56 protein-coding genes (1 of these 56 cut by a window edge) are annotated in these 56,825 nt (G+C 58.8%); 11 read left to right on the plus strand and 45 right to left on the minus strand.

All coding sequences use genetic code 11. The features are described from left to right. Both HMPREF2749_RS05540 and HMPREF2749_RS05545 read left to right on the plus strand, forming a co-directional pair. A partial coding sequence (locus HMPREF2749_RS05540; protein ID WP_070593715.1) for a glycoside hydrolase family 13 protein occupies positions 1–1,457 on the plus strand: 1,457 nt, incomplete at its 5' end. Positions 1,458–1,586: 129 nt separating this feature from the next. Then, a complete protein-coding gene (locus HMPREF2749_RS05545) occupies positions 1,587–3,392 on the plus strand; it encodes a glycoside hydrolase family 13 protein (protein ID WP_049353337.1) in 1,806 nt (601 codons plus the stop codon). A gap of 287 nt (positions 3,393–3,679) precedes the next feature. Here the strand turns inward: HMPREF2749_RS05545 and HMPREF2749_RS09490 are convergent, their stop codons facing one another. Further along, the gene (locus HMPREF2749_RS09490) at positions 3,680–3,886 is read right to left on the minus strand and encodes an EspF repeat-containing protein (protein ID WP_161799347.1); all 207 of its coding nucleotides are present in this window, start codon (positions 3,884–3,886) and stop codon (positions 3,680–3,682) included. A 914-nt stretch (positions 3,887–4,800) separates the two neighbouring features. Here HMPREF2749_RS09490 and HMPREF2749_RS09245 point away from each other — a divergent pair. Beyond that, positions 4,801–5,274 carry a hypothetical protein gene (locus HMPREF2749_RS09245; RefSeq protein ID WP_141747366.1) on the plus strand — a complete coding sequence of 158 codons (474 nt, stop codon included), beginning with the start codon at positions 4,801–4,803 and terminating at the stop codon, positions 5,272–5,274. 206 nt (positions 5,275–5,480) lie between these two features. Here HMPREF2749_RS09245 and HMPREF2749_RS09120 read toward each other — a convergent pair whose 3' ends face one another. The 7 genes from HMPREF2749_RS09120 to groES all read right to left on the minus strand — a co-directional run bounded on the left by HMPREF2749_RS09120 (position 5,481) and on the right by groES (position 13,313). After that, positions 5,481–5,903 (minus strand): type II toxin-antitoxin system VapC family toxin, encoded by a 423-nt coding sequence (locus HMPREF2749_RS09120; RefSeq protein WP_083301090.1) that lies wholly within the window; start codon positions 5,901–5,903, stop codon positions 5,481–5,483. A 9-nt stretch (positions 5,904–5,912) separates the two neighbouring features. After that, complete coding sequence (locus tag HMPREF2749_RS05560) at positions 5,913–6,179, minus strand: type II toxin-antitoxin system Phd/YefM family antitoxin (protein ID WP_070593719.1); 267 nt, start codon at positions 6,177–6,179, stop codon at positions 5,913–5,915. A 239-nt stretch (positions 6,180–6,418) separates the two neighbouring features. Next, the gene (gene guaA / locus HMPREF2749_RS05565) at positions 6,419–8,011 is read right to left on the minus strand and encodes a glutamine-hydrolyzing GMP synthase (RefSeq protein WP_012903093.1); all 1,593 of its coding nucleotides are present in this window, start codon (positions 8,009–8,011) and stop codon (positions 6,419–6,421) included. A gap of 220 nt (positions 8,012–8,231) precedes the next feature. Continuing rightward, entirely contained in the window at positions 8,232–9,362 is a 1,131-nt protein-coding gene (locus tag HMPREF2749_RS05570; protein WP_005505070.1) for a GuaB3 family IMP dehydrogenase-related protein, read from the minus strand. A 145-nt stretch (positions 9,363–9,507) separates the two neighbouring features. Further along, positions 9,508–11,025, minus strand: coding sequence for an IMP dehydrogenase (guaB, locus tag HMPREF2749_RS05575; protein WP_070593720.1), 1,518 nt, complete (start codon positions 11,023–11,025; stop codon positions 9,508–9,510). A gap of 308 nt (positions 11,026–11,333) precedes the next feature. Beyond that, entirely contained in the window at positions 11,334–12,920 is a 1,587-nt protein-coding gene (gene groL, locus HMPREF2749_RS05580) for a chaperonin GroEL (RefSeq protein ID WP_049341811.1), read from the minus strand. Between the two features lie 105 nt (positions 12,921–13,025). Then, positions 13,026–13,313 carry a co-chaperone GroES gene (groES, locus tag HMPREF2749_RS05585; RefSeq protein WP_005505066.1) on the minus strand — a complete coding sequence of 96 codons (288 nt, stop codon included), beginning with the start codon at positions 13,311–13,313 and terminating at the stop codon, positions 13,026–13,028. Between the two features lie 227 nt (positions 13,314–13,540). On the opposite strand from groES, the gene HMPREF2749_RS05590 reads away from it, so the two are divergent. Both HMPREF2749_RS05590 and HMPREF2749_RS05595 read left to right on the plus strand, forming a co-directional pair. Further along, complete coding sequence (locus HMPREF2749_RS05590; protein WP_239662249.1) at positions 13,541–15,016, plus strand: class I SAM-dependent methyltransferase; 1,476 nt, start codon at positions 13,541–13,543, stop codon at positions 15,014–15,016. A gap of 319 nt (positions 15,017–15,335) precedes the next feature. Continuing rightward, on the plus strand, positions 15,336–16,484 hold the full coding sequence (locus HMPREF2749_RS05595) for a glutamate--cysteine ligase (RefSeq protein WP_070593722.1): 1,149 nt from the start codon (positions 15,336–15,338) through the stop codon (positions 16,482–16,484). A gap of 100 nt (positions 16,485–16,584) precedes the next feature. Here HMPREF2749_RS05595 and tsaD read toward each other — a convergent pair whose 3' ends face one another. From tsaD to alr, 5 genes are all read right to left on the minus strand, one after another. Continuing rightward, complete coding sequence (tsaD, locus tag HMPREF2749_RS05600) at positions 16,585–17,685, minus strand: tRNA (adenosine(37)-N6)-threonylcarbamoyltransferase complex transferase subunit TsaD (RefSeq protein ID WP_049356377.1); 1,101 nt, start codon at positions 17,683–17,685, stop codon at positions 16,585–16,587. 143 nt (positions 17,686–17,828) lie between these two features. Further along, on the minus strand, positions 17,829–18,338 hold the full coding sequence (gene rimI, locus HMPREF2749_RS05605; RefSeq protein ID WP_049341807.1) for a ribosomal protein S18-alanine N-acetyltransferase: 510 nt from the start codon (positions 18,336–18,338) through the stop codon (positions 17,829–17,831). Beyond that, entirely contained in the window at positions 18,339–19,166 is an 828-nt protein-coding gene (gene tsaB, locus HMPREF2749_RS05610) for a tRNA (adenosine(37)-N6)-threonylcarbamoyltransferase complex dimerization subunit type 1 TsaB (protein WP_049353342.1), read from the minus strand. It lies immediately after the preceding gene. 23 nt (positions 19,167–19,189) lie between these two features. Then, complete coding sequence (tsaE, locus tag HMPREF2749_RS05615; protein WP_049341805.1) at positions 19,190–19,789, minus strand: tRNA (adenosine(37)-N6)-threonylcarbamoyltransferase complex ATPase subunit type 1 TsaE; 600 nt, start codon at positions 19,787–19,789, stop codon at positions 19,190–19,192. Beyond that, positions 19,789–21,102 (minus strand): alanine racemase, encoded by a 1,314-nt coding sequence (gene alr, locus HMPREF2749_RS05620; RefSeq protein ID WP_049356375.1) that lies wholly within the window; start codon positions 21,100–21,102, stop codon positions 19,789–19,791. Before alr ends, tsaE begins: the two co-directional genes overlap by 1 nt. Before the next feature lie 138 nt (positions 21,103–21,240). Here alr and HMPREF2749_RS05625 point away from each other — a divergent pair, with 138 nt between their 5' ends. The 3 genes from HMPREF2749_RS05625 (at position 21,241) to HMPREF2749_RS05635 (ending at position 25,306) form a co-directional block, all read left to right on the plus strand. Beyond that, positions 21,241–22,503, plus strand: coding sequence for a glycosyltransferase (locus HMPREF2749_RS05625; RefSeq protein WP_070593724.1), 1,263 nt, complete (start codon positions 21,241–21,243; stop codon positions 22,501–22,503). Positions 22,504–22,531: 28 nt separating this feature from the next. Beyond that, positions 22,532–23,314: a phosphatase gene (locus HMPREF2749_RS05630; RefSeq protein WP_070593726.1), complete on the plus strand. Its 783-nt coding sequence runs from the start codon at positions 22,532–22,534 to the stop codon at positions 23,312–23,314. A 510-nt stretch (positions 23,315–23,824) separates the two neighbouring features. Beyond that, positions 23,825–25,306 carry a sugar transferase gene (locus HMPREF2749_RS05635; RefSeq protein ID WP_070593727.1) on the plus strand — a complete coding sequence of 494 codons (1,482 nt, stop codon included), beginning with the start codon at positions 23,825–23,827 and terminating at the stop codon, positions 25,304–25,306. A 225-nt stretch (positions 25,307–25,531) separates the two neighbouring features. Here the strand turns inward: HMPREF2749_RS05635 and HMPREF2749_RS05640 are convergent, their stop codons facing one another. The 3 genes from HMPREF2749_RS05640 to glmS all read right to left on the minus strand — a co-directional run bounded on the left by HMPREF2749_RS05640 (position 25,532) and on the right by glmS (position 29,796). Next, positions 25,532–27,118 (minus strand): bifunctional ADP-dependent NAD(P)H-hydrate dehydratase/NAD(P)H-hydrate epimerase, encoded by a 1,587-nt coding sequence (locus tag HMPREF2749_RS05640; RefSeq protein ID WP_049341797.1) that lies wholly within the window; start codon positions 27,116–27,118, stop codon positions 25,532–25,534. A gap of 88 nt (positions 27,119–27,206) precedes the next feature. Next, positions 27,207–27,647 carry a holo-ACP synthase gene (locus tag HMPREF2749_RS05645; protein ID WP_049341794.1) on the minus strand — a complete coding sequence of 147 codons (441 nt, stop codon included), beginning with the start codon at positions 27,645–27,647 and terminating at the stop codon, positions 27,207–27,209. 265 nt (positions 27,648–27,912) lie between these two features. Beyond that, positions 27,913–29,796: a glutamine--fructose-6-phosphate transaminase (isomerizing) gene (glmS, locus tag HMPREF2749_RS05650; protein ID WP_049349272.1), complete on the minus strand. Its 1,884-nt coding sequence runs from the start codon at positions 29,794–29,796 to the stop codon at positions 27,913–27,915. 184 nt (positions 29,797–29,980) lie between these two features. Between glmS and coaA the strand changes: the two genes are divergently transcribed. The 3 genes from coaA to mscL all read left to right on the plus strand — a co-directional run bounded on the left by coaA (position 29,981) and on the right by mscL (position 32,683). Next, positions 29,981–30,937, plus strand: coding sequence for a type I pantothenate kinase (gene coaA / locus HMPREF2749_RS05655; protein WP_070541464.1), 957 nt, complete (start codon positions 29,981–29,983; stop codon positions 30,935–30,937). Between the two features lie 162 nt (positions 30,938–31,099). Beyond that, positions 31,100–32,008, plus strand: coding sequence for a M15 family metallopeptidase (locus HMPREF2749_RS05660; RefSeq protein ID WP_049341787.1), 909 nt, complete (start codon positions 31,100–31,102; stop codon positions 32,006–32,008). 291 nt (positions 32,009–32,299) lie between these two features. After that, positions 32,300–32,683: a large conductance mechanosensitive channel protein MscL gene (mscL, locus tag HMPREF2749_RS05665; protein ID WP_049341785.1), complete on the plus strand. Its 384-nt coding sequence runs from the start codon at positions 32,300–32,302 to the stop codon at positions 32,681–32,683. Between the two features lie 177 nt (positions 32,684–32,860). On the opposite strand, the gene glmM is transcribed toward mscL, so the two are convergent. The 29 genes from glmM to rplP all read right to left on the minus strand — a co-directional run. Next, positions 32,861–34,219 carry a phosphoglucosamine mutase gene (glmM, locus tag HMPREF2749_RS05670; RefSeq protein ID WP_049341784.1) on the minus strand — a complete coding sequence of 453 codons (1,359 nt, stop codon included), beginning with the start codon at positions 34,217–34,219 and terminating at the stop codon, positions 32,861–32,863. A 243-nt stretch (positions 34,220–34,462) separates the two neighbouring features. Beyond that, entirely contained in the window at positions 34,463–35,530 is a 1,068-nt protein-coding gene (gene ppk2, locus HMPREF2749_RS05675) for a polyphosphate kinase 2 (RefSeq protein WP_049346444.1), read from the minus strand. A gap of 180 nt (positions 35,531–35,710) precedes the next feature. Then, entirely contained in the window at positions 35,711–36,202 is a 492-nt protein-coding gene (gene rpsI / locus HMPREF2749_RS05680; protein ID WP_005505036.1) for a 30S ribosomal protein S9, read from the minus strand. 32 nt (positions 36,203–36,234) lie between these two features. Then, positions 36,235–36,678 (minus strand): 50S ribosomal protein L13, encoded by a 444-nt coding sequence (gene rplM, locus HMPREF2749_RS05685; RefSeq protein ID WP_005505035.1) that lies wholly within the window; start codon positions 36,676–36,678, stop codon positions 36,235–36,237. Positions 36,679–37,043: 365 nt separating this feature from the next. Next, positions 37,044–38,009: a tRNA pseudouridine(38-40) synthase TruA gene (truA, locus tag HMPREF2749_RS05690; RefSeq protein ID WP_049346446.1), complete on the minus strand. Its 966-nt coding sequence runs from the start codon at positions 38,007–38,009 to the stop codon at positions 37,044–37,046. 174 nt (positions 38,010–38,183) lie between these two features. Beyond that, positions 38,184–38,837: a 50S ribosomal protein L17 gene (rplQ, locus tag HMPREF2749_RS05695; RefSeq protein ID WP_005505032.1), complete on the minus strand. Its 654-nt coding sequence runs from the start codon at positions 38,835–38,837 to the stop codon at positions 38,184–38,186. Between the two features lie 105 nt (positions 38,838–38,942). Next, positions 38,943–39,935: a DNA-directed RNA polymerase subunit alpha gene (locus HMPREF2749_RS05700; protein ID WP_005505031.1), complete on the minus strand. Its 993-nt coding sequence runs from the start codon at positions 39,933–39,935 to the stop codon at positions 38,943–38,945. A gap of 138 nt (positions 39,936–40,073) precedes the next feature. Continuing rightward, positions 40,074–40,481 (minus strand): 30S ribosomal protein S11, encoded by a 408-nt coding sequence (gene rpsK, locus HMPREF2749_RS05705; protein ID WP_005505028.1) that lies wholly within the window; start codon positions 40,479–40,481, stop codon positions 40,074–40,076. 68 nt (positions 40,482–40,549) lie between these two features. Then, the gene (rpsM, locus tag HMPREF2749_RS05710) at positions 40,550–40,918 is read right to left on the minus strand and encodes a 30S ribosomal protein S13 (RefSeq protein WP_005505026.1); all 369 of its coding nucleotides are present in this window, start codon (positions 40,916–40,918) and stop codon (positions 40,550–40,552) included. A 179-nt stretch (positions 40,919–41,097) separates the two neighbouring features. Then, the gene (gene rpmJ / locus HMPREF2749_RS05715; RefSeq protein ID WP_004005257.1) at positions 41,098–41,211 is read right to left on the minus strand and encodes a 50S ribosomal protein L36; all 114 of its coding nucleotides are present in this window, start codon (positions 41,209–41,211) and stop codon (positions 41,098–41,100) included. A 124-nt stretch (positions 41,212–41,335) separates the two neighbouring features. After that, the gene (infA, locus tag HMPREF2749_RS05720; RefSeq protein WP_005505018.1) at positions 41,336–41,557 is read right to left on the minus strand and encodes a translation initiation factor IF-1; all 222 of its coding nucleotides are present in this window, start codon (positions 41,555–41,557) and stop codon (positions 41,336–41,338) included. Positions 41,558–41,843: 286 nt separating this feature from the next. Continuing rightward, positions 41,844–43,058, minus strand: a complete 1,215-nt coding sequence (rlmN, locus tag HMPREF2749_RS05725; RefSeq protein WP_049349259.1) for a dual-specificity RNA methyltransferase RlmN — start codon at positions 43,056–43,058, stop codon at positions 41,844–41,846. Between the two features lie 123 nt (positions 43,059–43,181). Beyond that, a complete protein-coding gene (map, locus tag HMPREF2749_RS05730; RefSeq protein ID WP_049349258.1) occupies positions 43,182–44,021 on the minus strand; it encodes a type I methionyl aminopeptidase in 840 nt (279 codons plus the stop codon). Between the two features lie 119 nt (positions 44,022–44,140). Next, positions 44,141–44,704: an adenylate kinase gene (locus HMPREF2749_RS05735; RefSeq protein ID WP_005505015.1), complete on the minus strand. Its 564-nt coding sequence runs from the start codon at positions 44,702–44,704 to the stop codon at positions 44,141–44,143. Beyond that, on the minus strand, positions 44,701–46,008 hold the full coding sequence (secY, locus tag HMPREF2749_RS05740) for a preprotein translocase subunit SecY (protein ID WP_012903060.1): 1,308 nt from the start codon (positions 46,006–46,008) through the stop codon (positions 44,701–44,703). The genes HMPREF2749_RS05735 and secY overlap by 4 nt, the downstream gene beginning before the upstream one ends. A 280-nt stretch (positions 46,009–46,288) precedes the next feature. After that, positions 46,289–46,735, minus strand: a complete 447-nt coding sequence (gene rplO, locus HMPREF2749_RS05745; protein WP_005505008.1) for a 50S ribosomal protein L15 — start codon at positions 46,733–46,735, stop codon at positions 46,289–46,291. 2 nt (positions 46,736–46,737) lie between these two features. Continuing rightward, entirely contained in the window at positions 46,738–46,944 is a 207-nt protein-coding gene (gene rpmD / locus HMPREF2749_RS05750; protein ID WP_004005265.1) for a 50S ribosomal protein L30, read from the minus strand. 2 nt (positions 46,945–46,946) lie between these two features. After that, the gene (rpsE, locus tag HMPREF2749_RS05755; RefSeq protein ID WP_171840195.1) at positions 46,947–47,591 is read right to left on the minus strand and encodes a 30S ribosomal protein S5; all 645 of its coding nucleotides are present in this window, start codon (positions 47,589–47,591) and stop codon (positions 46,947–46,949) included. Between the two features lie 29 nt (positions 47,592–47,620). Continuing rightward, positions 47,621–47,980, minus strand: coding sequence for a 50S ribosomal protein L18 (gene rplR, locus HMPREF2749_RS05760; RefSeq protein ID WP_005505006.1), 360 nt, complete (start codon positions 47,978–47,980; stop codon positions 47,621–47,623). 2 nt (positions 47,981–47,982) lie between these two features. After that, the gene (gene rplF / locus HMPREF2749_RS05765) at positions 47,983–48,519 is read right to left on the minus strand and encodes a 50S ribosomal protein L6 (RefSeq protein ID WP_005505004.1); all 537 of its coding nucleotides are present in this window, start codon (positions 48,517–48,519) and stop codon (positions 47,983–47,985) included. A gap of 27 nt (positions 48,520–48,546) precedes the next feature. Continuing rightward, a complete protein-coding gene (gene rpsH, locus HMPREF2749_RS05770) occupies positions 48,547–48,945 on the minus strand; it encodes a 30S ribosomal protein S8 (protein ID WP_005505003.1) in 399 nt (132 codons plus the stop codon). Positions 48,946–49,018: 73 nt separating this feature from the next. After that, on the minus strand, positions 49,019–49,579 hold the full coding sequence (rplE, locus tag HMPREF2749_RS05775; RefSeq protein ID WP_005505001.1) for a 50S ribosomal protein L5: 561 nt from the start codon (positions 49,577–49,579) through the stop codon (positions 49,019–49,021). Beyond that, complete coding sequence (rplX, locus tag HMPREF2749_RS05780; RefSeq protein WP_005504988.1) at positions 49,579–49,914, minus strand: 50S ribosomal protein L24; 336 nt, start codon at positions 49,912–49,914, stop codon at positions 49,579–49,581. Before rplX ends, rplE begins: the two co-directional genes overlap by 1 nt. A gap of 3 nt (positions 49,915–49,917) precedes the next feature. Then, on the minus strand, positions 49,918–50,289 hold the full coding sequence (rplN, locus tag HMPREF2749_RS05785) for a 50S ribosomal protein L14 (protein ID WP_005504986.1): 372 nt from the start codon (positions 50,287–50,289) through the stop codon (positions 49,918–49,920). 657 nt (positions 50,290–50,946) lie between these two features. After that, entirely contained in the window at positions 50,947–51,585 is a 639-nt protein-coding gene (locus HMPREF2749_RS09405) for a YncE family protein (protein WP_239663374.1), read from the minus strand. A gap of 1,502 nt (positions 51,586–53,087) precedes the next feature. Further along, positions 53,088–55,823, minus strand: coding sequence for an LPXTG cell wall anchor domain-containing protein (locus tag HMPREF2749_RS05795; RefSeq protein ID WP_070593729.1), 2,736 nt, complete (start codon positions 55,821–55,823; stop codon positions 53,088–53,090). Between the two features lie 473 nt (positions 55,824–56,296). Next, positions 56,297–56,569 (minus strand): 30S ribosomal protein S17, encoded by a 273-nt coding sequence (gene rpsQ / locus HMPREF2749_RS05800; protein WP_005508401.1) that lies wholly within the window; start codon positions 56,567–56,569, stop codon positions 56,297–56,299. Then, the gene (rpmC, locus tag HMPREF2749_RS05805; RefSeq protein ID WP_005504969.1) at positions 56,566–56,805 is read right to left on the minus strand and encodes a 50S ribosomal protein L29; all 240 of its coding nucleotides are present in this window, start codon (positions 56,803–56,805) and stop codon (positions 56,566–56,568) included. Before rpmC ends, rpsQ begins: the two co-directional genes overlap by 4 nt. A 5-nt stretch (positions 56,806–56,810) precedes the next feature. Beyond that, a protein-coding gene (rplP, locus tag HMPREF2749_RS05810) for a 50S ribosomal protein L16 (protein ID WP_005504968.1) crosses the window boundary here: on the minus strand, positions 56,811–56,825 show its 3' portion. It continues 405 nt past the right edge of the window; the window shows 15 of its 420 coding nt (coding positions 406–420); its start codon lies beyond the right edge, outside the window — the gene reads right to left on this strand; it ends in the stop codon at positions 56,811–56,813.

Consider the following 56,825-nt stretch of genomic DNA (forward strand, 5'->3'; position numbering starts at 1 on the left):
AGGACAACCCCTACCGCGACTACTACATCTGGCGCGACCCCAAGGGCTTCGACGAGGACGGCAAGCCGATTCCGCCGAACAACTGGATTTCCTGCTTCAGCCCCTCCGTGTGGGAATGGGACGAGGCGACCGGCCAGTTCTACCTGCACTACTTCTCCGTCAAGCAGCCCGACCTGAACTGGGAGAACCCGAAGGTCCGCGAAGAGGTCTACGACATCATGCGCTTCTGGCTGGACAAGGGCGTGGACGGCTTCCGCATGGACGTCATCAACCTGATTTCTAAGGACCTCTCCTTCCCCGAGGACCCGGCAATCCTCGCTGGCGGCCTCGACAACTCCCTGGCTGTCGCAGCCAACGGTCCGCGCGTGCACGAATTCCTGCAGGAGATGAACCGCGAGGTCTTGAGCAAGTACCCGGTCATGACCGTGGGCGAAACCCCCTGCGTGACCGTGGACGACGCCGCACTCTACACCGGTTTCGACCGCAACGAGCTGCAGATGGTGTTCCAGTTCGAGCACATGGACGTAGACGCCTCCGAAGGTGGCGTGACCGGCAAGTGGTCCGACCGCCGCTTCAACCTGGTTGACCTCAAGAAGGTCCTCACCCACTGGCAGGAAGGCCTGCACGGCCGCGGCTGGAACTCCCTGTACTGGAACAACCACGACCAGCCGCGCACCGTCTCCCGCTTCGGTAACGACTCCCCCGAGTACCGCACCGTCAGCGCCAAGATGCTCGGCACCGTGCTGCACCTGATGCAGGGCACCCCCTACATCTACCAGGGTGAAGAGCTGGGCATGACCAACGTCTTCTTCGACGATGTGAAGGACTACAACGACCTGGAGATTCACGACTCTTGGCGCAAGTACGTTGAAGAGTCGGGCCGCGTCTCCGCGGAGGACATGCTGCGCTACATCAGCGCCTCCGGTCGCGATAACGCCCGCACCCCCATGCAGTGGACCGCCGGCGAGAACGCAGGCTTCACCACCGGCACCCCGTGGCTGAAGCTGAACCCGCGCTACACCGAAATCAACGCAGAAGCAGAGCTCGCAGACCCGGATTCCGTGTTCTACCACTACCGCGACCTGATTAGCCTGCGCCGCGAGCACCCGATCGTCCTGACCGGTGAGTACCGCCTCCTGGATGAAGAGGACGAGCAGGTCTACGCCTACCTGCGCGTGAACTCCGATGAGGACGCCGCTGCAACCGGCGAGCGCGCCCTGCTGGTCGTAGCTAACTTCACCGATGACACCGTTCAGCTGAACTACGCGGGCGGCAACCTGGATTCGGTGGTTCTGACCAACTCGCAGGCTCTCTCCCCGAACGAGCTGAAGGCTATCGAGAACGCCCCGAAGCTGATTAGCTCGAACTACCGCGATGAGAACCGCGAGTTCACCGACGAGGGCACCCTGTTGCGCCCCTACGAGGCGAAGGTTTACCTCTTCGGCAACGCCGAGTAGGCACGCCCCAAAAATGTAATGCGCGAGGGGGATCCGGAACAGACATTCCGGTCCCTCTTCGCCTATACTTCAATCACAGACAAAATTTGTTCCTCTTTTCGGCTGGATGGCCGGTATAGAAAGGCAATTATGAGCAACTCCGAGGCATACGAGGTTCCCTCCTACGAGGGCCGCCAGTGGTGGAAGGAAGCCGTGGTGTACCAGGTGTACCCCCGCTCCTTCAACGACGCAAACGGCGACGGCATCGGTGACCTGAAGGGTATCACCGAGAAGCTGCCCTACCTGGCTAAGCTGGGTATCAACGTCATCTGGCTCTCCCCTGTGTTCGACTCGCCGAACGTGGATAACGGCTACGACATTTCCGATTACTTCGCCATCATGAGTGACTTCGGCACCATGGAAGACTTCGACGAGATGCTTGAGACCGCCCACAAGCACGGCATCAAGATCCTCATGGACCTGGTCGCAAACCACACCTCCGACCAGCACCCCTGGTTCAAGGCGTCCCGCTCCTCCAAGGACAACCCCTACCGCGACTACTACATCTGGAAGGACCCGAAGGGCTTCGACGAGGACGGCAACCCGATTCCTCCGAACAACTGGGCGTCCGAGTTCGGTGGCCCGGCGTGGGAGTGGGACGAGGCGACCGGCCAGTTCTACCTGCACATCTTCTTCAAGGAACAGCCCGACCTGAACTGGGAGAACGAGAAGGTTCGCGAGGACCTGTACTCCATGGTTCGCTGGTGGCTGGACAAGGGCGTTGACGGCTTCCGCCTGGACGCTATCAACATCATCTCCAAGCCCGAGGGCTACCCGGATGACCCCTCCACCGACTTTGAGAAGCACACCTCCTCGATTCCGTTCGTTATCTCCAACGGCACCATGGTGCACCCGTGGATGAAGGAGCTCACCCGCGAGACCTTCAGCCGCTACGATGTAATGACCGTGGGCGAAACTAGTGCAACCAGCCCCGAGGACGCTAAGCTGTGGGCTGGATACCACACCGGTGAGCTGAACATGATCTTCCACTTCGATCACATGGGCGTGGATAACGACCCGAACGGCTCCCTGGGCGGTAAGTGGTCCTACGCGCCGTACAAGCTGGCCGAGCTCAAGCGCATCCTGAACGAGTGGCAGACCACCCTGGAGGGTAACGCCTGGGGTTCGCTGTATTGGAACAACCACGACCAGCCGCGCGTTGTCTCCCGCTTCGGTAACGATTCGGATGAGTTCCGCACCCTGTCCGCTAAGCAGCTGGCGACCACTCTGCACTTCATGCAGGGCACCCCGTACATTTACCAGGGTGAAGAGCTGGGCATGACCAACGTGAAGTTCGATTCGATTGAGGATTACCGCGACGGTGACTCGATCCGCTTCTACGAGGACATGCACGTTGACCACAAGCGTCTGAGCCACGAAGAGGCGATGCAGGCGATCTACATTAAGGGCCGCGACAATGCTCGTACCCCGGTTCAGTGGGATGCCTCCGCTAACGCTGGTTTCAGCCCCGAGGGTGTGACCCCGTGGATTGCTGTGAACCCGAACTACCCGGCGATTAACGCTGAGGCTGTTCTGGCTGATGAGGATTCGATCTTCTACCACTACCAGCACCTGGTCAACCTGCGCCGCGGCGAGCTGAAGGACCTGATGGTTTATGCGTCCTTCGCTCCGGTGGATTCGGTTCAGGTTCCGCACAACGAGGACGAGGCCGTGTACGCATACACCCGTACCGGTGGCGCTGACGGTTCCCCGGCGAACGAGTCTCTGCTGGTAATTTCGAACTTCACCGCTGAAGAGCAGGAGCGTGACTTCGCCCTGCTGAACGAGGCTCGTGAGGCTGGCGCTCGTGTTGAGCTGGTGAGCTCCAACTACAAGGACGATGCGGGTTCGACCCTGCGCCCCTACGAGGCGAAGGTGTACCACATCGTACGCTAAGCGCTGTAGCTCGTTGAGTGCTACCGCGTGCCGATAAGGTGAATAGACAGTAGAAGGAGGGTGAGGCTTATGCCCCCGCCCTCCTTTTGCTGTCTTTTTGTTGTCTTCTTGGTGATCCCGGCGTGCTTTCTTGGCTCTGCTTAGCTGGAGGCTCTGCTCAACTGGAGAAGACGAGCTGTAGGATTGGCACGGCGAGGGCTATCATTCCTACGCTGACGACGGCCCCGGAGGCGATAATGGGTGCGGCTGTTCCTTCGTGCCGGTAGTGGGTTTCCAGAATGACGATATTAGCTGCTGGCGGCAGCACTCCGAGAACAAAAAGTACCTGTGGGTGCGCCAGTAGCTGATTGAGGTGCACTCCGGTGTGCGTATGCATCCAGTATGCAGCGGTGAGTATGCCGACGCTGTAGACGCTCACGAGCACGACACGCAGTAGCGCCCACCGGACGGCTTGTTTGAGGTCGGTTCGGTGCAGGCGGGCGGTGCTCAGCCACATGCCTAGCACCATGAGCCCTACGAAGCTGAAGACCCAGGTGATGAGCCGGTAGATACCGGCGGCGTGGGTGTTAAGGAGCGGTCCGGCGGGCAGGCATATCAGGCCGATAGCTACGGCGATAATGGGGCGGTTAGTGAGCAGGGACCGCCATACTGCACCGACGGCAGCTTTTTGGGCGGGCTTGACTCGGCTATTCGTGAGTTCCTCTGTGTTGGTTTCTCTGCGCATGAGTGAGGTGCCGAGGATATTACCCATGACGGAGTTGCCGATATACGCGCCGACGTATAGGCGTACGGCTTCCTCGCCCCAGAAGCTGGCAACTACGGGGATTCCGAAGATTCCAGCGTTGAGGTAAACGAGGGCGAGCCGCTGCACCGGGTCGTTCGTGAAGAAGGCGGCGCAGCGTACTAGAAGCGCCATGAGCACCATGGTGGAGGCTGCCATGAAGAAGAGTTCGGGGCGGCTGGTGGCGACGATGTAAACGATGACGGTGGGGATAATCCAGCGGGTCAGCAGCGCGGAGGCGCTTTCTTTCAGACGGTTGCCCCAGTGCTCGGGTAGCAACATTGCGAGTCCGAAGCCTACCCCTAAGTAGAGGAGTGGGAGGATCATTCCCATGCTTGTTCCTTTCGCTGTTGCTGTGTCTGTGCCGTTGTTTTACGGCTAAGGTCCCTGTCTAATAACCCTACACTGAACCTTCAGGTTGAGGTTTATTGATTTTTTGTTGTATTTTTCGAAATTTTCGCGTCATATTGCATCTTATTCGCTGATGCTCTCGTTTTTTATACGGTTCGCTTCTAATCTTGAAATATAGAGAGAATATATTTTCCACCACATTCTTTCGTTCTATCACAGACACTCATTTCTTACGAGATGAGGAACTAGGCTGTTTCTTCTCCCGTAAGGCTAAATATGCAGGAGCCCGCAATGCAACAACCGTATCAATCTCCCCCTCCCGAATCCGGTGGCGTCCCCCAGCAATCTGCAAAGCGTCCTGCGCAGGCTTCTAGCCAGCATGCTGATGCGCATATTCCGCAGCGCTCTTCTGCTCTGCTTACTGCCCCTGCTACAGCTTCTATAGCCGCTGTACCCGCCTCTGAGGGCCCTGAGCAGACCTTTAGGGTGACTCACCCGGTGTTGAGTGTTATCTCGTGGCTGATTGCGGCTGCGAGCGCTGTGTGGCTTGTCATTCTGGGCGTCTCATTGGTGTTGAATGTCGCGTCGGGAGTGAGCCATGATTCTGAGTTTATGATGCTGACCTACGGCGTGTATATGGCGTGCGCGTTTGGGTTCTGCTGTTTTGGTACGTTTTTTGCTCTGCATTTTGGGTTGGGGTCGAGCGCTCATTGGCGTGATTCGATTCGTCACCCGCATCACCCGCATTAAAGGTTTTTCTTTTCCCCGTGTGGTTTTGTGGAGAGTTTTTAGTTCTTTTATTTGAACTCTCGTTTTAAATATTTTGGTGTTTTTCTTTAAAATTCATGCGAAAAATCTAGGCTACGGAGTATTTTCAGAAACGCTCATATGAAAGAAGCCGCCCGGCGCATCACAGCAGGATGCACCGGGCGGCTCCTTACGGGGCTTCAGCCATCTTAGGTTGCACACTCAAAGGGGTTCAGGAGCCGAACATGCAGACGCTCAAAATCTTTGACATTGCGCGTTACGAGAGTAAGACCATGAGTCAAAGCAGTTGCAGCGATCCATGCGTCGTTCTCCGGCGCTTTATCCGGCACGTGAAGCCCTGCACAACAATCAGCTACAGCTCCGTCAATGACAAGAGTTCGTTTCTGAAATTTCTCTCGAACTGCCAAAAACCACTCACGCAGATAAGCACCTTGTATCGGATCTTTACGCTCCATAGCAAGCACACCGCGCTCTAGTTCCATAAGGGTCACGACGCTAATATAGAGTGGCTTTTCTGAATAACGGCGAAACCACGACTCAAAAACAGGGTCAGCCTTACCGCGTGAGAGCTTCCACAACTCAGAAATAATATTGGTATCAAGCAGGTACATCGTTGTCCCCTAGAACTCTACAATGGGGCGCTGATGTGCGGAACGTTCTGCCGTGGGGAATTCTTCGGGCAGGTCCATACCTTCAGCAGGTTGAGGGTAGTTTGCGAAGAAATCATACAGGGAAGAGCTCTCATTCTGGCTACGCGAATACTCTTCATAGGTCATAAGGACATAGGTGGGTTCACCACGCTTAGTGATAATAACGGGTGATTGCTGAGCCTGCTTCTGGGCTTTGGCGAGATTTTGGTTGAACTCGCGGCTGGTCATAACGGTCATAATTTCCCCCTTGCTGCTCACGACATGAAAACATAAATAATGTAACTACGTAGCTACATTATATTTTCCTTTCAGTACTACGACAACCCCTCCATCTTCAGACCCGCTATATATCGTTAGGAAGATACGAAGAAGCCGCCCGGCGCATCCACAAACGGATACACCGGGCGGCTTCTTCACGGGCTCTCAGCTACAAAGCTACGTAGCCCAAAGTAGGGATTACTCCCACGCGGGGATTATTACTCCCACTCAATGGTTCCCGGGGGCTTGGAGGTAACGTCCAGCACCACTCGGTTAACGTCCTTGACCTCGTTGGTAATACGGTTCGAGATCTTAGCCAGCAGGTCGTACGGCAGGCGCGACCAGTCAGCGGTCATTGCGTCTTCCGAAGAGACCGGGCGCAGAACAATCGGGTGGCCGTAAGTACGGCCGTCACCCTGAACGCCCACGGAACGAACGCCAGCCAGCAGAACCACGGGGCACTGCCAGATGTGCTCATCCTGACCTGCTGCGGTCAGCTCTTCACGCACGATAGCGTCAGCGGCACGCAGGGTCTCCAGGTTCTCGCGATTAACCTCGCCGACAATGCGGATGCCCAGGCCGGGGCCGGGGAACGGCTGACGTGCCACGATCTTCTCGGGAACGCCGAGCTCACGACCGATAGCGCGAACCTCGTCCTTGAACAGGGTGCGCAGCGGCTCAACCAGTTCGAAGGTCAGGTCGTCGGGGAGGCCGCCCACGTTGTGGTGGCTCTTAATGTTTGCGGTGCCGTCGCCACCGCCGGACTCGACAACGTCCGGGTACAGGGTGCCCTGGACCAGGAACTTGATGTCTGCGCCCTCTTCGCCCGCTTCGGCAATCAGCTTGCGCTGTGCCTCTTCGAAGGAGCGGATGAACTCGCGGCCGATAGCCTTACGCTTCGCCTCGGGCTCGGTGACGCCCTCGAGAGCGGAGAGGAAACGCTCCGACTCGTCGATGGTGATGACCTTGATACCCATGGAGGCTGCGTAGTCCTGCTCGACCTGTTCACGCTCGCCCTCACGGAGCAGACCGTGGTCAATGAAGAAGCAGGTGAGCTGGTCACCAACAGCCTTGTGCACGAGTGCTGCTGCCACGGAGGAGTCAACGCCGCCGGAGAGCGCGCAGATGACGCGGTCGCTACCGACCTGCTCGCGAATCTTAGCAACCTGCTCTTCGATGATGTTGTTGGTGGACCAGGTGGGCTTCAGACCTGCCACATTGTAGAGGAAGTTCTCCAGGGCGACCTGGCCGTAGTCGGAGTGCTTCACCTCGGGGTGCCACTGCACGCCGCCGAGCTTGCGGGACTCATCCACGAATGCTGCCACGGATGCGCCGGGGGTCGTTGCCAGCACCTCGAAGCCTTCGGGGGCTTCGGTCACGGAGTCACCGTGAGACATCCACACGTTCTGGGTGGTGGGGGTGCCGGTCAGGAAGGAGGAGTTCTCAGCGCAGATCACAGCGTCGGTTGCGCCGTATTCGCGCAGACCGGTCTGGGCGACGGTGCCGCCGAGGGTCTGGGCCATGACCTGGAAGCCGTAGCAGATACCGAAGATCGGCACGCCAGCTTCAAACAGGGCCTTGTCACCCTTGGGGGCGCCATCGGCGTAGACCGAGGAGGGGCCACCGGAGAGCACGATGGCTGCCGGGTTCTTGGCGAGCATCTTCTCAGTGCTCATGGAGTGGGGGACGATTTCGGAGTAGATGCCGGCCTCACGCACGCGACGAGCAATGAGCTGTGCGTACTGTGCACCGTAATCTACCACCAGGACGGGACGCTCTTCGAGCTGGTCCAGGTTCACAGAGTTGGTCACGAAAATTACCTCAACGTGTTGGTACTAATCCGCGCACTTGCGCGGGGATATATCTATTTTACGCTATCGCTGTACGCCGCCGACGGTACGTAGCCGCTCCCCCATCCCGGGGTGCCGCTACATGCTCTAACGGGAGTAGAGCGTGCGTATAGAAAGCACCGCCCGGCGACCGGCAGACCACAAACCTGCCAACCGCCAAGCGGTGATTCATGAAGCTACCTTAGCCGCGGTACGCGGGAACCACGGTCAGGTCAGCCTTCTGGAACTTCTTCAGGTCCAGGTAACCGCAGTTAGCCATTGCGCGCTTGAGCGCACCGACAATGTTGCTGGTGCCGTTCACGTGGTGCGAAGGGCCGTACAGGACCTCCTCCAGGGAGCCGACAACACCCAGCGGGGTGCGCACGCCGCGCGGGAAGTCCAGCGAGTGCGCCTCGTTGCCCCAGTACCAGCCCTGGCCGGGAGCCTCGGAGGCGCGAGCCAGCGGAGCACCCAGCATGACAGCGTCAGCGCCCAGTGCGAGCGCCTTCACCATGTCGCCGGAGCGACCCAGGGAGCCGTCAGCAATCACGTGTACGTAGCGGCCGCCGGACTCGTCCAGGTAGTCGGAACGTGCCGCTGCCACGTCGGCGATAGCGGTTGCCATCGGTGCAGAAATACCCAGGCCCTGGCGGGTGGTCTGTGCAGAACCGCCACCGAAGCCCACCAGCACACCGGCTGCGCCGGTACGCATCAGGTGCTTAGCCTGCGAGTAGCCAGCCACGCCACCAACAATGACCGGAACGTCGAGCTCGTAGATGAACTTCTTCAGGTTCAGCGGCTCGTGCGAGGTCGAAATGTGCTCAGCGGAGACGGATGCGCCGCGGATGACGAACAGCTCAACGCCAGCCTTCACCACGGTCTCGTAGTGCTCCTGGGTGTTCTGCGGGCTCAGGGAGCCTGCAACGACCACGCCGGAGTCACGAATCTCTTCCAGGCGTGCAGTGATCAGTTCCGGCTTAATCGGCTCGGAGTAAATCTGCTGCATGCGGGTGGTTGCGGAGGCGGGGTCCGCCTCGGGCAGCTCAACAATCTCGTCGAGCAGCGGCTGCGGGTCCTCGTAGCGGGTCCACAGACCCTCGAGGTTCAGCACGCCCAGGCCACCCAGCTTACCCAGTGCAATGGCGGTCGCCGGGGACATGACCGAGTCCATGGGCGCACCAATGATGGGGGTGTCGAACTTGAAAGCGTCAATCTGCCAGGAGGTGTCGACGTCGCGGCGGTCGCGGGTACGACGGGTAGGCACCAGCGCCACATCGTCCAGGGAGTAGGTGGGGCGGGCGTTCTTAGAGAGGCCAATCTGAATTTCAGACATGGGGTGAATCCTTTCGAATTCGGTTTGAGGGGTGCCGCTGGGCGTTATTCGCGCCGATGCCCGCCCGATACCTGAACGGGTATGGGGCGGGCTCAACGGCGCATGGTGTGCACACCATGCGGCGAATCATCGTTGGTGAGGCGTTTTAGCGGCGGTAGTTCGGTGCCTCAACGGTCATCATGATGTCGTGCGGGTGCGATTCCTTCAGACCTGCGGGGGTGATGCGCACGAACTGACCCTTGTACTTAAGCTCCTCGATGGTGCGGGAACCGACGTAGAACATGGTCTGGCGCAGGCCACCTTCGAGCTGGTGAATCACTGCGGAGAGCGGGCCGCGGAAGGGAACCTGACCCTCAATACCCTCGGGGATCAGCTTCTCTTCGCTGGAGACGTCAGCCTGGAAGTAGCGGTCCTTGGAGAAGGACTTGTGACGGCCACGAGTCTGCATCGCGCCGAGCGAACCCATGCCGCGGTATGCCTTGTACTGCTTACCGTTCATGAAGATCAGCTCACCGGGGGACTCGGTGGTGCCGGCAAGCAGGGAGCCGAGCATCACGGAGTCAGCGCCGGCAACCAGTGCCTTGCCAATCTCGCCGGAGTGCTGCATACCGCCGTCAGCAATCAGCGGCACACCTGCCGGGATAGCTGCCTTAGCGGACTCGTTGATAGCGGTCACCTGGGGAACACCAACACCGGCGATGATGCGGGTGGTGCAGATGGAGCCGGGGCCAACGCCAACCTTCACGCCGTCAGCGCCAGCGTCGATGATAGCCTGTGCGCCCAGGCGGGTTGCAGCCTGGCCACCGATGACGTCCACGTGTGCTGCGGCGGGGTCCTTCTTCAGGCGGGCAATCATGTCGAGCACGCCCTGGGAGTGACCGTTTGCGGTGTCCACGAACAGTGCGTCGACGCCAGCCTCGACCAGGGTCATTGCGCGCTCGTAGCCGTCACCGAAGAAGCCGATAGCGGCGCCGGCACGCAGGCGGCCGTCCTCGTCCTTGGTGGCGTTGGGGTACTGCTCAGTCTTGACGAAGTCCTTGAGGGTAATCAGACCGGCGAGCTTGCCTGCGTCGTCGACCAGGGGCAGACGCTCAATCTTGTTGTGGGACAGCAGCGCGAATGCTTCGTCCTTGGTGACGCTGGGGTGCGCGGTGACCAGCGGCATGGGGGTCATGATGTCGCGGACGCGAATGCCCTCGTAGTCGGAGCGGGAGATGTAGCGGATATCGCGGTTGGTGATAATACCTTCCAGCACGCCCTCTTCGCTGACGACGGGCAGACCGGAGACCCTGTAGTAGCCGCAGACCTCGTCGTATTCGGCGATGGTTGCGTCAGCACCGATGGTGACGGGGTTAATGATCATGCCGGACTCGGAGCGCTTGACGCGGTCCACGTGTGCAGCCTGGTCCTCGATGGAGAGGTTGCGGTGGATAACGCCCATACCGCCCAGACGTGCCATAGCGATTGCCATAGCGGAGTCGGTCACGGTGTCCATTGCGGCGGAAATGATGGGGGTGTTCAGGGTGATGCGCTTGGACAGGCGGGTGGAGGTGTCCGCATCGGAGGGGATGACGTCGGTGTTGCCGGGCAGCAGCAGCACGTCATCGTAGGTCAGGCCGGTGAAGCCGAAGGGATCCTCGGACAGAGCGGTGGGAATGGTCATTGTCTACCTTTCGGATGCTGGCTTCATCGGTGAGAAGCTCAGCCTATACGTTGCGTATGTCAAGATGCGGTACGACCCGTCTGCTCGCACCCCACAAGGTGGTTTGAGCGCAAACGGGAGCAGCTTACCTTCTATAGTAAACCGCTAGAGGTTTCTTTGCTGAGAAGCACTCAGAGTAAGCATTCCTCAGCGGGAGGCTGTCGGCAGGTTCTAACGCCCCCGCGAACGCGAGCGCATCCGAGCCTACCGACAGCGAGTGCCCGGTACCGCCTCCATGGTGGAGGGGCGGCACCGGGCACACACACTATTTAGGCTTCTTCAGTTTCTTCGGGCTTCTCAACCACCAGGGTCTCGGTGGTCAGCACCAGAGCCGCGATGGAGGATGCGTTCTGCAGAGCCGAACGGGTCACCTTCACCGGGTCAATCACGCCGGCTTCGATGAGGTCCACGTACTCGCCGGTCTTGGCGTTGAAGCCGTGGCCCACGGGCAGCTCGGAGACCTTGGAGACGATGACGTAGCCGTCTTCGCCCGCGTTCTCAGCGATCCAGCGCAGCGGCTGAACCAGGGCACGGCGAACGATCTGTACACCAACGTTTGCGTCGTGGTTGCCCAGGTCCATGCCGTCCAGTGCCTTCAGCGCGTGAACCAGTGCGGAACCGCCACCGGAGACGATGCCCTCTTCCAGGGCTGCACGGGTGGAGGACACAGCATCCTCGATGCGGTGCTTGCGTTCCTTCGCCTCAACCTCGGTTGCGGCACCGACCTTGATGACACCCACACCGCCGGCGAGCTTAGCCAGGCGCTCCTTGAGCTTCTCGCGGTCCCATTCGGAATCCACACGCTCAATTTCACGGCGCAGCTGCTGCACGCGGTCCTCGATTGCCTCGGGGTCGCCGCCACCGTCCACGATGGTGGTGTGGGACTTGGTGACGGTCACGCGGCGTGCCGAGCCCAGGTGCTCCAGGGTGACCTGCGGCAGGTCAATGCCGAGCTCACCGGTCACGACGGTGCCGCCGGTCAGAATTGCCAAATCCTGCATGATTGCCTTGCGGCGGTCACCGAAACCGGGAGCCTTCAGAGCGACCACATTGATGGTGCCGCGCAGCTTGTTCACGACCAGTGCGGAGAGCGCCTCACCGTCAACGTCTTCTGCGATGATGGTCAGCGGCTTCTTCGCCTGAACGATCTTCTCGAGCACGGGCATGATTTCTGCGATGGTGGAAATCTTGCCCTGGTAGAGCAGCACGAGGCTGTTCTCCAGCACTGCTTCGCCGCGCTCAGCGTCGGTGACGAAGGAGGGCGAGAGGTAGCCTTTGTCGAACTGCATACCTTCGGTGATGTCCAGTTCGATTTCGGTAGAGGAGCCGTCTTCGATGGTGATGACGCCGTCCTGGCCGACCTTCTCGAAGGCGCGAGCCAGCAGCTCACCAATCTGCTCGGACTGGGCAGAGATAGCGGCAACGTGCGCCACCTCGGGGCCCTGCACGGGGCGTGCGTTCTCGAGCAGGCGTGCGGAAACAGCCTCCACAGCAGCCTCAATGCCGCGCTTGACGTCGGCGGGAGCCGCACCGCTGGTCACGTTGCGCAGACCCTCGTTGACCAGTGCCTGTGCGAGCACGGTTGCGGTGGTGGTGCCGTCGCCGGCTACGTCGTTGGTCTTGGTGGCGACTTCCTTCGCCAGCTGGGCGCCCAGGTTCTCGTACGGGTCGTCCAGTTCAATCTCGCGGGCAATGGACACGCCGTCGTTGGTGATGACGGGCGCACCCCACTGCTTGTCGAGCACAACGTTGCGCCCGCGCGGGCCGAGGGTTACCTTGACCGCGTTTGCCAGCTTATCGACGCCGGCCTGCAGGGACTTGCGGGCTGCATCGTTGAATTCAAGCTGCTTAGCCATGTGTTCGCTACTCCTAGTGCGTCACAGAAAGGAAATTTTGAGGGGCAGATGATAGCTCATGCGCCGCACCGGATGAACGGTACGGCGCATGAGTATTCGAAGTAATTAGTCGACGATTGCCAGAACGTCGCGTGCGGAGAGAATCAGGTACTCTTCGCCCTGGTACTTGACCTCGGTGCCACCGTAGCGGGAGAACACGACAACGTCGCCTTCCTTGATGTCTACGGGGATGCGGTTGCCCTTCTCATCCACGCGGCCCGGACCAACGGCGACAACGCGTGCTTCCTGCGGCTTTTCCTTCGCAGTTTCGGGGATGACCAGACCGGATGCGGTGGTCTGCTCAGCCTGTTCGATCTTGATAACGACGCGGTCTTCCAGCGGCTTGATGGCCATAATCGGTTCCTCCGGATTGTGGATTGACGTTTGATGCGAGACAGCGGCGCAGTGGCGCGCCCAAGGTACTGTCTCGAGTGCTACCTCAACTCTAGTTTCACCTGCGCTTTCGGTCAAGAAAAGCGGCGCTCTGCCGGGGCGTTTCACCGCAAGGCGAACGCCGAGCAAAAAGCTGGGCAAATCGGGCTCCCCACCTCTCAAAACCGGCACCCCGTAAAATGAGGAGCATGCCTATTCCCGCATCCCCTTTTACACCCGCCGCCGAGCTTCCGTTCAGCGCCGAAGCACTCGCGGCAGCCGACGAGCTCTACCCGCTGGGTTCAGATACGCTCAGCGCCGTTACTTCTTTGCGTTCGCGAGGTTTTAGCCCCGAGGAGTCTGCACAGATTATTTCGCTGGCGCAGGCTCGTACCCGTGCGCGCGCCAAGTTCGGCGAGCGCGCCCGCACGCTCATGATCACTCAGGAGGCGGCGGAGCAGGCAACCCGCCCGGTGATTGCGCACTATCGTGCTCAGCGTCTGCGCCCGGTTACCGGCACGGTGGCTGATTTGGGGTGCGGTATCGCCTCGGATTCTGCCGTGTATGCGGCAGATCGCGGTGCCGTGGTTGCGGTGGAGCTGGACCCGCTGACGGCTTCTTTTGCGGCGAAGAACCTAGAGTTTTGCCCGCAGGCGCGCGTGTATTCGGGGGATGTGACCGATTATGTGCACGGTGAACTTCTGGACGCTGCCGGTGAGCCGGTGGGCATTGTGTGGATGGACCCGGCACGCCGCGAGTTGCGCGGCGCTAAGAAGGCTCAGACGGAGCGTCTTTTTGATCCGGAGGCGTTCTCTCCCCCGTTCTCGTTCGTACTGAATCTGGCACGCACTGGGGTGCCGATGGGCGTGAAGTTGGGTCCCGGTTTTCCGCATGAGGGCATCCCCTCGCCCGAAGATATTGCGTCGGAGGCGAACCCCGCCCCGCGCGTTGAGGCGGAGTGGATCCAGTCGGAGGGTTCCCTCGCCGAGTTGGTGCTCTGGTTTAACGCACTGGCTCAGGAGGGGGTGGCTCGCACGGCAACCTCTGTGCGCGAGTGGCCTGCGGAAGAGGCTACCCCCAACGAAGGCTCCACCGAAGGATCCACCGGAGGCACCGCCGAAACCTGCGCCCTACTGCCTCCCTACGAGGCGGTGAACTTCCGCAGCCCCTTGACGGCGGAAGAGGCACAGCAGAGCGTTGACGTTCCGGTGTCCCTACCTCAGCCCGGTGATTACCTGCTGGAGCCTGCCCCGGCGATTGTGCGCTCGCACCTGGTCGCTGAGTTTGCGCAGAGTATTGGCGCGCACCTGCTGGATGAGCACCTGGCGTACCTGTGTTCTGCCGAGCCGGTGGCGCATCCGCTGGTTGCCTGCTACGAGGTGCTGGAGGAGATTCCCCTGCAGGAGAAGCAGCTGAAGCATTGGGTGCGTGAGCAGGGCTTTACGGCGCTGACTATTAAGAAGCGTGGCGTGGATATTGTTCCGGAGCAGTTGCGGGCGCGACTACTGGGTTCTGCGGGTTCTAAGCCTTCCAAGAAGAAACAGAAAAAGAACGCTAATTCTTCTTCGGGTACTCAGGAGTCCTCGTACCGTCCGGCAACGCTGGTCTTTACCCGCATCGGTTCGGGTAGGGATTCACGACGCGTCGGCTGGCACGTGCGCCCGCTCCAACCTCGCCAGCCCTAACTAACCAGCCTTGACTACTCAACCCTGGCTACCCAACCCTGACTGCCCAGCCCCGAGGACAGGTTACCGTTCATGACGATTCATTACGGTACCGTTCCGGATTCTGCACTCGACAGGGCACTGGGAACCGCAAGACCGTACACTAGATACGGTGCCGGATAAAGATACTGTGCCTGATCAAAGATACGCGGCCTAGTAGAGGTACTCCCTCAAGGAGCCAGCTCTCACAGGCTAGCGCACAGCCGGGCAGAGCCCACCGATAATAACTTCCATAGTCGGCACCATGCACGACCCTATTTCCAGACGCAGGAAAGGCAATATGATCGACTTTGCTACCTCCCCGCAGTCCACTCTCGGCGTGGAATGGGAGATTGCGCTTATCGACCGTGAAAGCGGCGCACTGACCCAGCGCGCCAGCGAGGTGCTATCCATCCTGCGCGAGCGCCGCCCCGAGCTGCTTGAGCCCGCCTCCGACCGGGCGCACGTGACCGGGGAATTCCTGGAGAACACCATCGAGGTCATCACCGGCGTCTGCACGACCGTGGCGCAGGCCTGCCGCCAGCTGCAGGAGTTGACCGACACCATTCGCGAGATTACCGACGGGCTGGGTATCGAGTTCTACCCGACGGGCACGCACCCGTTCTCCCGCTGGTCCGAGCAGCCCGTCGTGGCCAAAGAACGCTATCGGCGCGTCGTGGAGCGCGCCCAGTATTGGGGCCGCCACATGGTCATCTACGGCGTGCACGTGCACGTGGGTGTGGATTCTCGCGATAAGGTTCTGCCGCTCGTTGACGCGCTCACCAACTACGGGCCGCACCTGCTGGCGCTCTCCTGCTCCTCCCCCTACTGGGACGGGGTCGATACCGGTTACGCCTCGCACCGCACCCAGCTCTACCAGCAGCTGCCGACCAACGGCCTGCCCTTCCACTTCGACACCTGGGAGCAGTACAGCGAGTACCTGGATTCACTGGTGGCGACCGACGTGATTAACGACCCGAGTGAGGACCGCTGGGATGTGCGCCCGGTTCCGCGCTACGGCACCATTGAGATGCGCTATTGCGACGGCCTGGCCTCCCTGCCGGATGTTGCGGCGATCGTGGCGTTCACCCAGTGCCTGGTGGAGTACTTCTCCCGCCGCATTGAGGCCGGCGACAAGCCCGAGGTGCTGGCCCCCTGGCACGCGCAGGAGAATAAGTGGCGCGTGGCCCGCTACGGCCTGGACGCAAAGATCGTGGTTTCCAACGCGCCGGAGCAGCGCACCTTGCGCGAGGACTTTGAACTGCTGCTGCCCGAGCTGGAGCCGGTGGCCCGCGACCTGGACTGCGAGGTGGAGCTGGCACAGGTGCGCCGCATCCTTGCGGAAGGTACGGGAGCCGACCGCCAGCGTGCAGTGTTCGAGCGCACCGGCTCGATGCGTGAGGTGGCACTGGATGTGGCCGCGCAGTCTCGTGCGCGAGCGCTGCGCTAACCCCTCGCGGGAAGAAAACTTAGATACGTAAAATGCCTCGGCGCAGTCATCATGAGACTGTGCCGAGGCATTTCTACGAGCTTTTTTAGAAGCAGGCAGTTTAGAAGCAGACGGTGGTCACCGGCAGCGAGGAGTCCGTCGTGAAGTCCACGCCCGAGGGCTCGCGGCCCGCGGCGACCAGGCGGGCGCCCAGGGCGGCAACCATCGCGCCGTTGTCGGTGCACAGGGTGAACTTCGGAATGATTAGGCGCACACCCTCGGAGGCGCATCGGGCGGCAAGCAGCTCACGCAGGCGCGAGTTAGCCGCCACGCCACCGCCGAGCAGCAGGGTCTTCATGCCCTGCTCTCGGCAGGCGAGCATCGCCTTCTTGGTGATAACGTCCACGACCGCCTCCTGGAAGGACGCGGCAATATCGGCAACCGGGACCTCTTCACCGGCTGCTTCAAAGCTTTCGATCACGCGCGCCACGGCGGTCTTCAGGCCGGAGAAGGAGAAATCGTAGCGGTGTGCGCCGGGCTCCTCGGCGGTGCCCATGAACTTGCGGTTCGACAGGCCGCGCGGGAACACGAAGGCGTTGCGGTTACCCTCGGCGGCGGCGAGATCAATCGCGGGGCCGCCCGGGTAGTCCAGGCCGAGCAGTCGGGCGACCTTGTCGTAGGCCTCACCTGCGGCATCGTCGAGGGTTGCGCCGAGCAGACGCACATCGGAGGTAATGTCGCGCACCTGCAGGATTTCGGTGTGACCGCCAGAGACCAGCAGCGCACCCAGACCACCGGAACCGGCATTCGCCAGCAGGTCGGAGCCGTCTTCGGTGCCGTTGTCCTCGAGCAGGCCAACGCCAACGTGGGCGACCAGGTGGTTAATGCCGTAGAGGGGCTTGCCGGTGGCAATAGCGAGCGCCTTCGCCGCGGAGACACCCACCATGAGTGCGCCCGCCAGGCCGGGGCCAGCGGTGACGGCGATGGCGTCCACCTGATCGAGGGTGATGTCCGCTTCGGCGAGTGCCGCCTTGAGGGCGGGGATCATGGCGTCCAGGTGAGCGCGGGAGGCGATTTCGGGGATCACGCCGCCAAAGCGCACGTGCTCTTCCATGGAGGAGGAGATGGTGTTGCTGAGCAGCTGTGCACCGCGCACAATGCCGATACCGGTCTCATCGCAGGAGGATTCGATGCCCAGAACGAGGGGTTCGCGAGTGCTCATAGTCTATCTTTCTGTTGCGCTGTCTGCGCGTAGTGCTTCTAGTTGCAGGGATGTAGGGATGCTGTGGCGTAGAGGGCGGCGTCGTAGAGAGCGACGGAAGCTCGCCCCTATCGCGGGGATTGCCATTTAGCTCAACGGAGTATTTAGAACGTGCATTCCATAATGATGGCGTCGGTTCCGTCATCGTAGTAGCCGCGGCGTACGTGAATCGCACGGTAGCCGTTGCGTTCGTAGAGGCGCTGAGCGCGCGGGTTGTCGGCACGCACCTCCAGCAGGATGCGCTCGGCTCCCTGCTCGCGGGCGCGCTCGTGCATCTGCTCGAGCATGGCGCGACCGAAGCCGTGACCCTCGTACTCGGGGAGCACGCCGATGGTCTGAACGTCGGCGGTGTCGGCTACGACCATGGTTCCGCAGTAGCCGATGGCGCGCCAGCTGCCCTCGTTATCTTCCGAACCTTCTGCAGGCAGTTCGAGCATGTAGTAGGTTCGGGTCGGGTGGGTCAGCTCTTCGAGGAACATGTCGATGTGCCAGGCGTCGGCGGGGAACAGTGTGGTTTCCATGCGGTGCATGGTCTGCACGTCGGCAAGTTCGGCAATGCGCAGGCGGGCACCCTGTGCTAGGTCGTCTCGCACGATATTTTCGGTAGCGCTCATTTAGTTCTCCTTCTGCGCGGCAGTCTGTGCAGCTGCCTGTGCGCCCTGCTTCTGCTGGCGGGCGAGCATTGCGGCGGGGACCTTTGCGTCCGAGTCGCGCAGGTACTGGGCGGAGGTGTCCTCGCTCAGGTTCTCTACGCCCAGGCGTGCCGCGGCGGCAACCAGGTACTCGGCGTGGGGGTGAACCTGACGGGCAGAATCGACGATGGTCCAGCCGTGCTCTTCGAGAGTTTCGGAGTACAGGCCGGCGCCGTAGCCGTAGGCGTAGGAGGGATCCCCACCGGGCAGAATTTCGGAGGCGGGGCATACGTTCGGTCCGTCCACCAGGCTGTAGCCTTCGGCGTTCACGCGGTAGCGGGCGGAGTAGACTTCGCGGCGGCGCGCATCGGAGAGTACGAGCAGCTCAGCATCTTCGATAAGATCAGCAGAAGCGAACGCTCGTTCTACGTTCTCTTCCTCGGCAACTGCGCCTGCTTCCCCGGCAGCCGCACCGGATACAGCGCGCTCAGCCAGGGCGGTCAAGCTCATCATGCCGTACACTGGCACCGACCAGGCAAAACCCAGAGCGCGCGCAGTAACGATACCGGCACGCAGACCCGTAAAAGGTCCCGGACCGGTACCGGTCAGAATCGCATCCAAGTCTTCGCCGCGCACGCCAGCGTCCTGCAGGGCAGCCCGCGCGTAGGGTCCCATCACCTCGGCATGGGAGCGGGTATCTTCACTCTCGTAGCGGGCGAGGATTTCGAAGGACGCACCGGCTTCGGAGCCGTGCACACGGGCGAGCGCCACAGATGCGGTGGCGGATGAATCAAGGGCAAGTACTAGCACCCTATCATTCTAACGCGCGGGCTCTAGGCGCTCTGCAGGGCCTTTTTCAGAGCGTCGAAAGCGTGCTCCCAGCGGGGGCCGAAGGCACGCACCCGCAGCAGGCGAGGTTCGGGGGTGTCCGCGTCCTCGTCACTTTCGTCTTCGTCGTCCCAGCTGAACTCTTCGGCACCCGAGTAGGCAAAGCGCGCATCCGCGCCGGTCAGGCGGGTGAAGTCCAGCTCCAGACGGGAATCACTCAGGTGCTCAGCCTTATCGCGGCCCCACTCAATGACGGTCACAGAGCGCGGCAGGGAGAACTCCAGATCCAGGTCGTCGAGCTCTTCGGCGCTGGAGAGGCGGTAGGCGTCCACGTGCACCAGGTCGGGGCCGCCGGGGCGGGGGCCGTCCGGCAGGTTCGGGTGCACGCGTGAGAGCACGAAGGTCGGTGAGATAACGCCTTCGCGCACGCCCAGGCCTTCACCCAGGGAGCGGGTGAACGTGGTCTTGCCCGCGCCAAGCTCGCCCGAGAGCAACAGTACGTCCCCGGCGTTCAGGTGCTGCGCCATGGTGAGCGCCAGGCGGCGGGTATGGTCGGGGCCGGTCACATCCAGATCGAGTGCGGCAGAAATGTACTCAGCGCTCATTAGCCCTCCTGCTCCTGCCCGGTATCCCACAGCTTGTTCAGCTCAGCTTCAACCCAGGAGCCGCCAACGTAGAGGCGCTCCACGCGGGACGAAATGCGGGTCACGATTTCGTAGTTAATGGTCTGCGCGGCATCCGCCCACTCTTCTACGGGCGGGTTCTCACCGGCACCAAAAAGGATGGCGGGCGCCCCCAGGTAGCCCAGGGCGGGGTCGCTCAGGCCGGGTTCGCCCAGGTCAACGACCATCTGGTCCATGGCGATGCGGCCGACCACGCGGTAGGTCTTACCTTCCGCACTGTTAGGCACGGAGCCGTTCTCCGCGTTCTGCGCGCCCGGGTAGATGCGCACCGGCGCGTTCTCCGCAATGCGCGGCACACCGTCAGCGTAGCCGAGCGGCACAAGCGCCAGGGTGGTTGCCTTGGGAGTGTGGTAGCGCAGCCCGTAGGAAACACCCTGACCTGCAGGAACTTCCTTCACGGCGGCAATGTAGCTGCCCACCGTCATGACGGGCTTTAGGCCCAGGTCCTCAGCGGTCACCCCCGGCAGCGGGGAAAGACCGTACAGAGCAAGGCCGCAACGCACACCGTCACCGAGCAGACGCTCCTCCGTATCCCAACCCTCCAGGGAGGCGGTCAGGGTCGCCGGCGAGTTCGCCAGGTGCACAATCTTCGGGTCCAGGCCAGCCTCACGAGCCTGAGCCACAAAAGTATCCAAAGTATCGACCTGCTGCGCAGTCTCGGCGCGGGTCGGCTCATCCGCAACCGCCAGGTGGCTAAAAATACCCTCAACCGTAATCAGACCGGCATCCTCCAGGGAAGCGGCGCGAGCCACCAGCGCAGGCCAATCCGCCGCGGTGGCACCGTTACGGCCCAGACCGGTATCAGCCTTCAGATGCACGATAGCGCGCTCGCCGGTGCGTTCAGCGGCGGCGGCAACCGCCTCCAGGTCCCAACCGGAAACACCCAGACGAATCTTCTCCTGCAGTGCAGCCTCAAAATCGGTGGAGGGGGTGTGCAGCCACGCCATGAGCGGCGCATCAATACCGTCAGCACGCAGTTCCAGCGCCTCGTTCACGTGCACCACACCCAGCAGGTCAGCGCCGGCTGCAATAGCCGAACGTGCCACCGGGTACGCGCCGTGACCGTACGCATCCGCCTTAATCACTGCAATGAGCACGCGGTCGCCAATGAGTTCCTTGAGTCGGCGCACATTATGTTCCAGCGCGTCAAGATCAATCGTGGCGCTACGTTCCACCTGGCCGGGAGCGCAGGGCGGGCAGTAAAGCGGTTCGGCAGGCTGCTGAGGGTGAGTCATGGTCCTTCGTTTCTGACGGGCGGGTACTACAGGCTGTACTTGAGCAGCCTCTCTTCTACTAAATTCTAGACCTCCCGCTGTGCGAAAGTCCTGTCGCGCTACACTAGGTCAGGTACCCCTTTAGAGAGGAAAGCATCGATGAGCACTCTGCCGCCGGTTCGGACGGTTCACGTGTATTCCATGCACACCGACCCTTTTGCGCAGCCCGGTAGCGGAGATGCAGGCGGCATGAACGTCTATATTGCCCGGTCGGTGCATGCCATGCTGGAACTGGATCCGGAGCTGCGGGTTGAGGTTTTCACGCTGGATCGCGGTGAGGCGCTTCCGACCGATTCGCCGTTCCGTCAGCCTCCTCAGCCCGGCGAGCGCCTTGTGCGCCACAGTCTTGATCTGCCCTCCGCCCGTGGTCTTTCGAAGAACGAGCTGGCTGCGGTCACCGATGATTTTGCGCAGGCGTGTGTGGAGCAGGCACTGTACACCCCGGATATTATTCACGCCCACTATTGGCTGTCGGGTCAGGCTGCGGCTCGTGCATCCGACCTGTGGTCGGCTCAGGGCGTTGGCTTCCCGGTTCCTGTTCTTTTTACTCCGCATACGACGGCTGCTGCCAAGGATGCGCGCCGCGGCGAAGGTGAGGCGCCCGAACCCGAGGAGCGCTATGCCGCCGAGCGCCTGATGAGTAGCTCCGCGAGCCGGGTGATTGTGAATACTCCCCTGGAGGCGCAGCAGATGGGCGAGTATTACGGTACGGACGCGCAGAAGCTTGCCACTATCCCGCCGGGTGTTGACACCTCGATTTTCCATACGATTCCTGGCGTGCATCCGCTCAATGACACCTCGGAGACTCGTTGCCGCATTGTGTTTGCCGGTAGGCCTCAGCCGTTGAAGGGCCCGCATCTGCTGGTGGAGGCGCTCGCGCTGCTCCCCTCCGATCTGCAGGTGGATGTGGACATTATTGGTCGTTCCGATTCGGATTATGAGCGCCGCCTGTTGCAGCGTGCAGCTGAGCTGGGTGTGGCAGAGCGGGTGCATTTGAAGGACCCGGTTCCGGCGTCTGAGTTGGCGAATATTTTCCGTGCCGCCGATATTGTGGCATCCCCGTCGTCGTCTGAGACATTCGGCCTGGTCGCTTTGGAAGCGCAGGCGTGCGGCGCGGCAGTGCTCGCTACGGATGCTGACGGTCTGCGCTATGCGGTGGAGAACCACCGTACGGGCCTGCTGGTGGCGCCTCGTACTCCGCAGCGTTGGGCTGCAGCTATTGAGCGTCTGGTGCGTGCCCCGTATCTGCGTCATTCGTTGGGTGCGAACGCCGCGGCGCGTGCCCGCACGATGGGTTGGGAGCAGACGGCGCGTAAGACCCTGGAAGCTTATGCCGAGGTACGTGAGGGTATCTCGCAGTAATGTATTTTTCACGTTGTGAGGAGTTTTAATGTCTTTCTCGATGAGCCGCGATGAGTTCGCCGCGTACCTGGATTCTGTGCGTATTACCGGCGAGGTGGCAACCGCCCGAGAGAATAACCTGGACCATATTCAGGGTTTCCTGGATGGTAATGAGCACCTTGAGTTTGGTGTGCAGTGGACCCGCGATTGGGATTACGATTCGGTGTTTGAGGTGATGGTTCGCCGCGCGGGTCTGAACCCGGATCGTTCGCATACTCACGGTCAGGACACTATTGGTGCTGAGCAGTGCATCAGCGCTCTGGAGGAATACGCCCGCATCTTCGGTGAGGCGGTGCGTGCGAGTTCTCGTATTTTGTTTGCGACCGGTCACCCGGCGGGTCTGTTCCCCATCTATGCGGTGATGGCTGCGGCTGCGAAGGCTGCCGGTGCTGAGGTTCTCCAGATTGAGGAGGGTGAGCGCTTCCTGGACGGCGATGTCCGCCAGATTATGGATGTCGTGATGTTTGAGCAGTACGGTAATCTGCAGCATACGCATTTCCCCGGCCCGATGCGCATCGCACTGGATCAGTTGAAGGCGCGCGGTGTGACTCCGGATCTGGTGGTTTCGGATCACGGTATGGCTGGTTATGCTTCCTCGACCTGTAAGTTGCTGACGATTGGTATTGCGGATTGTAATGATCCGGGTCTGTTTGTGGCGGCTGAGCAGGGGGACCTGCCGGTGTGCGTGCCGATGGACGATAACGTTCCGCCGCGTCGTTATGAGCCGATGATTGATTTCATTTTGGATCGTGCGGGGCTTGAGCGTCCTTAATGTCTCTTTTACACCGTGTGTGTAGGGTTTGTTATTGAGCCTCCGGGGGTTGTCGTTTTATGTGCCGGTTATTGTTTTTTCTGCAGGTGTGTGAAACAGTCTGGTGTTTTTAGGAGTTTCTTAGCTCCACTAGGCATTCTTCTCGGGGGCTCTTATTCTCTTCTTTTTCTGTGATTGATTTCATCACACCGGAGCGACTTTGCCTCTTCATTCTTCGAGACGGAAGACCCCCGACCCCGTAGAATAGTTTACGGAACACGTTTATGCGCTCTGTGGGCTCATATAACGCTCCACTAGGCGTCTTACCAGCGCCTTTGCCGTAGTCTCTGCCATTATTTTCACTCAGTAAGATTAAGGGTTCACTCATTCATCAGGACAAAGACTAGGACACGATTCCCTATTCACCGATAATTAGGGGTAAATGTGCCTATTCGCCGCTCTCAGTCCACGACACAGGACAAATTTCCGGGGAAGATTACACCGTTGAAAGTACAAGATCGTCTTAAAAAAATGTGGGGTTCAGACTTCGTCGTCAAGCGAAGCTGGCATCCCAAGGTTCAGCGTGCCCTTTACTTTGGCGATTTTCTCGCCATTGCTATTGCGGTTGTCGCTGCGCATCTGATTCGTTTCGGGTGGGAGAATGCTGACCTGCCCTATGTGAACGTTTGGCCTATTAACGCCCTGGATGGCCGTATTCCCGCTATTGATTACATCTTCCTGGGCGTTGGTATGGTTGTCGGCTGGTGGTTTATCCTCCAGGTGAACGGCTCCCGCAGCCTGCGCATCATGGGGTTCGGCACTGAGGAGTACCGCCTCATTACTCGCGGTACTACTTACTTTTTCTGCCTGCTGATTATTGTGGCGTTCTTCCTTAAGGTTGACGTCACCCGTATGTACCTGCTGATTGCTTACCCGCTGGGTCTGTTCCTTCTGCTCGTTGAGCGTTGGCTGATTCGTCAGGGTCTGGTGCGTTCGCGTACTCGCGGTCGTGCGTTGACTCGCGTCATGATTATTTCTGATGTGACGACCGGTCAGCACCTGTACAAGAACCTGAAGGATGTGGTTGCTTCCGGCCTGTCCCCCGCTGCGTTCTACCTGCCCGGTTTCACCCCGGGTACTACTGTTGCTGGCGCTCCGATTCCGGTCCTTGGTTACAGCACTTCTCCGGCTGACATTATGGAGGCCATCCGCGAGAACGATATTCACATGGTCGCGGTTACGAATGGTCACCACTTGAGCCCGGATCAGGTTCGCCTGCTGGGTTGGAAGCTTGCTGATGCGCATATTTCGCTGATTATGGCTCCTGCGACGACCGATATTGCTGGTCCGCGTATGCACATGCAGCCGTTGAACGGTCTGCCGCTGGTGCACGTGTCGACTCCGCGTATTACCGGTCTGTCGGCGTTCTTCAAGCGCGCTATGGATGTTGTGTCTTCGGGTCTGGGTTTGATTCTGTTGTCTCCGCTGTTCCTGGTGGTGGCGCTACTGGTGAAGCGTGATGGCGGCCCGGTCTTCTTCCTGCAGAATCGTGTGGGTCTGAACGGTGAGCTTTTCAAGATGGTGAAGTTCCGTTCGATGCGTACTGATGCTGAAGAGGTCAAGAAGCGCCTCATGGAGCAGAACGAGGGTAACGGCGTGCTCTTCAAGATGAAGGACGACCCGCGTATTACCCCCATTGGTAAGTTCATCCGTAAGTACTCGATTGATGAGCTGCCTCAGCTGTGGAACGTGTTCATTGGCGATATGTCGCTGGTGGGTCCGCGTCCTCCGCTGGTTGAGGAAGTTGAGCAGTACGAGGACATTGCGTACCGCCGTCTGCTGGTGAAGCCCGGTATTACCGGTCTGTGGCAGGTTTCTGGCCGTAGTGACCTTTCTTGGGAAGAGTCGGTTCGTCTGGATCTCTACTATGTTGAGAACTGGTCGCTTACCGGTGACCTCATTATTCTTCTGCGTACTGTCCGTGCGGTTTTCGCTAAGGAAGGCGCGTACTAAGAAGAGTTGGGGGGTCTCTCGCTGGTATGTATGCCGTTTTTGAAGATGCTGTTCCGGCACAGGCAGCTTGGCATCATCCATTGATATAAACGCACAGAAGGGGCGTGAATCCATTTCCGGTGGATTCACGCCCCTTCCTTTGTGCCTTCTGCCTGGTTCATTGAGAGACGCTCTAGAATCTCTGGAGGGCGTTAGGCTGGAGGCGGCGTACTGGGCGCCTCTGCCCTATTCGGCGATGAGTCGCGCAATGACTTCGGGGAGCATCTCCGCGACGCGGGTTGCCGGGGCGGGGCCCAGCAGTGCGTCCTTGACGCTTCCGGTGGCGCTGGCGCGTGCGGCTTCACCGTGCAGGTAGACTGCGAGCGCACCGATGGAGGCGTAGGTGCAGTCTTCCAGGGTTTCTCCGCGGGCTTCGAAGGCGGCTACGGTCTGGGCGAGCAGGGCGCCGTAGATGCCGGTGAGGGTGTCTCCGCTGCCTGCGGTGGCGAGCCAGGGGCTTCCTCCGGCAACGCTGTAGGTGGCGCCGTTGGGTGCCGCAATGAGCGTGTAACCGCCCTTGAGCATGACGGTCGCGCCGGAGAGTTCGGAGGCGGCACGCACCCAGCGGAAGGGCTCTGCGTCAATGTCCTTGCGGCTGGGTACGATGGCTTCGCCCAGGTGCTTCTTCCAGGTTTCGGGGGCGAGCTCGTGTACGACCCGCAGGAATCGTTCGAGTTCTGCCGCGTGCGGGGTGAGAATCTTGTGGGATCCGAGGTGCTTACCGGTTGCCATGTATTCTGCCGCCAGGTCGCAGGCACCAGCGTCGAGGATTGCGGGTTCGGGCGAGTGGAGCAGGTAGCGGTTCTTGTCCAGCGAGTCGTAGCTGGAGCCGGAGCCGCCGGCCCAGACGGTGACCCTCTGCAGGGCGGGTGCGCCGCTGAAGTAGACGGTTTCGGGGTTGTGGGCGATCATGAGCTGGCGGAGCTCGTGGGAGTTGGCACCGAAGCGAACCATACCAACGCCGGTGTTGAGGGCAGCACGCACACTCATGAGGGCTGCGCCGGGGTATTCGAGGCTTCCAGTGAGCATGCCGAGTACGCCGCGAGTGTACTTGTGGGAGTGCTCGTCGGGGATTTCGATGAGTTCGCGGTAGTCTTCGCGGTCGAGAACACGCAGGGCGGGCTTGTGGGCGTCGAGGGCTTCGGGCACGCCCAGGTCGTAGAGTTTGATGTCTCCGGAGTGGACGCTGTGGCTGGTGCCTGCCGGCAGCTTGTGACCGATGAAGGTGACGGTGCGGTCGGCGCGCAGGGAGGGTTCATGCACGGTTCCGCGGTTGTTGTCGACTCCGGAGGGGGTGTCGACGGCGAGGACTGCGCCGAGCTTACCGTCGAGCTGCGCGGCGCGGAGTACGCCCAGGTATTCACCGGCGCTACCGCGTACGGCACCGCTGGAGCCGGTACCCAGGATGCCGTCGATGGTCAGGTCGTAGCCGGCAAGCTGTTCGAGGGCGTGTTCGGGGTCAAGCACGCGGGTGCCTTCGCCGCCTTCGCGGGCGATGAGTTCGAGGTTCTTTTCGCTGGAGTCGAAGATGACTGCATCAACGCTGTGCCCCTTGGCGCTGAGGCGGGCGCCGGCGTAGATGGTGTCTGCACCATTGTTGCCCGGGCCGATGAGCAGCAGGATTTTTGCTTTGTCTTTGCCGTGGAGCAGCTCCTGCGCTTCGGCTGCAACGGCGTCTGCGGCGCGTTGCATGAGGTAGCCGTCGTAGTCGGCGGCTTCAATGTAGGGCTTTTCTGCTTCGCGTACCTGGGAAGCAGTGTAGATGAGCTTCATTGCTGTCTCCTTGGGTGGCACCGTGCGGGCCTTAGGGGGGTCACCGGGGGTGGTGTTGATGTGGCTCTGCGTTTAATCGTCGGTGGCGTTAGTTTTCGTCGGTGTCGTCGCCGGTGATGACGCTGAGTCGGTAGCTTTCGGGGTTGAACTTTTGCAGGTGCGCCAGTTCTGCATCGCTGAGGTATTCGGCGGTTGCGATGGCGATGGCGATGGGTTCATCGTGGGTCAGCGAGAGGTGGATGCGGTTGATGCCGAGTTCTTTAGCACGGCGGGCGATGGTGCCCTGAATGATGAGGTAGGGTTGGCCGCTTTCGGCGGTGGCGACTTCGCAGTCTTGCCAGTTGAGTCCGGCGGGTGCTCCGAGTACTTTTGCGACGGCTTCTTTGGCGGCAAATCGTACGGCTTGGGAGCGTACATTCCGGGTACGTTCGTTGGGGGTGAAGACGCGGCGGACGAAGGCTGGTGTTTCGGCGACGATTCGTTCGAATCGTTCGATGTTGACGGTATCTACGCCGATTCCCATGATCATGAGCTTCACCTTCTGGGCTAGGGGTGGTGCCGCGTCCTGTTTGCGGTTTCTCTTGTTTTAAGTCTAGCGAGATTCGTTTCTTTTAGATGGGATAGCGGCAAATATGACGCATAGTTGATATCTGTTTCACAGCGTCTATTTTTGTTGGGTCATCCACGAATAACCACCAGGTTAAACGACAAGGGCGGTGGTCAAGTTCTCTAAGAACTCAACCACCGCCCTTGTCGTTATCGCTGAGGCGATTTCCGAGGATTACTCCAGAGGATTACTCCACGGTCACGGACTTTGCGAGGTTACGCGGCTGGTCAACGTCCAGGCCCTTAGCTTCTGCCAGTGCGCATGCGAAGATCTGCAGGGGCACGGTTGCCAGCAGGGGCTGCAGCAGCGAGGGGCATGCCGGGACGGTGATGAGGCGGTCTGCGTAGGGCTTGACGGCCTCGTCGCCTTCCTCGGCGATGACGATGGTGAAGGCGCCGCGAGCGCGCACTTCCTGGATGTTGGAGACGACCTTGCCGTGCAGGGAGTCGCGACCGTTTGCGGAGGGAACCACTACGATGACCGGCTGGCCTTCATCGATCAGTGCGATGGGGCCGTGCTTGAGCTCGCCTGCTGCGAAGCCTTCAGCGTGGATGTAGGTGATTTCCTTGAGCTTGAGTGCGCCTTCCATTGCGACGGGGAAGCCCACGTGGCGGCCAAGGAAGATCACGGAGGAGGCATCCTTCATTTCGACGCCCAGTTCCTTGACCTGGGTGTCGTTGTCGAGGACCTTCTGGATCTTTGCGGGCATGTTCTGCAGCTCGGCAAGGATCGAAGCAATTTCGTCCTTGTACTTGTTGCCGCGCAGCTGTGCCAGGTACAGGCCAAGCAGGTATGCTGCGGTGATCTGTGCCAGGAATGCCTTGGTGGATGCCACTGCGATTTCGGGGCCTGCGTGGGTGTACAGCGCAGCGTCGGATTCGCGGGGCAGGGTCGAGCCGTGGGTGTTGCAGATGGAGATAACCTTTGCACCCTGTTCGCGTGCGTGGCGCACTGCCATCAGGGTGTCCATGGTTTCGCCGGACTGCGAGAGTGCCACGATGAGGGTCTTCTCGTTCACGATGGGGTCGCGGTAGCGGAACTCATGTGCGAGCTCAACCTCGGTGGGGATGCGGCACCAGTGCTCGATGGCGTAGCGTGCCACCTGGCCTGCGTATGCTGCGGTACCACATGCGACGACGATGATCTTGTCGATGGTGCGCAGCACCGAGTCGTCAATGTTCAGTTCGTCGAGGGTGAGGTTGCCGTTTTCGTCGAGGCGGCCCATGAGGGTCTGCTCAACAGCTGCGGGCTGCTCGTGGATTTCCTTCTCCATGAAGGAGTTGAAGCCGCCCTTTTCAGCTGCTGCGGCGTCCCATTCGATGTGGAAGGGCTTGCCCTCTGCGGGGTTGCCTTCGAAGTCGATGATGGAGTAGTCGCTGCCGGTGATGGTCACGATCTGGTCCTGACCCATTTCGACGGCTTCCTTGGTGTAGTCAATGAACGCGGAGACGTCAGAGCCGAGGAAGTTCTCGTTCTCGCCCAGGCCGATGACCAGCGGGGAGTTGCGGCGGGTTGCCACAACGCGGTCCGGGTGGTCGGCGTGGATAGCCAGGATGGTAAATGCACCTTCGAGGCGGTTGGATGCGACGCGTACTGCCTCGGTGAGGTCACCGGTACCGAGCTTGTTGTAGATGCTTGCGATGGTTGCTGCAGCTACCTCGGTGTCGGTCTGAGATGCGAACTCTACGCCTTCGGCGAGCAGTTCGGCACGCAGTTCTGCGAAGTTTTCGATAATACCGTTGTGTACGACGGCGAGGCGGCCGTTGTCGACAACGTGGGGGTGAGCGTTGTTGTCGGTGGGTCCACCGTGGGTAGCCCAACGGGTGTGACCGATACCAATCTGGGAGTCCGGCAGGGGGTTTTCCTTAACCTCGTTTTCGAGGTTCAGGAGCTTGCCTGCCTTCTTACGGAATACGATGCCGTCGGGGCACACGAGTGCCACGCCAGCAGAGTCATAGCCGCGGTATTCCTGGCGGCGCAGACCTTCGAGGACCACATCGTATGCGTTGTGGTCAAACTTGTTACCGTCCGGAGCAGTGTCCAGACCTACATATCCTACGATTCCACACATGCTATAAGTTTATCCCACAAGTATCCAGATATGCGCACGGTGAAATACCGTTATACGTCACGTTTATTGTGGCTTTCCTGGCTTTTTCAGGTTTTACCCTTTTCTTTCCATACATTTATTTCTTCAAACAAACCGTGAGGGTGGGTATTTTCCCCGCGGGCTGAAAGTTCGTACACTTAGATAAATGAGCACCGCACCGTATTTTTCTGGCGATGACCGCTTCATGCATCTTGACCGTTCCCGTTGGTCGCACCTAGCCGATGAGATTTCTGTTCCCCTCAGTGCTGAGGAAATTGAGTCTCTTCGTGGTCTGGGTGAAACTGTCGACCTTGAAGAGGTGCAGCGTATTTATCTACCGGTTTCTCGTCTCCTGAATCTGTATGTGACTGCTGCTTCTTCGTTGAACCATATGACGAATGATTTTCTGCATGTGTCTCAGCGCCGCGTCCCGTTCATTATTGGTGTGGCAGGTTCTGTTGCTGTGGGTAAGTCGACGACGGCACGTATTTTGCAGGCTCTTTTGAGTCGCTGGCCTTCGACTCCGAAGGTTCAGTTGGTGACTACGGATGGTTTCTTGTACCCGAATGCTGAGCTTCAGCGTCGCGGCATTATGCACCGTAAGGGTTTCCCGGAGTCTTATGATCGCCGTGCCCTGTTGAATTTTGTGTCGCAGGTGAAGTCTGGCGCTGAGCGTGTGGTGGCGCCGAAGTATTCACATCTGTATTACGACATCATGCCGGATGAGCATATTGAGGTCACGGCACCGGATGTGCTGATTCTTGAGGGTTTGAATGTTTTGGCGCCTTCTCAGGCTGAGGGGCCGGAGACTTCTGATCTGACGCTGAGTGATTTCTTTGATTTCTCTATTTATGTGGATGCCCGCACTGAAGATATTGAGCGCTGGTATGTGAATCGTTTCTTGACTCTGCGTTCTTCGGCTTTTGCGAATCCGGAGTCGTATTTCAAGCGTTATGCGGAGCTGAGCGATGAGCAGGCGGTTGAGGTTGCGACCGGCATTTGGAAGAGCGTGAATGAGCCGAATCTGTTGCAGAATGTTTTGCCTACTCGTGCTCGTGCGCATTTGATTCTGCAGAAGGGCGCCGAGCATACCGTGGAGCAGGTTCTTCTGCGTAAGAACTAGAGGTTCTTTAGGTTTTTATCGTTCGTGTGCGGCTTTTAGTTGCCTGTGTAGCGCGTTTGTGGTGCATTCTAGTAGAAGGCGCCGGAGGCTCCACTCCCTCGCGGGGTGGGTTTAGGCTTCTGGCGCTTTTTGTTTGCATCTACGCCATGATGAGGAGTTATTGTGAAGTCTCTGCACCGTACGTCTACCGCTCAGGAGTCTCTTAATAGTTCTGCGCTGAACCGCCGCACTCTCTTGGGTGCCGCTTTGGGGGTTGGCGGTACCGCCTTGTTGGCGGCTTGTGGCTCGCAGGGTCAGGGTGCGTCTTCTTCATCTTCTGCTGCGAGTGCTTCTGAGTCTGCGGCGGCTTCGGCGGCTTCTTCTAGCGCCTCTTCCGCTGCGTCGGCATCTTCTGCCGCGCCCTCCCCTGTTGCTTCTGCTACCAGTGCTTCTGCAAGTGCTTCGGCTTCTGCGAGCGTGTCTTCTTCCCCGTTGGCGCTTGCTCAGCCGAGTGTTGAGTCTCAGCCGGATTCTTTGCGTTGCCTCGTGAATAAGATGCGTCCCTTTGCGCAGCAGGATTGGGAGCCGAATGACCTGGTGGAGTTCTACGGTCATCAATTGCGCGCTGAGGCGGCTAAGGCAGCGGATACGATGATTGATGCGGCTGCTACTGATGGCGTGACTCTGCTTGTTTCTAGCGCGTATCGTTCGTATGCGGTGCAGCAGCAGACCTATCAGTATTGGGTTTCGGTGAACGGTCAACAGGTGGCGGACCAGTTATCGGCTCGTCCCGGCTATTCGGAGCATCAGACGGGCTTGGCGATTGATTTTGCTTCTCCTGAGGGTTGCCGTTTGGAGGAGTGTTATCGCGATACGCTGGCTGGTCAGTGGTTGGCGAAGAACGCTCCGCGTTACGGATATATTTTGCGCTTCCCTGATGGTCGTCAATCGGTGACCGGTTATCGTTTTGAGCCGTGGCATTACCGCTATGTGGGTGTGCAGATTGCCCAGGAGTATGTGTCTTCGGGTGCGAAGACTTTTGAGGAGTTTATCGGTACGGGTGCGGCACCCGATTATGCAAGTGCGAGCTAGGGTCGAGGCTAATCTTTCGGCTTTGGTCGGTGCGCCAAGTGGTGATGTGTATCGTCTTTCAAGCTTCGTACCGGAGATAAATAGGCACAGTAGATGCATATTTTTTCGCATACACACCCCGTAAATCCGCGGTTTTTCGCAGGTTTTAGAGATTTTTGCTCAGGTTCATGTGAGCTAGACTTTAAGTATCGGGCGCCATAGGACCACTGTGAAGAAAAACACATGCTTTACAGTGAAAATTTTCTCAGAATATGGCATTTTCTGAGGTGAAAAGGCGCTATTCTATATCTCATGCTTAAGGGTTTTAAAGATTTTCTGATCCGCGGTAACGTCATCGACCTCGCAGTTGGTCTGATTATGGGTACCGCCTTCACCGCTGTGGTGACCTCGCTTGTCCAGGCCGTCCTGATGCCGGCTATCTCCATGCTGGTTGGCTCCCCCAACTTCGACGAGTTCCTGGTCTTCGGCCAGATCAAGGTTGGCGTGTTCCTAACCGCTATTGTCAACTTCATCCTGATTGCAGCTGCTGTCTACTTCGCAGTTGTTGTGCCCACTCAGAAGCTGACTGAACTCGCACTGGCTAAGAAGAAGGCTGAAGACGAGGCTGCTGAAGAAGAGGAAGAGACCGAGCTTGACCTCCTGAAGGAGATCCGCGACGCTCTGGCAAAGAAGTAATTTCTCTGCTCTCTACCACTAATTTTTTAGACCCCCGTATCCCCTGTGGATACGGGGGTTTTCCGTATCCTCGTCCCCCCCCTCCCCCGCCCAAGATAACGAAGAAGGGCTGGGAAGGTAACACCTTCCCAGCCCTTCTCTATCCTCCACTGCGGTCTTCGCACCGGAAGAATACGTTTAGAGTGCCAGTTCCTTAGCTACAACGTCAGCCAGCTGCTGAGCAACCTCATCAGCCTGCTCCTGGGTTGCAGCTTCAACCATGACGCGAACCAGAGGCTCGGTGCCGGATGCACGCAGCAGCACGCGGCCGCTCTCACCCAGTACACCTTCAGCCTCGCTCACAGCGGTAGCGAGCGCCTCATTGGTCTTCACAGCCGCACGGTCAACGCCCTTGACGTTAATCAGGCGCTGCGGGGTGGGCTGCATACGGGATGCCAGCTCCGAGAGGGTCTGACCGCTACGAGCCACCTCTGCAGCCAGCTGGATGCCGGTCAGAACGCCGTCACCGGTGGTTGCGTAGTCGCTCATGATAACGTGGCCGGACTGCTCGCCGCCAAGGTTGTAGCCGTGCTCGCGCATGGACTCGAGGACGTAACGGTCGCCCACAGCAGTACGGCCCAGGGTAATACCGTGCTCGCGCAGGTACAGTTCCAGACCCAGGCTGCTCATCACGGTTGCGACGAGAGTGTCCTTTGCGAGCTTACCTTCGCGCTTAGCGGCAACAGCCAGGATAGCCATGATCTGGTCGCCGTCTACCAGGTTGCCCTTTTCGTCAACTGCCTGGCAACGGTCGGAGTCGCCGTCGTGGGCGATGCCGAGGTCCGCGCCGTGCTCAACGACAGCCGCCTGCAGCTTCTCGGGGTGGGTGGAGCCCACACCGTCGTTGATGTTGGTGCCGTTGGGCTCTACAGCCAGTGCGATGACCTCTGCACCCAGTGCCTCGAAGGTTGCCGGGGACGCCGCGTAGGCTGCACCGTTTGCGCAGTCCAGAACAATCTTCATGCCGTCGAGGGGCTTGCCTTCGGGCAGGGTGGAGACCAGGTGCTTCACGTAAGCCTCGGTACCGTTCTCCAGGGGCTTGACGGTACCCACAGCACCACCGGTCGGGTAGCGGAAGGACTTCTCGCGGTAAACGCGCTCAATAGCGTCCTCAACGGAGTCTTCCAGCTTCTGGCCGCCACGAGCCAGGAACTTAATACCGTTGTCCGCTGCGGGGTTGTGCGATGCAGAAATCATCACGCCAAAGTCAGCACCGGTGTGTGCCACCAGGTAAGCTGCTGCGGGGGTGGGGACAATGCCGGCATCCAGCACGTCAACACCTGCGCTAGCGAAGCCAGCCTTCATCGCAGAGACAATAAAGTCTGCAGAGGATCGGGAGTCATTTGCAATCACGGCACGGGGGCGTACGCCCTCTTCTACCGTGTCAAAGCCCAGAACAATAGAAGCCGCCTGCGCGAGCTCCATAGCCAGGGCGGGAGTAATTACATCGTTTGCCAGACCGCGTACGCCGTCGGTTCCAAAAAGTCGTTCAGTCACCCTTTTATTTTACGTTGTGCGTAACTCTGCTTAGGCGCATACACCGTAAATTCTTCATAATCAGAAAGTGATTTTCAGCGGCTACATATCTGCTTCATAGCTAATATTTCTGCAGACGCGCAAAGGTGCCTGCTCTCCGTTCCCGGGGTTGGGAAAAGAGAGACAGGCACCTTCATAATGCAAGCTATTTGGCGGCTCTATCGCCGTAGGGTTGAGTTTTTATTCTCCCCTATTTATCCACGCTTACTTGACGACGGGGAAGCCGTCGGGGGAGTCACCGGACTCGTCCTCGAAGACGTGTGATGCGGAGCGAACGATCAGCGAGTCGAGCTCGCCCACGACTGCCTCGTCCTTGGAGGGGTAGTCGAACTGGGAGAGCACGTAACGCATTGCTTCCAGACGTGCGCGCTTCTTGTCGTTGGACTTGATAACGGTCCAGGGGGCGTCACCGGTGTGGGTGTAGAAGAACATTGCTTCCTTTGCCGCGGTGTAGTCGTCCCACTTGTCCAGAGATGCCAGGTCGGTGGGGGAAAGCTTCCACTGGCGGACCGGGTCGGTACGGCGGGAGGTGAAGCGTGCGAGCTGCTCTTCGCGGGTGACGGAGAACCAGAACTTGATGATATGGATACCGGAGTTCACCAGCATGCGCTCCAGGTCCGGAACTTCGCGCATGAACTCGAAGTACTGTGCCTGGGTGCAGTAGCCCATAACGCGCTCAACGCCGGCACGGTTGTACCAGGAGCGGTCCATCAGGACGATTTCGCCGCCGGAGGGCAGGTGCTTGATGTAGCGCTGGAAGTACCACTGGGTCTGCTCGATGTCGGTCGGCTTCTCCAGTGCCACAACGCGAGCGCCACGGGGGTTCAGGTGCTCGGTGAAGCGCTTGATGGAGCCGCCCTTACCTGCTGCGTCACGGCCTTCGAAGATGATGAGAATCTTCTGACCGGTGGACTTAGCCCAGAGCTGCAGCTTCAGCAGCTCAATCTGCAGGGCGCGCTTTTCCTTCTCGTATGCCTTACGGCTGAGCTTGGTGTCGTAGGGGTAACCCTTCTTCCATGCCTGCGAGGTTTCGTCGTCCTTCTTGTCCTTGCCGAGGGCGCGGGTGAGGGAAGCCATTTCGTCCAGCTCTGCCGAGTAGTCTTCAACGACGGAGGTACGGCGTGCCTGGGGCTTCAGGGCTTCCTTGATGGCTTGTTTCTTCTCAGAACCGGTGTGTGCGTGTGCGCCTCCAGCGGCGTGCTGGTGGGCTTCAGTCTGAGGAGCCTCCACTGCCTTCTCTTCGGGCTGGGTGGAGGGATTCTGCTCTGCCATGAGTACTCTTTTCTTCCTGTCTGCTTTGACTCTTTAACTCTACCGGTGTGCTCTTCGATGAACAAACGTAACAGTTATATGCACCCTATAACCTTGTAACGCTCACGGTGAGTAGATACGCAAAACGCCCCGACTCTCCCGAAGGAGAAGCGGGGCGTAACGCTTCGTGAAAACCAGCGATTAACGCTTGGAGAACTGCGAAGCCTTGCGTGCCTTCTTAAGACCAGCCTTCTTACGCTCGATGACGCGTGCGTCACGGGTCAGGTAACCAGCCTTCTTCAGTGCGGGGCGGTTGTTCTCGCGGTCAATCTCGTTCAGTGCACGAGCGATACCCAGGCGCAGAGCACCTGCCTGACCGGAGGGGCCACCACCGTTGATGCGTGCGATGACGTCGTATGCACCCTCGAGCTCCAGGAGCTTGAAGGGCTGGTTGACGTCCTGCTGGTGCAGCTTGTTGGGGAAGTAGTCTTCCAGGCTACGACCGTTGATGGTCCAGTTACCGGAACCGGGCACAACGCGAACGCGTGCCACTGCTTCCTTGCGGCGACCAACTGCTGCGCCTGCAACGGTCAGTGCCGGACGTGCTGCCTTAGCCGCTGCGGGGGCAGCGGACTCCGAGGTGTAGCTGGTCAGCTCTTCCTCGACTACGATCTGCTCTTCGTTCTGAGCCACGATTTCTCCTATTGTTTCTTCGTAGGCCCGAATTACTGGGCGACCTGGTTGAATTCGTAGGTCTTGGGCTGCTGTGCCGCGTGCGGGTGCTCGGGGCCAGCGTAGACCTTCAGCTTCTTGAGCTGCTGTGCAGCAAGCTTGTTCTTGGGCAGCATGCCCTTAACAGCCTTCTCAACCGCGCGAACGGGGTTGGTCTCAAGCAGCTCTGCGTAGTTCACGGACTTCAGACCGCCGGGGTAACCCGAGTGGCGGTATGCACGCTTCTGCTCGAGCTTTGCACCGGTCAGGGCGACCTTCTCAGCGTTCACGATGATAACGAAGTCACCGGTGTCAACGTGGGGAGCAAAAGTCGGCTTGTGCTTACCGCGCAGCAGGATAGCGGTCTGGCTTGCGAGGCGGCCGAGAACAACGTCGGTGGCGTCAATGACGTGCCACTGGCGCTCGACTTCGCCGGGCTTGGGAGTATAAGTGCGCAAAATATTGGCCTTTGTCTCGAAATGTACATACGGCGCTTAGTTGGGTATCGCGCCTTTTACTTACGTGCATGACGAACACCCGGGTGAGGACCGAGCTGCCGCCCGTTCTGCCCGTACTCTATACCGCCTTAACGTCCTGCAACTAGACAGCGATTTAGAGCGCGCTCGGGTAGAACACGCACAACATATCAAGACTATACAGGACGTCGAGTGCTTAATCCACCGCCAAAGCCTTAAAAATAGGGCTTTTTTTGCCTTAAACACATTTTAAATTCCATCCGTGTAATTCACCTGAGGTAGTTGCGCTCCCCCGCGACGCTTCACGGTGCATGAGCAACGTGACGGGGCTCAATATATACAGGGCGTTAAGCGCTCTGTACTTCGTGGTCCTCACGCTTTGCTCGAGCACGTTCCGCCTGCTCTCCATACAACTCCGGGGCAGGGTAGTAAATCTCAGCTAGTGCCAGAGCATGGGGAGGCGCCAGAGTCAGCGAAGCCTCGCGTCCCGGGTTCTCGATCCGCTCACGCAACCAGGCGGCGTCACGTTTACCCGTGCCGTAGAGTACCAGCGCACCCACAAGTGAACGCACCATGTGATGACAGAAGGCATCAGCCACCACACGCACCTCAATAAGGCCACTTTCAGTACGAGTGAAGCTAAGCTCTCGCAGCTCACGAATCGTGGTCGCTCCTTCACGCGGCTTGCAGAAGGAGAGAAAATCACGCAGGCCGAGTAGCTGCTGGGCCGACTGGTTAAGATCAGCACAATCCAGGTGCTCAGGTACCGCCCAGGTGTAGGTACGGTGCAGAGGGTTAAGACCGTCCGCCGCGCCATCTGCAACGCGATATACGTAGCGGCGACCGGTAGCCGAGAAGCGTGCATCAAATTCAAAAGAAACTTCGCTCACGCGGTGAATCTGAATAGCACCCTGCAGAATACCGCGAACGTTCTTCGGCAAATTCAACTGCTCTTCCGCATCGTAGAGGCAGCGTTGCAGGGCACCGGTGAGGCGGCGTCCCAGGGCAGCCGTCGGATCGTCCTCCCCCGTTCGGCCTTGCAGGCGAGTCCAGTCCTCATCACTCAGATCGCAGTGCAAGGTTTGGGCTTCTGCGTGGACTCCCGCATCCGTTCGACCCGCAACCACCACACGGTGAGGCGCCCGCAGAATCAGCTCGAGGGCGTTCTCGATAACTCCCTGCACGGTGACCAGGTTCGGCTGGGCTGCCCACCCGCTGAAAAGAGAACCGTCGTAAGCACAATCAATTCGCACGCGGTGCGTAGCGGTGAAGGGCTGCTCTTCGTAATTCTCTAAAGAAGTAGCGTTATGCATTGGTGTGCCTTTCAGCGGTAAAGGACGATTGAAGACTACGGGCCGGCTCTTGGATAGCGAATGCGCAAAGAACCGTCTCCTCGTTAAGTATGCAGATACACCAATCCGCCGCCCACAGCAGTGGACGGCGGATTGACATATTTTAGGCTTAGCCTAAATCAGCTGGGATCCGTATTACTCGGAAACCTTCTGTGCTGCTGCGCCACCTGCGGGGGCGTAACCTGCAGCCTCTGCCGACTCAGCGGAGTCGAACCAGATTTCAGCCTTGGTGCTGGAGTACCAGCGGGAACCGGGCACGTGGTACTTCATGGAATCGGCGTTACCCTTAACCTCGAAGCCCTCGGGAGCCTCGCCGGACTCCAGGGGTGCGTGGGAACCTGCGGGCAGGCCCTCAGCTGCTTCAGCCTTGGGAGCCTCAGCTGCCTTCTCAGCAACCTTGGTTGCCTCAGCAACTGCACCCTTGGTTGCAACGGGCTCCATGACGAGCTCGATGACTGCCATGGGAGCGTTGTCACCCTTACGGTTACCGATCTTGATGATGCGGGTGTAACCACCGGGGCGCTCTGCCATTGCCGGAGCAATAACGGTGAAGAGCTCGTGCACGACGGACTTGTCGGTGATGGAACGCAGCACGCGACGGCGAGCAGCCAGGTCGCCCTTCTTACCGAAGGTGATGAAGCGCTCTGCCACCGGACGCAGGCGCTTTGCCTTGGTCAGGGTGGTGGTGATGCGCTTGTGCTGGAACAGCTGCGCCGACAGGTTGTTGAGCATGTGGCGCTCGTGGGTCGGGGAACCGCCGAGGCGGGGACCCTTAGTGGGAGTAGGCATAGTTAAATCTCCATAGTTGCGTTCCCTAACGCCCCAGCAGCGGAGCCTCTTAGGGAATCAAGTTTGACTGATCCCGGTGGAACCGGGTGAACTATTCGGTCGAAATTATTCGCCGGAACCGTCTTCGTCATCAAGCGGGCGTGCAGCAGGCTCGAAACCGGGAGGGGAGTCCTTCAAAGCCAGGCCGAGCTCGATGAGCTTTGCCTTGACCTCGTCAATGGACTTAGCACCGAAGTTACGGATATCCATCAGGTCAGCTTCACTGCGGGTCACGAGCTCACCCACGGTGTGGATGCCCTCGCGCTTGAGGCAGTTGTAGGAGCGGACGGACATGTTCAGGTCCTCGATCGGCAGTGCCAAATCAGCGGCCATGGACTCGTCGGCGGGCGACGGGCCAACTTCGATACCCTCAGCTGCAATGTTCAGCTCACGTGCAAGGCCGAAGAGCTCGACCAGGGTGCTGCCTGCAGAAGCAACGGCGTCACGCGGTGCGATGGCTTCCTTGGTTTCGACGTCCAGGGTCAGGCTGTCGAAGTCGGTGCGCTGCTCAACACGGGTCGCGTTCACGCTGAAGGTAACCTTCAGAACCGGGGAGTAGATGGAGTCAACCGGGATACGGCCAATCTCGCCATCGCCGACCTTGTTCTGAGCTGCAGTCACGTAGCCGCGACCGCGCTCGATAACCAGCTCAGCGTTGAAGTTTGCCGAGGCGTTCAGGGTTGCCAGGTGCAGTTCCGGGTTGTGGATCTCCACGCCAGCGGGAACCTCGATGTCGCCTGCGGTCAGTTCACCTTCGCCCTGCTTGCGCAGGTAGGCCACGACGGGCTCGTCGTTCTCAGAAGAGATGGAGAGCTTCTTGATGTTCAAGATGATCTCAGTGACGTCCTCGGTCACGCCGGGAACGGTGCTGAACTCGTGCAGTACGCCATCAATGCGGACGCTGGTAACAGCGGCGCCGGGGATGGAGGACAGCAGAGTACGGCGGAGGGAGTTACCCATGGTGTAGCCGAAACCGGGCTCCAGAGGCTCGATGGTGAAGCGCGAGCGGTTGGGCGCTACGACCTCTTCAGTCAGAGTGGGGCGCTGTGCAATAAGCACTTTGTTTCCTTTCGGTGAGCTCCGCTATATGAGCCCACAGGTTGGGGAAAACATATCTTAGGAAGCAGACGGGTGTCTGTACTCTCCGGGTACAGCTCCGTGGAGCGCACCCGTCGAGGGATTAGGTCAGGGACCTAATTAGACGCGGCGGCGCTTCGGGGGACGGCAACCGTTGTGTGCAACGGGGGTAACGTCCTGAATCGAACCGACCTCGAGGCCTGCAGCCTGCAGGGAGCGGATTGCGGTTTCGCGACCGGAACCGGGGCCCTTGACGAACACGTCAACCTTGCGGACGCCGTGCTCCTTGGCGCGGTTTGCAGCAGCCTCAGCAGCCAGCTGTGCGGCGTAGGGGGTGGACTTACGGGAGCCCTTGAAGCCCATGTCGCCAGCGGAGGACCAGGAGATCACTGCACCGGTGGGATCGGTGATGGAGACGATGGTGTTGTTGAAGGTCGACTTGATGTGAGCCTGACCAGCAACGATGTTCTTGCTAACCTTGCGGCGGTTGGTCTTACGAGCTGCCGCAGCGCGAGTCTTGGGAGGCATTTTTGATTCTCCTACAAAGGTTTTCTAATACGTTGGTCGGATAGAGATATCCAACAGAGCAACGTTGCTTACTTCTTCTTACCTGCGACGGTACGCTTCGGGCCCTTGCGGGTACGTGCGTTAGTCTTGGTGCGCTGACCGTGAACCGGCAGGCCGCGGCGGTGGCGCAGGCCCTGGTAGGAACCGATTTCAACCTTACGGCGGATGTCAGCTGCAACCTCGCGGCGAAGATCACCTTCAACCTTGTAGTTGCCTTCGATGAAGTCACGAAGTGCCACGAGCTCCTGGTCGGTCAGGTCCTTGACGCGGGTGTCAGGGTTGACGCCGGTAGCAGCGAGGGTTTCGTGTGCACGGGTCTTGCCCACGCCGTAGATGTAAGTGAGAGCAACTTCCACGCGCTTTTCGCGGGGAATATCAACTCCAGCGAGACGTGCCATACTGGCTTCTCCTTGTTGTTTTCCAGAGGTCTATAGCATCACTGCCCGGGTTGTTCTGACCCGGTCCCCGGCCTCTGAGTCCGGAGGTATCCGAAGTCGCCTCGTGGGCGTTGCTTCGGAGCGGTGCCTATGACAATTCCGCCCCCTGTTGGGGCGGTTATGAAGTCAGCTGCTAGGGATTAGCCCTGGCGCTGCTTGTGGCGCGGGTTTTCGCAGATCACCATGACCACACCGTGACGGCGGATCACCTTGCACTTATCGCAGATCGGCTTAACGCTCGGCTTGACCTTCATCGCATTCCTTTTGATTGCAACTTGATTACTGGCGAGATAAGAGGTTCCCTCACTTACGTTGGGGAACTGCGTTATCCCTTTGAACACGATTTAAACGCCGTCAGGGGCGACGTTTATCTCGGGTTTACTTGTAACGGTAGACGATACGACCTCGGGAAAGGTCGTAGGGGCTCAGTTCCACTACTACTCGGTCCTCAGGCAGGATGCGAATGTAGTGCTGACGCATCTTGCCCGAGATGTGTGCGAGAACCTTGTGGCCGTTATCCAGCTCAACACGGAACATCGCGTTGGGCAGAGCTTCAACCACAGAGCCTTCAATCTCGATGACGCCGTCTTTCTTAGCCATATCCTCCGCTAACGTCGGTGCCCGTCGCAGGTGCGGCGGGCAATTGTATCTTCTGTTTGTGAGCTCACCTCGGTGAGGCGATAGGGCGTTTTAAGGCGCACTTAACACTGGCACAAACAACCAACTGTTAACTCTACGGCAAAGGCCGTGGAAAAACAACCGTGATTTTTATGACATCAGGCACTTAATGTTTAAAAGGAAGAAGCCCCTCCCCCACGTTCCTGAAAGTCTTATTGACTTCCCTCCGCAGGAAAGGGGCACCGTTCACCGGTCACAGCTCAACTGCTTAGTCTTCCTTAGCGGCAAGCTGACCGCATGCTCCATCAATATCGGAACCGCGAGTATCACGAATAGTCGTCGGAATACCGTGGGCACGCAGACGCTCCACAAAGTTCTGCTCAACGCCCTTACGGGATGCCGTCCACTTCGAACCCGGGGTCGGGTTCAGCGGAATCGGGTTCACGTGCACCCAACCACGGCCGCGCTGCGCCAGCTTCTTACCGAGCAGATCCGCACGCCAGCCCTGATCGTTAATATCGCGAATCAGCGCGTACTCAATGGAGACGCGGCGGCCGGTCGTACGGTAGTAGTCGTACGCAGCGTCCAGAGTCTCGTCGACCTTCCAACGCTGGTTAATCGGGATTAGCTCATCACGCAGCTCATCATCCGGAGCGTGCAGGGACAGCGCCAAAGTAATGGGCAGCTTCTCCAGCTCAAACTTACGAATGCCGGGCACCAGACCCACGGTCGACATGGTCAGACCACGAGCAGAAATACCGAGGCCCTCGGGGGAAGGATCAATCAGGCGGTGCACAGCACCCATGGTTGCCTTGTAGTTAGCGAGCGCCTCGCCCATACCCATGAAGACAATGTTGGAAACACGCAGCGGACGAGTATCCTCAGAGCCGCCTTCTGCTTCTTCCAGGCCCTTCATCTGCTTAAGGTAGCGGGCACCGGCAACGACCTGCTCCACAATTTCTGCAGTGGACAGGTTACGGGTCAAACCCTGCTGACCGGTTGCGCAGAAGGGGCAGTTCATACCGCAGCCAGCCTGCGAAGAGATGCACATGGTCACGCGGTTGTCATAGCGCATGATGACGGACTCGATGAGCGCACCGTCAAAGAGGCGATGCACAACCTTCAGGGTATCGCCACCGTCAGCCTCGAGGGTACGGACCGGGGTCAGAAGCTGGGGCATCGCCTGTGCGACCATCTGCTCGCGGTCCTTAGCCGGCAGGTCAGTCATTTCGGCGGGGTCAGTGACCAGACGCTCAAAATAGTGCTTGGACAGCTGGGACGCACGGAACGACTGGTAGCCCAGTTCCTTCAGAAATTCGCGGCGACCAGCCATGTCGAAGTCAGCGATGTGCTTGGGCGGCTTCGCACGGCGCGGTGCTTTCAAGGCAATCTGGCCGGGTGCGGGGCGAACGTTCGAGATTTCAACCGGCACCTTGGTCGTAGCGGGTGCGGTTGCCTCGCTGCTATTGAGAGTTTCGCTCATGGAGCTTCTTCCTTGTGATGTGGATGCTTTCGGATGCGCTATCACGCACCGGACCGGATTCGCCGGTTTCTTCGGGTGGAGGTGGGGCAGCTAAAGGTGGGTTCCCCTCCCCAGCGGTGAGAGTTAGGCGGGGATCGGAACCGGGATTACGCCGAAGCGAGCAAGTTCGCTGGCGCCGCCGTCTTCTGCAGTCAGGACCCAGATACCTTCGCTATGCACAGCAACGGAGTGCTCCCACTGGCAGGCATCGGAGCCGTCAACGGTTACAACGGTCCAGTCGTCGGAGAGCACCTTGGTCTCGATGGAACCAGTCACAAGCATCGGCTCAATAGCGAAAGCCATGCCGGGCTTGATCTTCGGCCCCATGTCACGCACTGCGTAGTTCAGTACGTCCGGTGCCATATGCATCTGGGAACCGATGCCGTGGCCCACGTAGTCTTCAATAATGCCGTACTTATCGCCGTATTCTTCGGTCACATATGCTTCGATGGCAAGGCCGATTTCGCCGACCTTCTTTGCGGTTGCCAGAGCGGCGATGCCGTGCCACATTGCCTCGCGAGTGACGGCGGAGAGCTCTGCGCGTGCTTCGCTCACATTGTCACCGACCAGCACAGTACGTGCCGAGTCGCCGTGCCACTGGCGGTTGGTTGCGGGGTCGATAACGTATGCGCCACCGTCGATAGAAAGGATGTCGCCGTCCTTGAGCACGTAGTCGCCGGGGATGCCGTGAACGACCTCATGGTTGACGGAGGTGCATACGGTTGCCGGGTAGTCGTAGTAGCCGTAGAAGTTGGAGGTGCCACCCAGTTCCAGCATGGTGCGTTCAAAAGCGGCGTTCACCTCTGCGGTGGTTGCGCCGGGGCGAGCTGCCGCCACTGCCGCATCGAGCGCGCGGCTGGTGATGACTCCTGCACGAGCCATCTGCTGAAGCTGTGCATTGGTTTTAATTTCGACTCGTGCCATTCTGGCTCCTTAGGTATAGGGGCGGTGCGCCCAAGCTTAGAACTCTACAGACAGCACTGTACCCCCGCAAGTCTTTGTGATGCATCATGCACCTCAAATTGCGGGGGTACAGCAGAAGATTACTTCAGAGCGTCGAGGATGCGCTCGGTGACTTCAGCAATCTCGCCGAGGCCGTTAACTTCCTTGACGATGCCGCGTTCGCGGTAGATTGCGATCAGCGGTGCGGTCTCTTCTTCGTAGACCTTCAGGCGGTGACGAATGACCTCTTCGTTGTCATCGGTACGACCCTGCTCTGCTGCGCGGTTGAGCAGACGCTCAACGAGTTCGTCGTTGTCTGCAACCAGCAGGAGAACTCGATCGATCTTCTCACCCTTGGCTTCGAGGATGGAGTCTAGCTCGTGCACCTGGGAGGTGTTGCGGGGGTAGCCGTCGAGCAGGAAGCCGTTGACGACGTCGCTTTCCTCCAGACGTGCGCGCACCATGTTGTTGGTGACAGAGTCGGGAACCAGGTTGCCGGAGTCGATGTACGACTTCGCTTCCTTGCCCAGCTCGGTCTCTTCCTTGATGTTCTTACGGAAGATATCACCGGTGGAAATCGCGGGAATCTTCAGCGCTTCAGCGATCTTGACGGCCTGGGTGCCCTTACCTGCACCGGGAGGGCCGACGATGAGCAGACGGTTCATCGGAGCAGTCCTTCGTAGTTTCGTTGTTGGAGCTGAGCGTTGATCTGCTTGAGAGTATCAAGACCAACACCCACCACGATCAGCAGCGAGGCGCCGCCGAACGGGAAATTCTGGTTTGCGTTGAATAGGATAAGCGCTACCAGGGGAATCATGGAAATTACACCCAGGTAAAGTGCGCCAGGCAACGTAATTCGGTTGAGTACGTAGCTGAGGTAACGCGCGGTGGGCTTACCCGCACGGATGCCGGGAATGAAGCCACCGTACTTCTTCATATTGTCCGCTACTTCTACCGGGTCGAAGGTGACCGCCACGTAGAAGTACGCGAAGCCAATAATCATGAAGAAGTAGAGAGCAATGTACAGCGGGTGATCGCCGCGCACCAGGTATGCGTTAATCCAGTTGACCCAGTCCGGCGGGGTGGAGCCGTCGGTGGGGGTGTTGAACTGGGCAATCAGGCCGGGCAGGGTCAGCAGGGAGGACGCGAAGATCAGCGGGATCACGCCGGCCATGTTGACCTTCAGCGGGATGTAGGTGCTGGTGCCGCCAATGGTGCGTCGACCAATCATGCGCTTTGCATACTGCACGGGGATACGGCGAACGGACTGTTCCACGTAGACCACGGCAAGCATGACCAGCAGGCCAATACCGCAGACAGCCGCGAAGATACCCCAACCGTGGGTGCGCTGGATGGAGCCCAGAGCGCTCGGGAAGGAGGAAGCGATGGAGGTGAAGATCAGCAGGGACATACCGTTGCCGACGCCACGCTCGGTAATCTGCTCACCCATCCACATGATGACGGTGGTACCTGCACACAGGGTGACGATAATCAGCAGGATGTGCAGTACGTCGTCCTGGGGGATGATGCCCGGGCAGTTACCCAGCAGAACGCCAGAGCGTGCCATCGAGACGATGGTGGTTGCATTCAGCAGAGCAAGAGCGATGGTCAGGTAGCGGGTGTACTGGGTGAGCTTTGCCTGACCCTGCGCGCCCTCATCGTGCAGCTCCTGGAATCGCGGGATGACCACGCGTAGCAGCTGGATGATAATGGACGCGGTAATGTACGGCATCACGCCGAGGGCAAAGATCGAAAGCTGCAGCAGTGCGCCACCACTGAAGAGGTTGACGATATCGTAGACGCCACCGCTTGTAACATTGGCGTTCAGACACTGCTGTACATTTCCGTAGGAAACGCCTGGCGCGGGGATGAAAGTGCCCACGCGGTACAGCACAATCATTGCCAGGGTAAACAGCAGCTTACGCCGCAAATCGGCGGTCTTGACGACTCGCCCGAATGCGCTCAGCACATGTCCTCCTGTAAGTCTATGGGGCGCCCATCCCTCTCAAAGAGTTTTAGGGCGCAGTAAACACATCTTCCAGTCTATCGTGTTTGGAGCGGGTAACGATAACTCCCTAGCAGATTATGTAGCTTTTATATTCTCTTAGCGTGATTTTTGAACGCCAAATGTGGCGCACACCAAGCGTTCAAATATACGAATACAGGAATATATCCCGTTGTGAGTCTTTCCGAGCAGCAAAAAGCCCCCGCCGTACAGTGTACGGACGGGGGCTTTCTCGTCTTGAAGACTACTTAACGGTTACAGAACCGCCAGCGGCCTCGATCTTCTCAATAGCGGAAGCCGATGCCTTGTCAACAACAACGTTCACCTTGACGGAGATTTCGCCGTTGCCCAGAACCTTCACGAGCTCGTTCTTGCGAACGGCACCCTTAGCAACCAGTGCCTCGACGGTGACGTCGCCACCGTTGGGGAACAGTTCCTGGATGCGGTCCAGGTTAACAACCTGGTACTCGGTGCGGAAGGGGTTCTTGAAGCCGCGCAGCTTCGGCAGGCGCATGTGCAGCGGCAGCTGGCCGCCTTCGAAGCCTGCACGAACCTGGTAACGTGCCTTGGTACCCTTGGTACCGCGACCTGCGGTCTTACCCTTGGAGCCTTCACCGCGGCCAACGCGGGTCTTTGCCTTGTGGGCACCCGGTGCCGGGCGCAGATCGTGAATCTTGATAGCTTCTGCCATCTTTACTTGACCTCCTCAACCTTCACCAGGTGAGCAACGGTGTTAACCATGCCAACGGTGACGGGGTCAGCAGTGCGGACTACCTTGTTGCCGGGGCGCTTGAGGCCCAGGGAACGCAGGGTGTCGCGCATGTTCTGCTTCTGACCAACATAGGACTTGACCTGGGTGATTTCCAGCTTTGCGTCGCTGGGCTGAATACGCTTGGCCATTACTACGCACCTGCCTTTTCAGACTTGGTGTTGCGCAGGTAGCTGGGGATAACCTCATCGGTGGGCAGGCCACGGCGGGCTGCCACTGCCAGGGGCTCCTCGAGCTCCTTGAGTGCTGCAACAGTTGCGTGAACGATGTTGATCTGGTTGGAGGAACCGAGCGACTTGGACAGCACGTCGTGAATGCCTGCGCACTCGAGTACTGCACGCACGGGGCCACCTGCGATAACACCGGTACCAGCGGTTGCCGGGCGGAGCATCACAACGCCTGCAGCTGCCTCACCCTGCACACGGTGCGGGATGGTGCGGCCTTCGATGCGGGGAACGCGGAAGAAGTTCTTCTTTGCTTCCTCGACACCCTTGGAGATTGCTGCGGGAACTTCCTTAGCCTTACCGTAGCCAACGCCGACCAGGCCGTTACCGTCACCAACGACGACCAGTGCGGTGAAGCTGAAGCGACGACCACCCTTGACGACCTTGGAAACGCGGTTGATGGTCACAACGCGCTCGATGTACTTGTCCTTCTCCTCCTCGCGAGCGCGGTTGTTACGGCGCTCACCACGGCCACGACGCTCGCCGCGGTTGTTGCGGCGCTCCTCGCGCTGGTTGGAGGTCTCAGCGGTTTCAGCTACTACTGCTTCGCTCACCTGAGTTTCCTTTACGTTCTGCTCGCTCATTAGAGTGCAAGACCTCCCTCGCGTGCACCGTCAGCAACGGCTGCAACACGGCCGTGGTACTTGTTACCACCGCGGTCGAACACGACTGCCTCAACACCAGCTGCCTTGGCGCGCTCTGCAACGAGCTCACCAACGCGCTTTGCCTTAGCGGTCTTGTCCAGGTCAGCTGCACGCAGCTCTGCTTCCATGGTGGAAGCGGATGCCAGGGTTACGCCCTTGACATCGTCGATAACCTGAACGAACATGTGACGGGTCGAACGGGTGACGCACAGGCGCGGACGCGCAGCGGTACCCGAAACGTACTTGCGGATGCGAGCGTGACGACGTGCACGCTGCGCTGCCTTCGACTTGATAGCCATGTTTACTTACCAGCCTTTCCGACCTTGCGGCGGATGTGCTCACCTGCGTAGCGAACACCCTTACCCTTGTAGGGATCGGGCTTACGCAGACCACGAATGTTTGCTGCAACCTGACCAACGAGCTGCTTGTCGATACCCGACACGGTCAGCTTGTTAGCACCCTCCACTGCGAAGGTAATACCCTCGGGAGCGGTGATGTTGATCGGGTGGGAGTAGCCCAGAGCGAACTCCAGGTCGTTACCCTTCGGGGTCACACGGTAACCGGTACCAACGATTTCCAGCTTCTTTTCGTAGCCGGAGGTAACGCCGATAATCAGGTTCTGAATCAGGGTACGAGTCAGACCGTGCAGCGAGCGAGACAGGCGCTCGTCGTTCGGACGAGATACAACGATCTCGTTTTCGTTCAGAGCCACGGTGATGGGGGAAGCTACCTTGTGGGAGAGCTCGCCCTTCGGGCCCTTAACGGTAACCAGGTTGCCATCGACCTTAACCTCAACGCCGGCGGGAACCGAGATGGGGAGACGTCCAATACGTGACATTATTCTCTTCCTTTCTCTTCTAACCGACTACCAGATGTAAGCGATGACTTCGCCGCCCACGCCCTTCTTCGCAGCCTGCTTGTCAGTGAGCAGACCCGAAGAGGTGGACAGGATTGCGATGCCGAGGCCACCCAGAACCTGGGGCAGGTTGGTGGACTTTGCGTAGGTACGCAGGCCCGGCTTGGAAATACGACGCACGCCAGCGATGGAACGCTCGCGGGACGGACCGTACTTGAGGACGAGGGTCAGGGTCTTGCCGACCTTTGCATCCTCAACCTTCACGTCGGCGATGTAGCCCTCAGCCTTCAGGATCTCAGCAATGCGAGCCTTCAGCTTGGAGTAGGGCATGGATACGGTGTCGTGGTATGCGGAGTTTGCGTTACGCAAACGGGTCAGCATATCTGCGACCGGATCAGTCATAGTCATTGTGGGCTTTAGCCCTTCCTCGTTGTGGTTTCCCTACCCCGCGGTAACGGGGTCTGGACCTACAACGTAGTCGTTAGTTGGTCTTGAACGGGAAGCCCAGTGCCTTCAGGATTGCACGGCCTTCTTCGTCGGTCTTCGCGGAGGTCACCACGGTGATGTCCATACCACGCACGCGGTCGATCGAGTCCTGATCGATTTCGTGGAACATGGACTGCTCGGTCAGACCGAAGGTGTAGTTACCATTACCGTCGAACTGGCGGTCCGAGAGGCCGCGGAAGTCGCGGATTCGGGGCAGCGCCAGGGTGACGAGGCGGTCCAGGAATTCCCACATGCGGTCGCCACGCAGGGTGACGTGTGCGCCGATGGGCATACCTTCGCGCAGCTTGAACTGTGCGATGGACTTCTTAGCGCGGGTAACAATCGGCTTCTGACCGGTGATTGCGGTGAGATCGCGGATTGCGCCGTCCATGAGCTTTGCGTCGCGAGCTGCCTCGCCAACACCCATGTTTACGACGACCTTAACGATCTTCGGGGTCTGCATGACGTTCTCGTACTTGAACTCTTCCTGCAGAGCGGGAACGACGACCTCAGCGTACTTGGTCTTGAAGCGGGGGGTGATCTTGGTTTCGGTCATTAGATGTCCTTACCCGAACGCTTAGCAACGCGCACGCGAACGGTGCGCTCCTTGCCGTCACGCTCTACAGTCTCGAGGCGGAAACCAACACGGGTCGGCTTCTTGGTCTCGGGGTCAACAATCGCAACGTTAGAAACGTGGATCGGTGCCTCAACCTTCTGAATGCCGCCTGCTGCGCCGGTCAGGGGGTTAGCCTTGGTGTGCTTGGTGACGACCTTGACGCCCTCAACAATCACACGGTTTTCCTTGGGGAGAACCTTCAGAACCTTGCCCTGCTTGCCCTTATCTGCACCGGAAATAACCTGAACCAGGTCGCCGGACTTGATCTTAGCCATGAATTAGAGCACCTCCGGAGCCAGCGAAACGATCTTCATGAACTTCTTGTCGCGAAGCTCACGACCCACGGGGCCGAAGATACGGGTACCACGGGGATCACCATCAGTGTTCTTCAGGATCACTGCGGAGTTCTCGTCGAACTTGATGTAGGAGCCGTCGGGACGACGGGTTTCCTTCTTGGTGCGGACGACGACTGCCTTAACAACGTCACCCTTCTTTACGGTACCGCCGGGGATTGCATCCTTGACGGTTGCGACAATGATGTCGCCGATGCCTGCGTAGCGACGCGAGGAACCACCGAGAACACGGATGGTCAGGATTTCCTTCGCACCAGTGTTGTCGGCGACCTTCAGTCGCGACTCCTGCTGAATCATATTTCTCCTGTCGTCTCGCCGGTTCCGACTCGCTTTAGGCGCGAGCCAGCCTTGCGGAACATTTTTACGGGATTGGTTGACGCCCCGGGCCCCAACTCTATGGAAGGGGTTAGCGGAAACGCCTGGGGCAAACCCATGCCAGAAGCATTTGGACCCGCGTGAAGCGGGCGTATCCCACCCGTAAATAGCGGCATTATGCACTGGCACGAGAAGCCCGTGGTTGTGCGGCTATTTGGATACAGCCACACAGTCTTAACACTGTACAGGAAGCAGGTATGTAGCGCAAGAGTTTGCCGACTATGATTTCAGTCTCCTCCACCCTATCTCTGGGGATAGCCGGGCTTAGAGAGCAAAAACCCCATACCCCACATCACCATCGATTGAGAAGGCCCCTTATTTGACACTTAAAGCAGGAGGCCCCTTCGTGTAGTTCCTGACGCATAAGAAACTGAAGGGGCCTCGAGAAATCTATCAAACAATGTGTCAAACAAAGAAGATAGATATTAATATTTTACTACGCTTTAATGTCCCTCCACGACAGACTTGCCGCGGGGCTGGCGGGAGATCACCGCGGTTCCGCTCCTTACACAAACATGCATACGACGCGAGAGCACAGCAGACACGACATAGGCGGCTCAGCCGCTCTTCACTCATCAGCTAGGGCATATATACTTTCGCGATACCGTCACGAACGATAGGGCGAGGAGGTTCTCCCGGTCGAGTCTCTTCTGCAGCCTCGTAGTATTCGCCAGAGTTTGCATCCAGCACGTAGGGAACCTCAGCTGCGGGGTAGTCTCCTGCTTTATCGACAGCAATGACACTCCCGTCCTTCAACAGGACCTGGTGGTTAATGCGGGTGGGAGCCACCTGCACGGTGTCAATAATGGCTCGATTGAGCGTATTAATGACGGTAATAGTTCCGCCACCAGCAACTGCCGCCTCCCCCTTGCCACCGAAATCAGCAACATAGAGCAGGTGACGTTCTGCATCGAGCAAGATATCGGTGGGCATCTTTCCGAACGGAAGATAAGCGAGGTGCTCACCCTCAAAGCTCAGAACATACAGACCGCCATTCTTACCCTCGCGCCCTTGCGCAGAGACATATAGTTCACCGCGCGTCGAAACAATCTCCACACCGTGAACACCGACTGGAGTATTGGCGTCTTCCCCGCCAATTACGGGCAGCTTGCGTGCAAGCTCCCAGGTATTCATATCCACAACCCAGATTTCATCTCGCATAATATTCGGGATGTACAGGAGGCTACGGCTTTCGTCCGCTACGGGTCCTAGTAGCATGGCAGGGCCTTCCCCTTGAAGGGGGCTAACCCTACGTTCCCCCTCTGCGGTGGGTGCAGAAATCACCTGGTAGCCGCCCATTCCGGTAACGAGTACGGCACCGTTGGGTGCGACGTATAGCTCACGCGGAGTCAGCATCTCTACTTCTAGAACGAGAGAATCCCATACGCGCGATAGGTCCTTTTGGGAGTATGCGGTAACCGAGTTTGTGTGGGTTCCTCCGGTCCAGAGAAGCCCCCGTTCATTGTCTGCGGCTAACCCATAGGCAGCTTGAACCTGGAAGAGGTTTGCTAGTTCGGGGTTATTTTCCGGGATAACGGGCAGAGTAGCCGTCTGCTCAATCTGCAGGGTATCCGCGTTTATGCGAGCAATTGTGGCGCAGAGAGTGCCGTGGGTCTTTGTGTGGTTATAGCTTCCACTTACAAAAAGAACGTTCTCTTCAGGGTTGTATGCCACTTGATACTGGCCAGCAAGTCCCGCGGAACGATCCACGGAAAAACGCTTAGCATCCGGCACGTTCTTCTGCTCTTCTCCTGCGACAGGGGGAACCATAAGTATCTCCAGAGTTGTGTAGTTTGGAGGCTAGCTCACCTTATATTTTGCGGGCTTAGCATCCGGAGCTTTCTGCTGTATATCTTACGCTTTGCCCACCATTTTGAGGCTTTTCTAGTGCAGTCCATGCACTACGAAATTCATCCTCAAGAGGTCCTATATTGGCATCCGGAGCTGTTCTCCCCTCCGGCTCTGAGCGGGGCAAATTTACCCCATGAAAGCTTTACAATCTAAACATAATTAGCATAAAAGACATATATCTAGAACTATCGGCATCTTCTAGAACTAAAAGACTTATATCGAGTCGAACAGAGCCATAGATTTTGTAATATTTCTTCACCTCTGACCCCCTCAAAACAGCGTTCTGAAAAAATCTGCTTAAAAATTTAGAAATTAAGGGTTGTTTTTTCAAAAATCAAGTTTTTTAGCAAAAATCGCGATTCAAGGTGCGAAAATCAGCGAGATGTACCATAATAGAAGAGACGCATGCGTCAAACAAGAGGTTCGGTCCTTATCGGACAGATTTCTTGGGTCCCTTTTTCCTCGCTAATCCGTTTGTCTAGGGACCGAACCTCGCTTTGACACTAAACCCGCACTTCGGTGCGGGTTTTCTTCGTATTTGAGGCGTTAGAATCCCGCACTTCATTCTTCAGGCTGTTAACTCGTCAAATAAGGGCGGGCGAGCGCAGAGGGTGCGCTTCACCCTTCCTCCGCTTCTCTTCCGCTCTCCCCCGCTACTACTTCTGATCCTGGTCTAGGCCTTCCGCTCGAATACAGACGTATAGGCAAAACGATAGGGGCGGTACCCATCGGTTCGATGGGTACCGCCCCTTTCAGCGCCTATCGGCAGTTTCAGAGAGTCAAGCGGGTTCTTGAATATCTAGCAGATCCCGCTCTACCTCTTTCGCTACCGCCAAGCGGTAGTATCGTGGGCTGCCGTGGGGTACGGGCTATGCCTTGCGGCGACGTGCTACCAGCACGGTTGCGCCAACGACCAGGGCAAGAACGCCAATTCCGGCTGCAATGACGACGCCCGAAGCACCGGTGTTAGCCAGTGAAGACTTCGAGGAGTTCGAAGAGGTCGAGCCGTTGCTGGAAGAGGTGACGTTCTGCGACGAAGATCCGGAGGTCTTCGGGGCGGTGCTGTCCTTCTTCTGAGCCTCGGACTTCAAAGAGTCCACGGGAGCCTTGGACTGATCCTTAGCAGGCTGGTCCTTTGCCTGTTCCTTAGAATCTGCAGGTGCAGACGGAGCAGCAGAGGGGTTAGTTACAGGTGCGTTAGCCGACTCGGATGCCTTCGGTTCCGAAACCTTCGGCGCAGGTGCCTGGTTTTCAACGCTGAAGGTGTATTCTGCAGCCACACCACCGCGCACGTTATCGTTCTCGGTCAGGGAACCGGAGAGCAGGTAGATAGCAACGCTATCGCCGGTCTTCAGTTCTTCAGTCAGGTTAGAGTTTGCCACGGTGGGGCGGTCGATGGTTGCGGTGAAGTTACCGTTTTCGTCCGCCTTGATGTATGCCCAGATGCCTGCGCTATTGCCTTCAACGCCTTCGAGCTTGGGCTCTTCCTTCGCGGAAATAGCGCCCTTGTTCAGCTTGACCGCGATAACGGAGCCCTTACCGTCCAGAGTCTTGAAGCCTTCACCGCGGAAGGTCAGCTTCTGGCCGTCCCAAGTCTTGGGGAAGTAGACCTTAGCGCCGTCCTTGTACTCGTGCACAACCTCATTGGAATTTGCGCTTTCGGAGGGTGCCGGGGTGCTCGGCTCGGGCTTAGCAGACTCGCTCGGAGCCGGAGTAGTCGGCTCAGGCTTAGCAGACTCACTCGGAGCCGGAGTGGGCTCGTTGCCACCAGGCAGGCTCAGCTTAGTACCGGCGGGGTAAGTGGTAGTCACGCCAGAGGGAGCAGCAGCGACCTGGGTAGTTTCTGCCGGTGCGCAGGTCGCAGCGGTGTCTGCCTTCTTCTCTGCAACAGTTGCGGAGAGCGCTTCACCACCACGTGCGGTATCGCCTTCAACCATGGAGCCGGAGAGCAGGAAGACAGATACCTTATCGCCGCTCTTCAGGTTTTCCTTCAGGTTGGAGTTTTCAGTGGTCGGGTACGGCAGCTCAGCGGTGAAGTTACCATTCTCATCTGCCTGGATGTACGCCCAGACGCCGGCGCTGTTGCCCTCAGCACCGTTGAGCTTCGGCTCTTCCTTCGCGGAGATGCGGCCCTTGTTCAGCTTGACTGCGAGTACGGAGCCCTTTGAACCGTCCTGAGTCTTGAAACCTTCGCCACGCAGCTTCAGGGTTTCACCGGTGGTCCAGTCCTTCACGGCGTAGAGCTTAGCGCCGTCGGCGTAGGTCTTCACCAGTTCTTCAGAAGAAGCCTGTGCAGCAGGCTTCGCGGTGGTTTCAACGGTGGTGTTGATCTTCACCATGACGCCGGGAGTAATCGGGGAGTCTGCGTTGTCCTTGCCCTTGGGCTCGGTGCTAGAGGTGCGGTATTCGCCGGTGGTCTTATCGATGGTGTAGTCGGTTTCGATAGCGGAAGCGCCTTCAATGCTGCGTGCTACAGCGTATGCACTGCCGTCTGCGGTGACCAGAACATCATTTGCGCCGCTGGTCGCACCGGTAGACACCTGAGAAACAACGGTGCCGGTTCGTGCATCAACAACACCGACGTTGCCGGTACCGTAATCGGTCACGTACAGCAGGTCACGGGCTTCGTCGGAGGCGAGAGCGAGGGCCTGGTTGCCGAAAGGAATGGTCTTCTTGTAGGCACCAGTTTCCAGGTCGTAGACGGTGATACCGGAGTTAGTGCCCTTACGGTCACCCTGGGTGCTGACGTAGATTTCCTTCAGGGACTTGTCGATAGTGACGTCCGAGGGGTTCAGAGTAGCTTCAGCATTTTCCTTGTGCAGCTGAATGGTCTTCTCAACCTCGTAGCTCTTGGTGTCAATCACCTTCACGGTGCCGGCACTCAAGGAGGGTACGTAGAGCTTGCCATCAGCGGAGTCTACGTGCATGTTCATTGCGATGTCAGATTCGCCCTTGGCGTCGGTGAATTCAATCTTCTTGACCAGGGCGTGCCGAGTGGTGTCGAAGACACTAATGCCGCCGGAGCCAGATACAAAGACCTTGCCGCTGGAGGGGTCGATGCGTACCTCACGAGGGTGGTTGACGTCGCCTTCTGCACTGCTCCAGATAATCTTGTTGGTCGCGGGATCGAAGACAGATACCTTGTTGACGCGGGTCTGGGTCACCCATACGTATCCGGTTGCTTCGTCGTAGGCAATACCGTAGGGAGATTCAATCTGCTTACCGGTCGGTGCGGTAGCGCCACGTGCAATAAAGTCCGTGGTCGGGAACTGGTAGACAGTAGCAAGGCTCGGGGTGGATGCAACGTTCCAGGTGCCGACGCCACCGGTCAGAATCGGCGGGCGGCCGGAGGAGAAGGAAGTGTAGAGGGAGGAGGTTGCTGCCGAGTATGCCAGCTGGTACTGGCCGGGCAGGCCCTGGTACTGGGTAGCGCTCACTGCAATGTGGCGGCATTCCTCAGTGGAGTTCTGGGAGTTCCCGCCGGGAACGGATGCGGAGACGTTTGCCGCAAAGGTAGCGGGAACGGCAGCGAAAGAGCCTGCAACAACGGAAAGTGCGCCAGCAATGGCGAGCAGCTTACGTGAGGGCTTGGGTGAAGAAGTCATGATAATCCTCAATGATGTGTAGTGGTACTTCTCCAAAGGTCGTGCAACCTCCGGAAGGTGCAAAGCCACCCGACTAATTATTAGGAAAGGTTATGCTAAGCAACTATAAAGTTGATAATAAGTCCCTAATCAGGTTGTTTTCAAGTGTTGCTCATCGGATTCCGCAGACCCCAGGCGCCTTACTCACGTATTACTTTTCATTTTTTCGCCCTAATTCCGCCTCCACATGCGTTTTCTTCTCTAGCAGCGTCTACTCATGGATTGCGCCATCAACGCGAGAGAAAAATATTGCTTTCTCGTATGACATATCAAGACATTTATGACAAATGTTGTCTTAGCGTCTGTTATTAGCCCATGCCATAAGGCGCCCGCCCTAGTTTTTCCCGAACAAAGGTTAAACGCAAAGAGCCCCTCTCCCACCGAAGTAGGAGAGGGGTTCTTTTACTGCTCTAGCAGAGAGTCATGAAAAGGGCTTACTTAGCCTTCTCGATGATCTCCACGATACGCCAGCGCTTGGAAGCGGACAGCGGACGGGTCTCTGCAATCAGAACGAGGTCACCGATGCCAGCAGCGTTCTGCTCATCGTGTGCCTTGATCTTGGAGCTACGGCGAACGACCTTGCCGTACAGTGCGTGCTTCACGTGGTCCTCGACCTCGACGACAACGGTCTTGTCCATCTTGTCGGAGACAACGTAGCCGCGGCGGGTCTTGCGGTAGCCGCGCTCTTCGTTCTTTACTTCACTCACTTGGACTCACCTTCAGTTGCGGGACGAATACCGAGCTCGCGCTCACGCAGCACGGTGTAGATACGTGCGATGTCGCGCTTGATAGTGCGGCGACGACCTGCGTTAGCCTGACCGGTGACTTCCTGGAAGCGGATGTTGAAGAGTTCCTTCTTCGCTTCGCTCAGCTTTGCAGCCAGCTCTTCGTTGGAGAGCTCTGCGAGCTTATCGATGCTCAGGTCCTTGGATCCTACTGCCATCTCGCTTATTCACCACCTTC

Origin of the sequence: Rothia sp. HMSC075F09 (assembly GCF_001810515.1) — a bacterium.
GTDB lineage: Bacteria > Actinomycetota > Actinomycetes > Actinomycetales > Micrococcaceae > Rothia.

Coding starts and splice junctions, on each gene's coding strand:
- HMPREF2749_RS05545 (WP_049353337.1), top strand. CDS start 1,587: ATGAGCAACTCCGAGGCATACGAGGTTCCCTCCTACGAGGGCCGCCAG.
- HMPREF2749_RS09245 (WP_141747366.1), top strand. CDS start 4,801: ATGCAGGAGCCCGCAATGCAACAACCGTATCAATCTCCCCCTCCCGAA.
- HMPREF2749_RS09120 (WP_083301090.1), bottom strand. CDS start 5,903: ATGTACCTGCTTGATACCAATATTATTTCTGAGTTGTGGAAGCTCTCA.
- HMPREF2749_RS05560 (WP_070593719.1), bottom strand. CDS start 6,179: ATGACCGTTATGACCAGCCGCGAGTTCAACCAAAATCTCGCCAAAGCC.
- HMPREF2749_RS05570 (WP_005505070.1), bottom strand. CDS start 9,362: ATGTCTGAAATTCAGATTGGCCTCTCTAAGAACGCCCGCCCCACCTAC.
- guaB (WP_070593720.1), bottom strand. CDS start 11,025: ATGACCATTCCCACCGCTCTGTCCGAGGATCCCTTCGGCTTCACCGGC.
- groL (WP_049341811.1), bottom strand. CDS start 12,920: ATGGCTAAGCAGCTTGAATTCAACGATGCAGCCCGCAAGTCCCTGCAG.
- groES (WP_005505066.1), bottom strand. CDS start 13,313: ATGGCCATCAAGCCGCTGGAAGACCGCGTCGTTATCAAGATCGAACAG.
- HMPREF2749_RS05590 (WP_239662249.1), top strand. CDS start 13,541: ATGCCTATTCCCGCATCCCCTTTTACACCCGCCGCCGAGCTTCCGTTC.
- HMPREF2749_RS05595 (WP_070593722.1), top strand. CDS start 15,336: ATGATCGACTTTGCTACCTCCCCGCAGTCCACTCTCGGCGTGGAATGG.
- tsaD (WP_049356377.1), bottom strand. CDS start 17,685: ATGAGCACTCGCGAACCCCTCGTTCTGGGCATCGAATCCTCCTGCGAT.
- rimI (WP_049341807.1), bottom strand. CDS start 18,338: ATGAGCGCTACCGAAAATATCGTGCGAGACGACCTAGCACAGGGTGCC.
- tsaE (WP_049341805.1), bottom strand. CDS start 19,789: ATGAGCGCTGAGTACATTTCTGCCGCACTCGATCTGGATGTGACCGGC.
- alr (WP_049356375.1), bottom strand. CDS start 21,102: ATGACTCACCCTCAGCAGCCTGCCGAACCGCTTTACTGCCCGCCCTGC.
- HMPREF2749_RS05625 (WP_070593724.1), top strand. CDS start 21,241: ATGAGCACTCTGCCGCCGGTTCGGACGGTTCACGTGTATTCCATGCAC.
- HMPREF2749_RS05630 (WP_070593726.1), top strand. CDS start 22,532: ATGTCTTTCTCGATGAGCCGCGATGAGTTCGCCGCGTACCTGGATTCT.
- HMPREF2749_RS05635 (WP_070593727.1), top strand. CDS start 23,825: ATGTGGGGTTCAGACTTCGTCGTCAAGCGAAGCTGGCATCCCAAGGTT.
- HMPREF2749_RS05640 (WP_049341797.1), bottom strand. CDS start 27,118: ATGAAGCTCATCTACACTGCTTCCCAGGTACGCGAAGCAGAAAAGCCC.
- HMPREF2749_RS05645 (WP_049341794.1), bottom strand. CDS start 27,647: ATGATCATGGGAATCGGCGTAGATACCGTCAACATCGAACGATTCGAA.
- glmS (WP_049349272.1), bottom strand. CDS start 29,796: ATGTGTGGAATCGTAGGATATGTAGGTCTGGACACTGCTCCGGACGGT.
- coaA (WP_070541464.1), top strand. CDS start 29,981: ATGAGCACCGCACCGTATTTTTCTGGCGATGACCGCTTCATGCATCTT.
- mscL (WP_049341785.1), top strand. CDS start 32,300: ATGCTTAAGGGTTTTAAAGATTTTCTGATCCGCGGTAACGTCATCGAC.
- ppk2 (WP_049346444.1), bottom strand. CDS start 35,530: ATGGCAGAGCAGAATCCCTCCACCCAGCCCGAAGAGAAGGCAGTGGAG.
- truA (WP_049346446.1), bottom strand. CDS start 38,009: ATGCATAACGCTACTTCTTTAGAGAATTACGAAGAGCAGCCCTTCACC.
- rplQ (WP_005505032.1), bottom strand. CDS start 38,837: ATGCCTACTCCCACTAAGGGTCCCCGCCTCGGCGGTTCCCCGACCCAC.
- rpsK (WP_005505028.1), bottom strand. CDS start 40,481: ATGCCTCCCAAGACTCGCGCTGCGGCAGCTCGTAAGACCAACCGCCGC.
- rpsM (WP_005505026.1), bottom strand. CDS start 40,918: ATGGCACGTCTCGCTGGAGTTGATATTCCCCGCGAAAAGCGCGTGGAA.
- rpmJ (WP_004005257.1), bottom strand. CDS start 41,211: ATGAAGGTCAAGCCGAGCGTTAAGCCGATCTGCGATAAGTGCAAGGTG.
- infA (WP_005505018.1), bottom strand. CDS start 41,557: ATGGCTAAGAAAGACGGCGTCATCGAGATTGAAGGCTCTGTGGTTGAA.
- rlmN (WP_049349259.1), bottom strand. CDS start 43,058: ATGAGCGAAACTCTCAATAGCAGCGAGGCAACCGCACCCGCTACGACC.
- map (WP_049349258.1), bottom strand. CDS start 44,021: ATGGCACGAGTCGAAATTAAAACCAATGCACAGCTTCAGCAGATGGCT.
- HMPREF2749_RS05735 (WP_005505015.1), bottom strand. CDS start 44,704: ATGAACCGTCTGCTCATCGTCGGCCCTCCCGGTGCAGGTAAGGGCACC.
- rplO (WP_005505008.1), bottom strand. CDS start 46,735: ATGGCAGAAGCTATCAAGATTCACGATCTGCGCCCGGCACCGGGTGCC.
- rpmD (WP_004005265.1), bottom strand. CDS start 46,944: ATGGCCAAGCGTATTCAGCCCAGCGACGCAAAGCTGGAAATCACCCAG.
- rplR (WP_005505006.1), bottom strand. CDS start 47,980: ATGGCTATCAAGTCGAAGGCAGCGCAGCGTGCACGTCGTCACGCTCGC.
- rplF (WP_005505004.1), bottom strand. CDS start 48,519: ATGTCACGTATTGGACGTCTCCCCATCTCGGTTCCCGCCGGCGTTGAG.
- rpsH (WP_005505003.1), bottom strand. CDS start 48,945: ATGACTATGACTGATCCGGTCGCAGATATGCTGACCCGTTTGCGTAAC.
- rplE (WP_005505001.1), bottom strand. CDS start 49,579: ATGACCGAAACCAAGATCACCCCCCGCTTCAAGACCAAGTACGCTGAG.
- rplX (WP_005504988.1), bottom strand. CDS start 49,914: ATGGCTAAGATCAAGTCCGGCGACCTGGTTCAGGTTATTTCCGGTGCA.
- rplN (WP_005504986.1), bottom strand. CDS start 50,289: ATGATTCAGCAGGAGTCGCGACTGAAGGTCGCCGACAACACTGGTGCG.
- HMPREF2749_RS09405 (WP_239663374.1), bottom strand. CDS start 51,585: ATGCTACTAGGACCCGTAGCGGACGAAAGCCGTAGCCTCCTGTACATC.
- HMPREF2749_RS05795 (WP_070593729.1), bottom strand. CDS start 55,823: ATGACTTCTTCACCCAAGCCCTCACGTAAGCTGCTCGCCATTGCTGGC.
- rpmC (WP_005504969.1), bottom strand. CDS start 56,805: ATGGCAGTAGGATCCAAGGACCTGAGCATCGATAAGCTCGCAGAGCTC.